This window comes from Streptomyces ferrugineus (assembly GCF_015160855.1).
Classification (GTDB): domain Bacteria; phylum Actinomycetota; class Actinomycetes; order Streptomycetales; family Streptomycetaceae; genus Streptomyces; species Streptomyces ferrugineus.
Window position 1 is genome coordinate 2,104,071 of the sequence record NZ_CP063373.1, and the last position, 56,280, is coordinate 2,160,350.

55 protein-coding genes, 1 tRNA gene and 1 pseudogene (2 of these 57 running past the window's edge) are annotated in these 56,280 nt (G+C 70.2%); 28 read left to right on the forward strand and 29 right to left on the reverse strand.

Going from position 1 to position 56,280, the window contains the following annotated elements:
- Positions 1-212: the end of an ABC transporter permease gene (locus IM697_RS09550; RefSeq protein WP_194046533.1), read on the forward strand. It extends 871 nt beyond the left edge of the window; 212 of the gene's 1,083 nt are visible here — the last part of the coding sequence; its start codon lies off the left edge, out of view; it ends in the stop codon at positions 210-212.
- On the forward strand, positions 209-1,231 hold the full coding sequence (yjfF, locus tag IM697_RS09555; RefSeq protein ID WP_194046535.1) for a galactofuranose ABC transporter, permease protein YjfF: 1,023 nt from the start codon (positions 209-211) through the stop codon (positions 1,229-1,231). The genes IM697_RS09550 and yjfF overlap by 4 nt, the downstream gene beginning before the upstream one ends.
- Before the next feature lie 66 nt (positions 1,232-1,297).
- On the opposite strand, the gene IM697_RS09560 is transcribed toward yjfF, so the two are convergent.
- Positions 1,298-1,735, reverse strand: a complete 438-nt coding sequence (locus IM697_RS09560; protein WP_194046537.1) for a MarR family winged helix-turn-helix transcriptional regulator — start codon at positions 1,733-1,735, stop codon at positions 1,298-1,300.
- A gap of 90 nt (positions 1,736-1,825) precedes the next feature.
- Here IM697_RS09560 and IM697_RS09565 point away from each other — a divergent pair, with 90 nt between their 5' ends.
- Positions 1,826-2,824 carry an NADP-dependent oxidoreductase gene (locus IM697_RS09565; protein ID WP_194046540.1) on the forward strand — a complete coding sequence of 333 codons (999 nt, stop codon included), beginning with the start codon at positions 1,826-1,828 and terminating at the stop codon, positions 2,822-2,824.
- A gap of 109 nt (positions 2,825-2,933) precedes the next feature.
- The gene (locus IM697_RS09570; RefSeq protein WP_194046542.1) at positions 2,934-3,353 is read left to right on the forward strand and encodes an organic hydroperoxide resistance protein; all 420 of its coding nucleotides are present in this window, start codon (positions 2,934-2,936) and stop codon (positions 3,351-3,353) included.
- Between the two features lie 153 nt (positions 3,354-3,506).
- Here IM697_RS09570 and IM697_RS09575 read toward each other — a convergent pair whose 3' ends face one another.
- Together IM697_RS09575 and IM697_RS09580 are read right to left on the reverse strand one after the other, a co-directional pair.
- Positions 3,507-3,887: a hypothetical protein gene (locus IM697_RS09575; RefSeq protein ID WP_194046544.1), complete on the reverse strand. Its 381-nt coding sequence runs from the start codon at positions 3,885-3,887 to the stop codon at positions 3,507-3,509.
- Positions 3,875-6,565 carry a M14 family zinc carboxypeptidase gene (locus IM697_RS09580; protein ID WP_194046546.1) on the reverse strand — a complete coding sequence of 897 codons (2,691 nt, stop codon included), beginning with the start codon at positions 6,563-6,565 and terminating at the stop codon, positions 3,875-3,877. Before IM697_RS09580 ends, IM697_RS09575 begins: the two co-directional genes overlap by 13 nt.
- Positions 6,566-6,741: 176 nt before the next feature.
- Here IM697_RS09580 and IM697_RS09585 point away from each other — a divergent pair, with 176 nt between their 5' ends.
- Positions 6,742-7,605 (forward strand): hypothetical protein, encoded by an 864-nt coding sequence (locus tag IM697_RS09585; protein WP_194046548.1) that lies wholly within the window; start codon positions 6,742-6,744, stop codon positions 7,603-7,605.
- 166 nt (positions 7,606-7,771) lie between these two features.
- Positions 7,772-8,566, forward strand: coding sequence for an EI24 domain-containing protein (locus tag IM697_RS09590; RefSeq protein ID WP_194046550.1), 795 nt, complete (start codon positions 7,772-7,774; stop codon positions 8,564-8,566).
- On the opposite strand, the gene IM697_RS09595 is transcribed toward IM697_RS09590, so the two are convergent.
- Positions 8,556-9,812: a pyroglutamyl-peptidase I gene (locus IM697_RS09595; RefSeq protein WP_194046551.1), complete on the reverse strand. Its 1,257-nt coding sequence runs from the start codon at positions 9,810-9,812 to the stop codon at positions 8,556-8,558. The genes IM697_RS09590 and IM697_RS09595 overlap by 11 nt on opposite strands.
- A gap of 209 nt (positions 9,813-10,021) precedes the next feature.
- On the opposite strand from IM697_RS09595, the gene IM697_RS09600 reads away from it, so the two are divergent.
- Positions 10,022-12,457 carry a glycoside hydrolase family 3 protein gene (locus tag IM697_RS09600; protein WP_194046553.1) on the forward strand — a complete coding sequence of 812 codons (2,436 nt, stop codon included), beginning with the start codon at positions 10,022-10,024 and terminating at the stop codon, positions 12,455-12,457.
- Positions 12,458-12,533: 76 nt separating this feature from the next.
- On the opposite strand, the gene IM697_RS09605 is transcribed toward IM697_RS09600, so the two are convergent.
- Together IM697_RS09605 and IM697_RS09610 are read right to left on the reverse strand one after the other, a co-directional pair.
- A complete protein-coding gene (locus IM697_RS09605) occupies positions 12,534-13,511 on the reverse strand; it encodes an aldose epimerase family protein (protein WP_194046555.1) in 978 nt (325 codons plus the stop codon).
- Between the two features lie 10 nt (positions 13,512-13,521).
- On the reverse strand, positions 13,522-14,412 hold the full coding sequence (locus IM697_RS09610) for an SGNH/GDSL hydrolase family protein (protein WP_194046557.1): 891 nt from the start codon (positions 14,410-14,412) through the stop codon (positions 13,522-13,524).
- Positions 14,413-14,667: 255 nt separating this feature from the next.
- On the opposite strand from IM697_RS09610, the gene IM697_RS09615 reads away from it, so the two are divergent.
- Positions 14,668-15,162 (forward strand): DUF3145 domain-containing protein, encoded by a 495-nt coding sequence (locus IM697_RS09615; protein ID WP_194046559.1) that lies wholly within the window; start codon positions 14,668-14,670, stop codon positions 15,160-15,162.
- Positions 15,163-15,228: 66 nt separating this feature from the next.
- Here IM697_RS09615 and IM697_RS09620 read toward each other — a convergent pair whose 3' ends face one another.
- The 5 genes from IM697_RS09620 to fasR form a co-directional block, all read right to left on the reverse strand.
- On the reverse strand, positions 15,229-16,524 hold the full coding sequence (locus IM697_RS09620; protein ID WP_194046561.1) for a beta-ketoacyl-[acyl-carrier-protein] synthase family protein: 1,296 nt from the start codon (positions 16,522-16,524) through the stop codon (positions 15,229-15,231).
- Positions 16,525-16,609: 85 nt separating this feature from the next.
- Complete coding sequence (locus IM697_RS09625; protein WP_004001566.1) at positions 16,610-16,858, reverse strand: acyl carrier protein; 249 nt, start codon at positions 16,856-16,858, stop codon at positions 16,610-16,612.
- Positions 16,859-16,938: 80 nt separating this feature from the next.
- On the reverse strand, positions 16,939-17,937 hold the full coding sequence (locus IM697_RS09630) for a ketoacyl-ACP synthase III (protein ID WP_194046563.1): 999 nt from the start codon (positions 17,935-17,937) through the stop codon (positions 16,939-16,941).
- A 15-nt stretch (positions 17,938-17,952) separates the two neighbouring features.
- Positions 17,953-18,864 (reverse strand): ACP S-malonyltransferase, encoded by a 912-nt coding sequence (locus IM697_RS09635; RefSeq protein WP_194046565.1) that lies wholly within the window; start codon positions 18,862-18,864, stop codon positions 17,953-17,955.
- Positions 18,865-18,953: 89 nt separating this feature from the next.
- Positions 18,954-20,159 carry a fatty acid biosynthesis transcriptional regulator FasR gene (fasR, locus tag IM697_RS09640; RefSeq protein ID WP_194046567.1) on the reverse strand — a complete coding sequence of 402 codons (1,206 nt, stop codon included), beginning with the start codon at positions 20,157-20,159 and terminating at the stop codon, positions 18,954-18,956.
- Positions 20,160-20,246: 87 nt separating this feature from the next.
- Between fasR and IM697_RS09645 the strand changes: the two genes are divergently transcribed.
- A complete protein-coding gene (locus IM697_RS09645) occupies positions 20,247-20,906 on the forward strand; it encodes a pirin family protein (protein ID WP_194049651.1) in 660 nt (219 codons plus the stop codon).
- 43 nt (positions 20,907-20,949) lie between these two features.
- The gene (locus IM697_RS09650) at positions 20,950-21,147 is read left to right on the forward strand and encodes a hypothetical protein (RefSeq protein WP_194046569.1); all 198 of its coding nucleotides are present in this window, start codon (positions 20,950-20,952) and stop codon (positions 21,145-21,147) included.
- Here IM697_RS09650 and IM697_RS09655 read toward each other — a convergent pair.
- Entirely contained in the window at positions 21,119-21,934 is an 816-nt protein-coding gene (locus IM697_RS09655; protein WP_194046571.1) for a serine hydrolase domain-containing protein, read from the reverse strand. The two genes, IM697_RS09650 and IM697_RS09655, sit on opposite strands and share 29 nt — an antisense overlap.
- Positions 21,935-22,237: 303 nt before the next feature.
- Here IM697_RS09655 and IM697_RS09660 point away from each other — a divergent pair, with 303 nt between their 5' ends.
- Both IM697_RS09660 and IM697_RS09665 read left to right on the forward strand, forming a co-directional pair.
- Positions 22,238-22,726 (forward strand): MerR family transcriptional regulator, encoded by a 489-nt coding sequence (locus IM697_RS09660; RefSeq protein ID WP_194046573.1) that lies wholly within the window; start codon positions 22,238-22,240, stop codon positions 22,724-22,726.
- Positions 22,723-23,739 carry an aldo/keto reductase gene (locus IM697_RS09665; RefSeq protein ID WP_194046575.1) on the forward strand — a complete coding sequence of 339 codons (1,017 nt, stop codon included), beginning with the start codon at positions 22,723-22,725 and terminating at the stop codon, positions 23,737-23,739. Before IM697_RS09660 ends, IM697_RS09665 begins: the two co-directional genes overlap by 4 nt.
- Positions 23,740-23,760: 21 nt before the next feature.
- Here IM697_RS09665 and IM697_RS09670 read toward each other — a convergent pair whose 3' ends face one another.
- The 3 genes from IM697_RS09670 to IM697_RS09680 form a co-directional block, all read right to left on the reverse strand.
- Entirely contained in the window at positions 23,761-24,621 is an 861-nt protein-coding gene (locus IM697_RS09670) for a DUF4429 domain-containing protein (protein ID WP_194049652.1), read from the reverse strand.
- 57 nt (positions 24,622-24,678) lie between these two features.
- Positions 24,679-25,896 carry an alpha/beta hydrolase gene (locus IM697_RS09675; protein ID WP_194046577.1) on the reverse strand — a complete coding sequence of 406 codons (1,218 nt, stop codon included), beginning with the start codon at positions 25,894-25,896 and terminating at the stop codon, positions 24,679-24,681.
- A gap of 93 nt (positions 25,897-25,989) precedes the next feature.
- A complete protein-coding gene (locus IM697_RS09680; RefSeq protein WP_194046579.1) occupies positions 25,990-26,616 on the reverse strand; it encodes a TetR family transcriptional regulator in 627 nt (208 codons plus the stop codon).
- Between the two features lie 66 nt (positions 26,617-26,682).
- On the opposite strand from IM697_RS09680, the gene IM697_RS09685 reads away from it, so the two are divergent.
- Complete coding sequence (locus tag IM697_RS09685; protein ID WP_194046582.1) at positions 26,683-28,302, forward strand: MFS transporter; 1,620 nt, start codon at positions 26,683-26,685, stop codon at positions 28,300-28,302.
- A 217-nt stretch (positions 28,303-28,519) separates the two neighbouring features.
- On the opposite strand, the gene IM697_RS09690 is transcribed toward IM697_RS09685, so the two are convergent.
- Entirely contained in the window at positions 28,520-29,278 is a 759-nt protein-coding gene (locus IM697_RS09690) for a potassium channel family protein (protein WP_194049653.1), read from the reverse strand.
- Positions 29,279-29,358: 80 nt separating this feature from the next.
- Positions 29,359-32,106 (reverse strand): pyruvate dehydrogenase (acetyl-transferring), homodimeric type, encoded by a 2,748-nt coding sequence (gene aceE, locus IM697_RS09695; RefSeq protein WP_194046584.1) that lies wholly within the window; start codon positions 32,104-32,106, stop codon positions 29,359-29,361.
- 354 nt (positions 32,107-32,460) lie between these two features.
- On the opposite strand from aceE, the gene IM697_RS09700 reads away from it, so the two are divergent.
- The 6 genes from IM697_RS09700 to IM697_RS09725 all read left to right on the forward strand — a co-directional run bounded on the left by IM697_RS09700 (position 32,461) and on the right by IM697_RS09725 (position 37,002).
- Positions 32,461-32,898, forward strand: a complete 438-nt coding sequence (locus IM697_RS09700) for a DUF3052 domain-containing protein (RefSeq protein WP_194046586.1) — start codon at positions 32,461-32,463, stop codon at positions 32,896-32,898.
- 118 nt (positions 32,899-33,016) lie between these two features.
- Complete coding sequence (locus IM697_RS09705; RefSeq protein ID WP_194046588.1) at positions 33,017-33,475, forward strand: peroxiredoxin; 459 nt, start codon at positions 33,017-33,019, stop codon at positions 33,473-33,475.
- A gap of 138 nt (positions 33,476-33,613) precedes the next feature.
- Positions 33,614-34,189: a TerD family protein gene (locus IM697_RS09710; RefSeq protein ID WP_194046590.1), complete on the forward strand. Its 576-nt coding sequence runs from the start codon at positions 33,614-33,616 to the stop codon at positions 34,187-34,189.
- Positions 34,190-34,311: 122 nt separating this feature from the next.
- Positions 34,312-34,887 (forward strand): TerD family protein, encoded by a 576-nt coding sequence (locus IM697_RS09715; RefSeq protein WP_194046592.1) that lies wholly within the window; start codon positions 34,312-34,314, stop codon positions 34,885-34,887.
- 126 nt (positions 34,888-35,013) lie between these two features.
- The gene (locus tag IM697_RS09720; RefSeq protein ID WP_194046595.1) at positions 35,014-36,162 is read left to right on the forward strand and encodes a DUF475 domain-containing protein; all 1,149 of its coding nucleotides are present in this window, start codon (positions 35,014-35,016) and stop codon (positions 36,160-36,162) included.
- A gap of 102 nt (positions 36,163-36,264) precedes the next feature.
- Entirely contained in the window at positions 36,265-37,002 is a 738-nt protein-coding gene (locus IM697_RS09725) for a TerD family protein (protein ID WP_194046597.1), read from the forward strand.
- A 27-nt stretch (positions 37,003-37,029) separates the two neighbouring features.
- Here IM697_RS09725 and IM697_RS09730 read toward each other — a convergent pair whose 3' ends face one another.
- The gene (locus IM697_RS09730; RefSeq protein ID WP_194046599.1) at positions 37,030-37,836 is read right to left on the reverse strand and encodes a TerD family protein; all 807 of its coding nucleotides are present in this window, start codon (positions 37,834-37,836) and stop codon (positions 37,030-37,032) included.
- A 186-nt stretch (positions 37,837-38,022) separates the two neighbouring features.
- Here IM697_RS09730 and IM697_RS09735 point away from each other — a divergent pair, with 186 nt between their 5' ends.
- The 3 genes from IM697_RS09735 to IM697_RS09745 are packed head-to-tail and all read left to right on the forward strand — an operon-like array spanning position 38,023 to position 42,598.
- Positions 38,023-39,189: an HpcH/HpaI aldolase/citrate lyase family protein gene (locus tag IM697_RS09735; RefSeq protein WP_194046601.1), complete on the forward strand. Its 1,167-nt coding sequence runs from the start codon at positions 38,023-38,025 to the stop codon at positions 39,187-39,189.
- 23 nt (positions 39,190-39,212) lie between these two features.
- Positions 39,213-41,783, forward strand: a complete 2,571-nt coding sequence (locus IM697_RS09740; RefSeq protein ID WP_194046603.1) for a phosphoribosyltransferase — start codon at positions 39,213-39,215, stop codon at positions 41,781-41,783.
- Positions 41,783-42,598: an HAD family hydrolase gene (locus IM697_RS09745; RefSeq protein ID WP_194046605.1), complete on the forward strand. Its 816-nt coding sequence runs from the start codon at positions 41,783-41,785 to the stop codon at positions 42,596-42,598. Before IM697_RS09740 ends, IM697_RS09745 begins: the two co-directional genes overlap by 1 nt.
- Before the next feature lie 11 nt (positions 42,599-42,609).
- On the opposite strand, the gene IM697_RS09750 is transcribed toward IM697_RS09745, so the two are convergent.
- Entirely contained in the window at positions 42,610-42,825 is a 216-nt protein-coding gene (locus IM697_RS09750; RefSeq protein ID WP_194046607.1) for an FmdB family zinc ribbon protein, read from the reverse strand.
- A 252-nt stretch (positions 42,826-43,077) separates the two neighbouring features.
- On the opposite strand from IM697_RS09750, the gene IM697_RS09755 reads away from it, so the two are divergent.
- The 4 genes from IM697_RS09755 to IM697_RS46125 all read left to right on the forward strand — a co-directional run bounded on the left by IM697_RS09755 (position 43,078) and on the right by IM697_RS46125 (position 48,401).
- Positions 43,078-45,171, forward strand: coding sequence for a transglycosylase domain-containing protein (locus IM697_RS09755; RefSeq protein WP_194046609.1), 2,094 nt, complete (start codon positions 43,078-43,080; stop codon positions 45,169-45,171).
- Positions 45,172-45,223: 52 nt separating this feature from the next.
- Positions 45,224-46,537, forward strand: a complete 1,314-nt coding sequence (locus IM697_RS09760; RefSeq protein WP_194046611.1) for a polysaccharide deacetylase family protein — start codon at positions 45,224-45,226, stop codon at positions 46,535-46,537.
- 84 nt (positions 46,538-46,621) lie between these two features.
- A complete protein-coding gene (locus IM697_RS09765; protein ID WP_228044595.1) occupies positions 46,622-47,800 on the forward strand; it encodes an amidase domain-containing protein in 1,179 nt (392 codons plus the stop codon).
- A 223-nt stretch (positions 47,801-48,023) separates the two neighbouring features.
- A complete protein-coding gene (locus IM697_RS46125; protein WP_476755907.1) occupies positions 48,024-48,401 on the forward strand; it encodes a hypothetical protein in 378 nt (125 codons plus the stop codon).
- A gap of 913 nt (positions 48,402-49,314) precedes the next feature.
- Here the strand turns inward: IM697_RS46125 and IM697_RS09775 are convergent.
- Positions 49,315-50,142 carry a DUF4097 family beta strand repeat-containing protein gene (locus IM697_RS09775; RefSeq protein WP_194046617.1) on the reverse strand — a complete coding sequence of 276 codons (828 nt, stop codon included), beginning with the start codon at positions 50,140-50,142 and terminating at the stop codon, positions 49,315-49,317.
- Between the two features lie 227 nt (positions 50,143-50,369).
- Here IM697_RS09775 and IM697_RS09780 point away from each other — a divergent pair.
- Positions 50,370-51,328, forward strand: a pseudogene (locus tag IM697_RS09780) (hypothetical protein).
- A gap of 81 nt (positions 51,329-51,409) precedes the next feature.
- Positions 51,410-51,481: transfer RNA gene (locus IM697_RS09785), tRNA-Val, on the forward strand.
- A 198-nt stretch (positions 51,482-51,679) separates the two neighbouring features.
- Here IM697_RS09785 and IM697_RS09790 read toward each other — a convergent pair.
- From IM697_RS09790 to IM697_RS09825, 9 genes are all read right to left on the reverse strand, one after another.
- On the reverse strand, positions 51,680-52,078 hold the full coding sequence (locus IM697_RS09790) for a hypothetical protein (RefSeq protein ID WP_194046619.1): 399 nt from the start codon (positions 52,076-52,078) through the stop codon (positions 51,680-51,682).
- The gene (locus IM697_RS09795) at positions 52,075-52,536 is read right to left on the reverse strand and encodes a hypothetical protein (RefSeq protein ID WP_194046621.1); all 462 of its coding nucleotides are present in this window, start codon (positions 52,534-52,536) and stop codon (positions 52,075-52,077) included. Before IM697_RS09795 ends, IM697_RS09790 begins: the two co-directional genes overlap by 4 nt.
- Before the next feature lie 87 nt (positions 52,537-52,623).
- Entirely contained in the window at positions 52,624-53,463 is an 840-nt protein-coding gene (locus IM697_RS09800; RefSeq protein WP_194046623.1) for a helix-turn-helix domain-containing protein, read from the reverse strand.
- Complete coding sequence (locus IM697_RS09805; protein WP_194046625.1) at positions 53,460-53,996, reverse strand: DUF6879 family protein; 537 nt, start codon at positions 53,994-53,996, stop codon at positions 53,460-53,462. Before IM697_RS09805 ends, IM697_RS09800 begins: the two co-directional genes overlap by 4 nt.
- Complete coding sequence (locus tag IM697_RS09810) at positions 53,989-54,207, reverse strand: hypothetical protein (RefSeq protein ID WP_194046627.1); 219 nt, start codon at positions 54,205-54,207, stop codon at positions 53,989-53,991. The genes IM697_RS09805 and IM697_RS09810 overlap by 8 nt, the downstream gene beginning before the upstream one ends.
- A 299-nt stretch (positions 54,208-54,506) precedes the next feature.
- Positions 54,507-54,725, reverse strand: coding sequence for a hypothetical protein (locus tag IM697_RS09815; protein ID WP_194046629.1), 219 nt, complete (start codon positions 54,723-54,725; stop codon positions 54,507-54,509).
- Positions 54,726-54,854 carry a hypothetical protein gene (locus IM697_RS45395; protein WP_265582710.1) on the reverse strand — a complete coding sequence of 43 codons (129 nt, stop codon included), beginning with the start codon at positions 54,852-54,854 and terminating at the stop codon, positions 54,726-54,728.
- 188 nt (positions 54,855-55,042) lie between these two features.
- Positions 55,043-55,651, reverse strand: a complete 609-nt coding sequence (locus IM697_RS09820) for a hypothetical protein (RefSeq protein WP_194046631.1) — start codon at positions 55,649-55,651, stop codon at positions 55,043-55,045.
- 240 nt (positions 55,652-55,891) lie between these two features.
- A protein-coding gene (locus IM697_RS09825; RefSeq protein ID WP_228044597.1) for a hypothetical protein crosses the window boundary here: on the reverse strand, positions 55,892-56,280 show its 3' portion. The gene runs 139 nt beyond the window's last position; only the last 389 of its 528 coding nucleotides appear in the window; its start codon lies beyond the right edge, outside the window; it ends in the stop codon at positions 55,892-55,894.

Sequence of the window (56,280 nt, forward strand, 5' to 3'; positions counted from 1 at the left end):
TCATCCAGACCCTGACCACCACGATCTACACCATCGGCGTGCCGACCCAGACCAACCTGGTCTTCAAGGCCGCCGTCGTCATCGTCGTATGCCTGATGCAGTCCCCGAAGTTCCGGGCCAAGGTCTTCGGCGCCAAGCGCGGGGGCACCACTCCCCAGGCCCAGTCGGCCCCGGTCGCCGAGGCCGCTCCGAAGATGGAGGTGTCGCGATGAGCGCGACCACCCGGACCCCTACGGCGCCGGAAAGCCGTACGCCGTCCAAGGCCGCGCGCCTGCTCGGCGACCGGCGGCTGCCCGTCCTGGTCACGGCCGCCCTGTTCCTCGCGATGTACGTCGCCGGTCTCAGCCGGTACCAGAACTACGGGTTCGCCGAACCCCAGGTGTTCCTCAACCTGTTCATCGACAACGGCTATCTGCTGGTCGCCGCCGTCGGCGCCACCTTCGTCATCCTGTCGGGCGGCATCGACCTGTCCGTGGGCTCGCTGATCGGCTTCACCACCATGTTCACGGCATGGCTGGTGGAGCGTCAGGGGCTGCCGCTGGTGCTGGTCGTCCCGATCGCGCTGCTGGTCGGCGCGTTCGGCGGCTTCCTCATGGGTTATGTGATCCAGAACTTCGAGATCCAGCCGTTCATCGTGACCCTCGCCGGGCTCTTCCTCTTCCGCGGCCTGTGCCTGGTCATCAGCAAGGAGTCGATCGCGATCAGCGACTCCTCGGTGAGCAGCCTGGCCCAGACACGGGTGCCGCTGGGCCTGGGGGAACTGTCGATCGGTGCCGTCGTGGCCCTGGTCGTCCTCGGTGTCGCCTTCTACGTACTCCACTACACCCGCTTCGGGCGCCGGGTGTACGCCATCGGCGGCAACGAGCAGTCGGCGCTGCTGATGGGTCTTCCGCAGGGTGGCACGAAGATCGCCGTGTACACCGTGAGCGGCTTCTGCTCGGCCATGGCCGGGCTGCTGTTCATGCTGTACATCCAGTCCGGTGACCCGCTGCACGCCACCGGCATGGAGCTCGACGCGATCGCCGCGGTGGTCATCGGCGGCACGCTGCTGACCGGCGGTTCCGGCTTTGTGCTGGGCACCCTGTTCGGTGTGCTGGTGCTGGGCCTGATCAAGAGCATCATCCAGTTCGAGGGCACGCTCAGCTCCTGGTGGACGAAGATCGCCACCGGTGTGCTGCTGTGCGCGTTCATCCTGATCCAGCGCACCATGACGACCCGCAGACAGACCTGAGCCGAACGGCACGTCTCGGGGCCCGGAGCGGTCCGTCGTACCCGCACGGTGCGACGGACCGCTCCGTCATGTGTCGAGCATGCGCAGGAGCAGGTCCCGCAGAGCGAGCCGCTCGGTGTGGGAGAGACCCGCGAGCGGCTCCCGGGCGAACCGCAGCGACTCCCGCAGGCTCCGAGCCACCCGCCGTCCCTCCTCGGTGGCCGCCGCCAGCTTCACCCGCCGGTCGGCGGGGTCGGGACGCCGCTCCACCAGGCCTCGGGACTCCAGCCGGTCCACGATCCCGGTGACGTTCGACGGCTCGCACTTCAGCTTGTGCGCCAGTTTCCGCATGGGCAGCGGTTCCAGCGTCAGCAGGCTCAGCAGCCGCGCCTGCGCGCCCGTCAGCGCGTGCTCGGCGGCGGCCTCGTCGTACTCCTCGTGGTAACGGGCCACGACCGAGCCGATGAGGTCGACGACCTCCAGGGTCAGCTCATCGGGCCGGTGGGTCTTGGGTGCAGTGGCCATGCCCTCAGGGTACCCGATTACTTGACAACCTGAAATATTCAGGAGCATGGTTGTTTCAGGAACTGAAGTAAACGAAGGGCTGCATCTCCCATGATCAACCGCGAATGGCACCTCCTCTCCCGCCCCGTCGGCTGGCCCAAGCCCGAGGACTTCGCGCTGGTTGAAGCCGAGGTGCCCACCCCGGGTGACGGTCAGGTCCTCGTCCGGAACAAGTACCTCTCCGTCGACCCGTACATGCGCGGACGCATGTCGGCGGCCAAGTCCTACGCCGCCCCCTTCGAACTCGGCAAGGTCATGCAGGGCGGCGCCGTCGGCGAGGTCGTCGCCTCCAACGCCGAGGGCATCGCGGTCGGCGACCACGTGCTGCACTTCCTGGGCTGGCGCGAGTACGCGGCCGTGAACGCGAAGAGCGCCGTGAAGGTGGACCCGGAGGCGGCGCCCCTGTCCACGTACCTCGGCGTCCTCGGCATGACCGGCCTCACCGCCTACGCCGGCCTGCTGCGGGTCGGCGCCTTCAAGGAGGGTGACGCGGTCTTCGTGTCCGGCGCCGCGGGAGCCGTCGGCGGCCAGGTGGGCCAGATCGCCAAGCTCAAGGGCGCCTCGCGGGTCATCGGGTCCGCCGGGTCCGACGAGAAGGTCAAGCTCCTGGTGGAGGAGTACGGCTTCGACGCCGCCTTCAACTACAGGAACGGCCCGGTGGGCGAGCAACTGCGGGCCGCCGCGCCCGACGGTGTCGACGTCTACTTCGACAACGTCGGCGGCGACCACCTGGAGGCCGCCATCGGCTCCCTCAACCAGGGCGGCCGGATCGCCGTCTGCGGCATGATCTCCGTCTACAACAACACCGAGCCCGCCCCCGGCCCGAAGAACCTCGCCCGCCTCATCCAGACCCGGGGCCGCATGGAGGGCTTCCTGGTGGGCGACCACTACGACCTGCAGCCGCAGTTCGTCCAGGAGGTCGGTCCCTGGGTCGCCTCCGGGCAGCTCAAGTACCGCGAGACCGTCGTCGAGGGCATCGAGAACAACCTGGAGGCGTTCCTCGGGGTGCTGCGCGGCGACAACACCGGGAAGATGATCGTCAAGCTGTAGGTCCGCCTGCGGGGTCTGTGCTGGATTTCCGTCATGCGGTAACTTCTTTCCGAAACCGCCGTCGATCGTGGGCGCGAGTCGCGGCGGACCGAGGAGGAGAAGACACCGCATGTCGATCCAGCAGAGCGACGTCCTGTACACCGCCGTCGCGACCGCCGAGAACGGCCGCGACGGCCGGGTCGCCACCGACGACGGCAAGCTCGACGTCGTGGTGAACCCGCCCAAGGAGATGGGTGGCAGCGGCGCCGGCACCAACCCGGAGCAACTGTTCGCGGCCGGGTACAGCGCCTGCTTCCAGGGCGCCCTGGGAGTCGTCGCCCGCCAGGAGAACGCCGACATCGCCGGCTCGACCGTCACCGCGAAGGTCGGCATCGGCAAGAACGGCGACGGATTCGGGATCATCGTCGAGATCTCGGCACACATCCCGAACGTCGACGCCGCGACCGCCGGTGCCCTCCTGGAGAAGGCCCACCAGGTCTGCCCGTACTCCAAGGCGACCCGGGGGAACATCAGCGTGACGTTGGTCTGACACCGTTCGTTGTACGACGGAGGCCGCGCCCTTGGACGTGGGGTGCGGCCTCACCCCGAGCCGCCGGTACTTTCAACACAGAGGGCGGGAGTCAGTCTCGCTGACTCCCGCCCTCTTGCTCACCGACTACCGGACCGGCTTCCGTCGTCCGGACTAGGCGACCACATCAGCGTAGGCGCCGCAGGTGTCCACGTAGATGGTTCCATCGTCCGTGAGGCAGACGTGGAAGTGGACCACAGCCCCCTCGGGGAACGACTTGTTCCAGGTCTTGTAGCTGGTGCTGTAACCGCTGGTGTTCCACAGCTGGCCTCCCCCGGAGCCCCCGCTGGTGATCGACCACTCCAGCACTACCCCTCTGCCGTCCTTCCGGTTGTCCCGCACGCCGAATATCTCGCCGTCCGGCTGGAAGTAGCCACTGCCGTCATTCGCCCTGGGGCCCCAGTGGGCCGCCTTGGTCCACGCGTACGCCTTGTCGGCGGCCGCGGCGGGCGAGGCGGACGCAACGCCGAGCATGCCCAGCGCTACCGCGGACACGCCAAGGGCCTTCCGAAAACTCGCAGCCAGCAATGTTCCTCCTCAGTCACGACATTCTCTGAAGTGCATCCCACATCACCGTCACCTCCGGGGCAAGCGGTTTCTGGAGGTGCGGTGGTGTGTGCCATGGCGAGCAACGCCCTTGCCATCTGGGCGAATTCACCCTTGGGGTGGTCTCGGAAGAGCGGCTCGGTGCCGAACAGAACCGCCTGCGGACCGCTCACCACCGAGGCCCGCCCCGCCGCGTCCGAGGGCCCTCCCGAGCCGTCCTCCGCCGGCCGCCAGTGCCCGGAGACGAGCGGATTCCCGGTCCCGTACGCCTGCTCGACCCGCACGCCCGGACCCAGGTCGGTGAACCAAACCGGCGCGTACACGAAGCCGTGCGAGGGGGCACCCCGCATCAGGACACTGCCCGAATTCACCACGCGTACGACACCGTTGGCGTCCCCGTTGCCCTCGACCGGCTTCACGGCCAGCGGCCCGGCCGCCGAGTTGAGCGCGGCACCGACGGCACCCCGGCCGACCAGTCCGTGCCCGTCGAGGAAGCCGTCGAGCGCCTTGCGGGCCCCGGCGTCCAGCTCGTCGTGGTCCAGCCCCGCCGACACGAACAGCACGTCCACCGCCGACCAGTCGAACCCGGCGTTCAGCACCTCCGTCGAGACCGGCGTGACCTCGAAGTTCATCTCCCGCAGCGCCAGCAGCTCGCCCGGTGTGACGGCGGCGGCGACGCGCGTGCGGTGCAGCGGGGCCGTGCCCTTCGCCTTCGTGGCGCCGAAGACGACGTCGTACGTCCGCGTCGCAGCCACGGCCTTCGCGCGGGCCGACGCCGGGACGATCGCACTCCCGTCGGCGGCCTGCCGCACCGAAACGCCCTCCCTGAGGAGGGAGTTGAGCGCCGCGATCTCACGCGGGTCGTCCAGCCGCAGCCGCAGGTCGCCGCGCGGGGCGACATACCCGACCCGGGCGGCGGCCGACACCGGCCACAGCGGGGCGGCGACGAGGCTCCCCCGCGTCACCGGCTCGACGCTCGCGCCCCACAGCCGCCCCAGACTCCAGCCCGAGATGTCGTACATCACCGACACCCTGTCACTGATGTCCCGTCCGTCGGCGAGCAGCGCGTTGGCCAGCCCGCGCTTGGCCTGGCGCATGTCGACGACGTACGAGCCCTTCGCATACGTCCGCCCGCCGAGCCGGAAGGAGCGCAGCGCGCGGGTGACGCGGACGTCGTTGGCGAGGAGATGGTCCACGAGGCGGGCGGCGGCGGTCGCCGAGCGCTGTGCCTCGCGGCCGGCCGGGATGACGTAGGCGCGGGGGAAGTCCGTCGTGTAGACGTCCTCGGGTCCGATGCCGGGCACGCCCGGGACGGTCTCCCGCGACACCGGCACCTGTGCCGCCCCCGCCGCACCGCGCCGGAAGACCTCGATCTGGTCGGCGACGAGAGAAGCGCGCCCGGCCTGGACGAAGTCGAGGGTGGCGCGCAGGGCGGCGCCGGCGACGTCGACGTTGACCGCGGCGCGGCGGCGCAGCTCGGCGACGGGCAGGGTGTCGTAGGCGGAGCCGTTCACCCGCAGCGGGATCTCCACCGTGTGGGCGGCGACGGTGCCGTGGTAGGCCGCGTACTGCGGGGTGAAGATCGGCGGCCAGTCGTCCCAGCCCTCGTCCTGGTCGCGGAACGGGATCTGCACGGGCTGCACGCCATCCTGTTCCGGCGTGTAGCCGAGGCCGTTGACGGCGGCCTCCATGCCGAGGGCGTTGGCGTAGGTGTTCTTCAGGAAGAGGTCGTACTCGTAGTTCTCGCCGTGCGGGGGAGTGGTGGGCTCGATGAGGGTGCCGTTGACATAGCCGTGCACATCGAGCATCACGGCCGGCTGTTTGGCGACCATGATCTGCCGCATCGCCCGCACCTCGGGCTGCGAGGCGGTGACGAAGTCCCGGTTCATGTCGAAGCCGCCCGCATTCGCGCGGGTTCCGGCGATACGGCCGTCCGGGTTGGCGGTGATGTTGAAGTACAGGCGGCTGTGGGCGAGGAGGTCGCGCGTCCTGCCGTCCCCGGCGGTCGCGAGCCGCTCGATCAGCTTCAGCGAGGCGTCGGTGCCCTCCCACTCGTTGCCGTGGATGTTGTTGTTGACGAAGACCGGCGCCTTGTAGGACCGCTTGATCTCCGGGGACTTGGCGGCGAGGGCGGGCGCCTTCTCGATGAGCTCGCGCATCCGCGCCTGGGCCCGGGCCTGGCGGGCGCTCTCCGGTGCGGTGACGGTGACGAGGTACAGCCGGTGCCCGCCGGCCGACCGCCCGGCGACCTCGACGCTCACCCGGTCGCCGAGGGACTGGAGGGCGTTCAGCTTCGGCGCGATGGAGTGGTACGGGGTGAGGCCGAGCCTGAGGGACTTGTCGGCCGGGTTCTCGGGGTCGGGGGTGAGGACCTGCCGGCGCGGATAGCCACGGCTGTCGTCACCGAGCGAGCCGGCCTCGGCGGCCGCCCCGACCGGGGCGAGGGACCTTTGGGCGGCGCTCTGGGGTGTCCGCGCGGCGTGCCGGTCGAGCGCGGCTTCGCGGTGGACCGGCGGTTCGGGCCTCGCCGCGGCGGTGCCGGGACCGAGGAGCAGGGAGCCCGCCGTGGTGACGGCGAGGGCGGTGATCAGAACGGGTCTCGCAGGAACGGTTCTCGTGGTGCGCACGCGTACCTCCTCCGGGAACTTCCTGAGATCGGTACCGCGAGGTGTACCTGTTCGACTCAACCGCAACAAGAGGGAGTTGGTGTCACGGATGCCCCGAACGGCGCAGCCGGGAGCACGCCGAGAAGGCATGCTGTGGGCATCGGGTGTGAGGCGAACGACCACGAAGGGCAGACCCCATGGCCACGATCCCTCCGCTCCCCAGCAGGGACGACGTACTGCGCATGGCACGCAGCACGACCGACATCACCGGCCAACTCCTGGACACGGCCGGGAACATCACCCGCATCGCGATCAACACCTTCGACCCCAGGGACGGATCGGGCCCCGAGGTCCTGCGCGTGCTGCGGCAGACCACCGCCGAACTGGCCGAGGCGAGCGCCTCACCGCAGGCCCAGGAGGCCTTCTACCGCATCGTCGAGACCCTCACCCGCCTCGGCAGCAGCGGCGCGCCGCTCGCCTCCCACCCGGTGAGCGAACCGGCGCAGGCCCTGCTGGCGGCCCTCGGCGACAGCCTGCTGCCGGTACTGGACGCGGTGGAGCCGGCGGTCGAGGAGTTCGCGGCGGCGTTCGGCGAGCTGGTCGAGGCGACGTCGCCGCTGCTGCCGGCGACGGCGGGCGTGGCGGCCGGCGCCCTGCTGGCCCTGACCCCGCTGCTCCGGTCGGCGGCGGAGGTCCTGCGGGAGCAGTCCCCCGAGCTCCGCCGGATCGCCGACGCGCTGACGGCCGCGCTCGCGCCCCTGATGCCGCTTCAGGTGGCCCTGGCCGAGCGGGCGGCCGCCGCCGGGGCGAACGTCGTCCGCGTCACCCTCCCACCCCTCGCCGACCTCACGGAGGCAGCGGCGGCGACCACCAAGGCGGCCCGCCCGGTGCTGATCGCCGGTGAGGAACTCCTGGTGGCGGGTCTTGAGCGGCTCCAGCCGGTGCTGCTCGCCGGGGCGTCGCGGGCGGGGCGGGTGGCACGGGAGGCGGCGGTACGGGTGTCGGCGGCGGTGAGTCCGGCGGCCGAGCAGGGGGTCGTGGTGGCGGTGACGCCGGGGTGAGGCGGGGCCCGCCACGTATCGACGCCGGTCGGCATCACTCAGCCTGTCCGGCGCTTGAGGACGAGGCCCTTCGGGCCGATGAGGCGGCGGGGGCGAAGAAAGCGGTGACCGGCCCCCGAAGCGGCCGTGACGGTCGTGTGACACGCCCCCGGCTAGAGTGCCGACCATGCGCGATCTCGGCACCGGTTTCAGGTATCTCCTCAGGGGCCAGCGATGGGTGGCCCGGCATGGAAAGCAGTACGGGTTCGGTCTGATCCCCGGCCTGATCACGCTCGTCCTGTACGCCTCGTCCCTCGTCGCGCTCGCGGTCTGGGGCGAGGACTTCGTGTCCTGGTCGACACCGTTCGCCGACGACTGGTCCAGCCCCTGGCAGGGCCTGTTCCGCGGCTTCCTCACCGCTGTCCTGTTCGCCCTCGGCCTCCTGCTGGCCGTGGTCACCTTCACCGCGGTCACCCTCCTGATCGGCCAGCCCTTCTACGAGAACCTCTCCGAGAAGGTCGACCGGGACGTCTCCCCCGACGGCACGGCCCCCGAGTCCGGCCTGCCGCTCTGGCGCGAGCTGTGGATCTCGGGCCGCGACAGCCTGCGGATCGTGCTGCGCGCCGCCGTCTGGGGCGTGCTGCTCTTCGCCCTCGGCTTCCTCCCGGTCGTCGGCCAGACGGTCGTACCGGTGATCGGCGTCGTCGTCACCGGCTTCTTCCTCACCGAGGAACTCACGGCCGTCGCCCTCCAGCGCCGCCGCGTCGAACTCCGCGACCGCCTCGACCTGCTGCGGTCCCGCAAGACCCTCGTCTGGGGCTTCGGCACGCCCCTCGCCGCGGCCTTCCTGGTGCCGTTCGTCGCGGTGTTCCTGATGCCGGGCGCGGTCGCGGGGGCCACGCTGATGGCGCGGGAGCTGCTGGGCGAGGAGACCCAGGAGAAATCGGCGCCCGCGCCCGACGCGGAGCACGTCAGCTGGTGACCGGGCTGTCGGCCGCCACCTTCAGGATCGTCCGCACCTGGGCGATGATGTCCAGCCGGTTGCGGACGAACTCCGGGTCGGTCACCGAGCCGGTCGCCGGATCCGTGTTGCCCGCCCCGAACTGCAGCACGGGCGTGTGCACATGCCCGCCCGGCAGCGAGCCGTGCAGCCCGAGCCGGTCCCGGAGCAGCGTCGCCCGGTAGGCGATCTCGTTGGACAGGTAGTCCCCGCCGCCCCCGGCCCGCGCGGTCGACCCGGGCGTCGGCCCGTCCGGCCGCACGACGGCCTGCGTGCCGCCCGCCGGGATCTCGGTCACGCTGGTGTTGTCGTACACGGGGAAACGCCCGGTGTCCGCGGCGACGATGTCCGCGTACGGCAGGGTCGTGGTCGTCCACTGCGGCTGCGAGGCCGGATCGGCGACGGGGATGGTCTCGGTCCGGCCGACGTTCTCGTTGTCCCCGAAGCCGCCGCGCCAGGCTCCGTTGGTCCGCTCGATGTCGAACCGCCCGACGCGCCCCTGGCTCACGGTCGTGAACAGATCGACCTGCCTCAGGTACGGCCGCAGGGTCCGCTCCACCGTCCCGTCCGTGAAGTCCCGCCAGCGCACGGGGAACAGGGCGGTCTCCACCCGCGCCGGCCCGTCCGCGGTCTCGATCACCGTGCCGTCGAGGGCGAGCGCGGTCGCCCCGGACGGGTTGGAGATACGGATGTCCCGGTCGAGGGTGAAGGGGTCGAAGCCGGTGACGAGAATCCTTCTGACTCCGTCGCCATGGGGATGGCGGATGTCGGTCTGGCCGCGCGAGGTCCGCTCCAGGAGGTCGAGCAGCGCGGCCCGCCGGGCATCACTCAGCCCGAACGCCGGCTCCCATGTACGCACCTCCCGCGTCATCGACAACCGCGCCCAGTACAGCGGCCGGTCGTCGTCCCGGCTGAGATCCCCGCCCGCCGGCCCACGCCCCTGAGCCCGGTCGACGGCCAGCCGCCACAGGGCCCGTCCCTCGCGCAGGACGACACGGCGGGCCTGCGCGTAGGAGTGCGCGGCGTCGAGGTCACGGGCGAACTTCGTCGCCGGAGCGTCGAATCCGGAGCGGCGCAGGATCTCCTGGGGGACCGCTCTGTCGAGGCGCTGTTCCTCGACGGTCGGCGCGGGAGCCGTCTCGGCGGCGGCCGCCCCGGTGGTGGGGGCCGAGAGGCCGGCCAGCAGGGCGAGGCCGAGGACGCCGATCCGAACACGTATGGAATTCAAGGGGGTTCCGGTCCTTTCGTCACGGTGGGGGAGCGCGCTGTGGGACGCCGGAAGTATCGCGTGACGGAAGTGGTCTACGCCATGGTGCGCGGAATCTTCGACGCCGCCTCCCGGGGTGGTGAAGCTCGAACGCGTCCGGGCTGGATTCCTCCGCAGGTGATCGAGGGCAGGATTGAGGTGTCCGCGGACTTCGACGAGGAGGCACCCACATGGCGGGAACCCGTACCCCGGCCGATGCGGCACGCGAGGCGGTCGTCGAAGCCGCCCTCGCCCGGCTCGATCTCGACGCGAAGGCGCGGCTGCTCTCCGGCCGGGACATGTGGACCCTGCCCGCGCTCCCCGAGATCGGCCTGAAGGCCCTCGTCATGTCCGACGGACCGATCGGCGTCCGGGGTGTGCGCTGGACCGCCGACGACCCGTCCGTCGCGCTGCCCTCGCCCACCGCCCTCGCGGCCGCCTGGGACCCCGACCTCGCCCGCCGCGCCGGCACCCTCCTCGCCCAGGAGGCCCGTCGCAAGGGCGTCCATGTGCTGCTCGCCCCGACCGTCAACCTCCACCGCTCGCCGCTCGGCGGGCGCCACTTCGAGGCGTACAGCGAGGACCCGTTTCTGACCGGCACGATCGGCGCCGCATACGTCAGCGGCGTCCAGTCCGGCGGCGTCGGCACCACCGTCAAGCACTTCGTCGCCAACGACGCCGAGACCGACCGCTTCACCGTCAACAACGTCGTCTCCGAACGCGCCCTGCGCGAGCTGTACCTGGCGCCCTTCGAGATCATCGTGGAGAACGCCCACCCCTGGGGCATCATGACCGCGTACAACACGGTCAACGGCACGACGATGACCGAGCACCACCACCTCGTGAACGAGGTCCTGCGCGGCGAGTGGGGCTTCGACGGCTACAACGTCTCCGACTGGATGGCCGCCCGCGACACCGTCGGCGCGATCGACGGCGGCCTCGACGTTGCGATGCCCGGCCCGCGGACCGTCTACGGCGAGCCCCTCGCGCAGGCCGTGCGGGACGGGAAGGTGGCCGAGGCCGCGGTCGACGCCGCCGTGCGGAACGTGCTGCGGGTCGCTGCCCGCGTCGGGATCCTTCAGGGCGCCGAACCGGTCGTCACCGAGCCCCCCGAGACCGTCGACGGCGGCGCGCTGGCCCGCGAGATCGCCCGCCGCTCCTTCGTCCTGGTCCGCAACCAGGGCGCCCTCCCGCTGCGGCCGAACAGCACGGTCGCCCTCATCGGCGCCGCCGCCCGCGACGCCCGCGTCCTCGGCGGCGGCTCCGCCACCGTCTTCCCCGCCCACGTCGTCTCCCCGCTCGACGGCCTCACCGCCGCCCTCCCCGAGGGCACCCTCACCTACGCCGTCGGCGCCGACCCGAACACCGAACTCGGCGTCGCCGACAAGGGCTTCGAGCTGCGCGCCGTGTGCCGGGACCGGGAGGGGAACGTCATCGGCACCGGGTCCGCGCCCAACGGGCAGATCCAGTGGATGGGCTCCGACCTCCCCGAGGGCGTCACCCACGAGGCGCTGCGCACCGTCGAGCTGACCGGCACCTTCACCCCGCGCGACACCGGCACGCACACCTTCGGCATCAAGGGTCTCGGCGCCTTCAGGCTCACCATCGACGGGACCACGTACTACGACGACGTCCACCGACCCGCCGAGGACGATCCGTTCGTCTCCTTCTTCGGCGCCCCCGTCCCGCGCGCCCGGCCCGAACTCACCGTCGGCGAACCGGTCGAGGTCTGCCTGACGCATACCGTCGAGTTCCCCGAAGACGCCCCGATGAAGGTCGTCGGCTTCACGCTCCACCACCAGGAGCCGCAGCGCGACCCCGACGAGCTGATCGCCGAGGCCGTCGAGGCAGCCCGCGGCGCCGACACGGCCGTCGTCGTGGTCGCCACCACCGAACGCGTCGAGTCCGAGGGCTACGACCGCGCCGACCTGACGCTGCCCGGCCGCCAGGACGACCTGGTGCGCGCCGTCGCCGCCGCCAACCCCAACACGGTCGTGGTCGTCAACTCCGGCTCTCCCGTGGAGCTGCCGTGGCGCGAGGACGTCGCCGCCGTGCTGCTCGGCTGGTTCCCCGGGCAGGAGGGCGGCGCGGCCCTGGCCGACGTCCTCACCGGAGCCCACGAGCCGGGCGGCCGGCTGCCCACCACCTGGGGCTCCCTGACCGACGCCCCGGTCACCGAGGTCGTCCCCTCGGCCGGCGAACTCCCCTACCGCGAGGGCGTCTTCATCGGCTACCGCGCCTGGGAGAAGGAAGGGCGGACCCCGTCGTACGCCTTCGGACACGGCCTCGGCTACACCGAGTGGACCTACGAGTCCGTCGAGGTCACGGGCACCACGGTCACCGTCCGCGTCCGCAACTCCGGCGAGCGCGCCGGCCGCGAGGTCGTACAGGTCTATCTGGCCCCGGGCGAGCCGGACGCCGACCGGCCGCCGCGGTGGCTCGCCGGGTTCGCGGGCGTGACGGCGGGGCCGGGGGAGCGGTGCGAGGCCGTGATCGAGCTGCCGCGCCGGGCCTTCGAGGTGTGGGACGAGACGACCAAGGCGTGGACCTTTGTGAAGGGTTCGTACGAGATCCAGGCGGGACGCTCGATCGCCGACCGCCGGCTGACGACGGCGATTAACGTCTGACCCGGGAGAAGTACCCAGGAACAGCCCCGGTCCAGGACCCTGACACCTGGACCGGGGCTTGTACGGTCAGGGCCCCTCAGCGCGCCGAGAAGCCGTACACCGTCTCCGAGCGGAACACCTCGCCCGGCCGCAGCACCGTGCTCGGGAAGTCCGGCCGGTTCGGGGAGTCGGGGAAGTGCTGGGTCTCCAGCGCGATGCCGTCGCCGGGGGCGAAGGGCTCGGTCAGATGGTCGGCGGTGTAGAGCTGGAGGCCGGGCTCGGTCGTCGACAGCGCCAGCACCCGCCCCGTCGACGGGTCGTACAGCTCGGCGACCGGGCGCGGGCTGTCCGTCACGCCCTTGTCCAGCACGAAGTTGTGGTCGTACCCGGCGCCGACCTTCCGCGCCTGGCGGAAGTCGAAGCGGGTGCCGGCGACCTCGTCCAGGGCGCCGGTGGGGATGAGGTCCGCGTCGACCGGGGTGAAGCGGGAGGCGGCCAGCCGCAGTTCATGGCCGCCCGCGTCGCCGCACCCGGCTCCGGCGAGGTTGAAGTAGCTGTGGTTGGTCAGGTTCACCACGGTCGGCGCGTCCGTCACCGCCTCGTACGCGATCCGCAGCGCACCGTCCGCGTCCAGCGTGTACGTCGCCGACACCTGCAGGGTCCCCGGGAAGCCCTCCTCGCCGTGCGGGCTGACCCGCGCGAGGCGCACACCGTGCTCGACCGGCGTCACCTCCCACACCCGCTTGTCGAAACCGCGCCCGCCGCCGTGCAGGGAACTGGGCGGGGTGTTGGGTTCGAGCGCGTACGTCAGACCGTCCAGCGGGAAACGGCCGCCCGCGATCCGGTTGGCGTACCGGCCGACGAGGGCGCCGAGATAGGGCCCCGGGTGGGTCAGATAACCGTCCAGATCGGCGAACCCCAGCACCACGTCCGCCGGATGCCCGTCCCGGTCCGGCACCTGGAGCGACTGCACGATCCCGCCGTACGACAGCACCCGTACCCGTACGCCCGCGCGCTCCAACGTCCAGCGGCGGACCTCGGTGCCGTCGGAAAGTGTGCCGAAGTGTTCGCTCATGGGCGGAACACTAGTTCGTGACCGTCCGGTAGGCGATCTCGGCCAGCCGCGCCTGACCGTCGACACTCGGATGGAACCAGTCCCACCGGCTGAGCTGCTGGACGCCGAACCGGAAGTCGTACACCGCGCCGTCGTCGAAGCGGCACCTGCGGTCCTTGTCGCAGACCTCCTCCAGCACCTCGTTGTACGCCTCGACGCGCTCCCGCACCGTCTCGCGCCGCTGGTTGGCCAGCGTCGTGAGCGAGTCGGGATCGCTCAGCATCGACGGGCAGATCCCCAGCTCCCACACCTGCTTGCCCGTCGGACTGGTACGGCCCAGCTCCCACAGCCGCATCAGGTTCGGCACGCTCGCGACATACACCTGGGTCTTCGGCAGGGCCTCGCGCAGCGTGCCCATCGCGTCCTCGAACTGCGCGCGGAAGTCGGCCACCGAGGTCATCGCGTCGGTCGTGTCGCGACAGGCGTCGTTCGCCCCCGCCATCACCGCCACCAACTCCGGCCTGCGGGTCGCCGCCTGGGCCATCTGCCCGGGAACGTCCGCCATCCGCGCCCCCGTCACCGCGTAGTTCCAGCTCCGCTGGGCCGCCTTCGCCTTCCCCAGCAGACGTACGGCCAGGCTGTTCACCTCGGGGCTGCTGCCGGTCGCCCAGGAGACCTCGGGGCAGTCCGACAGGACCGTACAGGCGTCGAAACCACGGGTGATGGAGTCGCCGACGGCCGCGACGGAGGCGGGGCTGCGGTCCCAGGTGGGGGTCGGCTTCGGCGACGGCCGCGCGCTCCGCGCATCGGTGCCGGACGGGGCCGGGGAGTTGCCGCCGACGGCGTCACAGCCGGCGACGCCGAGGACGGCGGCGGACACGGCGCCGAGGACAGCGCGCGTGACGTGCCGTCGTTTCCGCATGCCTGGTCCATCCCCTCGTTCGGCCCCGTCATGGTTCCCAACCAATAACAACGCACAAGGGTTCCCGGCCGACTCATGCAACGGCTCACACCCGTACAAGCGTCCTGCCGGGTGAATGGCGGACGTTTCACGGCAGCGGGACCGACCGTACGTCACACTCCTTGCGCCGCCGCACGGTAGCCTCGCCATCAACGTGGCTGCCCGGCCACGATCGTCCGCCAGTTCGCAAGATGTCCGCTCTGCCCGGAGGTACCGGTGACGACACGTGGAGTTCTGTACGTGCACTCCGCGCCGCGCGCGCTGTGCCCGCACGTCGAGTGGGCCGTCGCCGGGGTGCTCGGCACACGCGTCAACCTCGACTGGATCCGGCAGCCGGCCGCGCCCGGCACCTGGCGCTCGGAGTTCTCCTGGCAGGGCGAGGCGGGCACCGCCTCCAAGCTGGCCTCCGCTCTGCGCGGCTGGCACCTCCTGCGCTTCGAGGTCACGGCCGAGCCCTGCCCCACCGCCGAGGGCGAGCGCTACAGCTGCACCCCCGACCTGGGCATCTTCCACGCGGTGACCGGCATCCACGGCGACATCCTGATCCCCGAGGACCGGCTGAGGGCGGCCCTGGCCCGCTCCCAGCGCGGCGAGACGGACCTGGAGGCGGAGATCGCCAAGCTCCTGGGGAAGCCGTGGGACGACGAGTTGGAGCCGTTCAGGTACGCGGGTGAGGGAGCGCCGGTGCGCTGGCTGCACCAGGTCGTCTGAAGCCCGGACACGTGAAGGGGCCCCACCTTTCGAGGTGGGGCCCCTTCACGTGCGTACGGATGCCGCTCAGATCGTCCGGAACGCCAGCACCACGTTGTGCCCACCGAACCCGAACGAGTCGTTCAGGGCGGCGATACGGCCCTCGACAGGCAGCTTGCGCGCCTCACCGCGGACGACGTCGGCGGTGGCCTCGGCCTCCGGGTCCAGGTTCTCGATGTTGATCGTCGGCGGGGCCACCCGGTGGTACAGCGCGAGCACGGTCGCGACCGTCTCGACACCGCCGGCGCCACCGAGCAGATGCCCGGTCATGGACTTCGTCGCCGACACGGCCATGTGGTCGGCGTCGTCGCCGAACACCTTCCGCAGTGCCTTCAGCTCGGCGATGTCACCGGCCGGCGTCGACGTCGCGTGCGCGTTGACGTGCACGATCTCCGCCGGGTCCAGGTCGTTGCGCTCCAGCAGGTTCTGCAGGGCGTGCGAGATGCCGCGGCCCTCCGGCTCCGGCTGCACGATGTCGTGGGCGTCGGCGGAGATGCCCTGCCCGACCGCCTCGGCGTACACCCGCGCCCCGCGCGCCGCGGCGTGCTCGGCGGACTCCAGGACGACCACGCCCGCGCCCTCGCCGAGGACGAAGCCGTCGCGGGCGACGTCGTAGGGACGCGACGCGCCCTGCGGGTCGTCGTTGTTCTTGGACATCGCCATCATGTTGCCGAACGCGGCGATCGGCAGCGGATGGATCGCCGCCTCCGTGCCACCCGCGACGACGATGTCGGCGCGGCCGGTGCGGATCATCTCGATGGCGTAGCCGATGGCCTCGGCGCCCGACGCGCACGCGGAGACCGGCGTGTGCACGCCCGCACGGGCGCCCACCAGCAGGCCCACGTTGGCGGAGGGGCTGTTCGGCATCAGCATGGGGACGGTGTGCGGGGAGACGCGGCGGACGCCCTTCTCCTTGAGCACGTCGTACTGGTCGAGCAGCGTCGTCACACCACCGATGCCGGAGGCGATGACCGCACCGAGGCGGTCCGGGTCGACAGTGCCCGCCGCGGTAGCGGCTGATGTTCCAGTCTCGCCGGCCTTGGCCTCGAACCCGGCGTCCTTCCAGGCCTCCTGAGCGGCGATCAGCGCGAACTGCGCCGAGCGGTCCAGTCGGCGGGCCTGCGGCCGCGGGATGATCTCGGTCGGCTCCACGGCGACCGGCGCGGCGATCCGGACCGCCTGGTCGGCGGCCCAGTCCTGCTCCAGGGGCTTGACGCCGGAACGTCCGGCGACCAGGCCCTCCCAGGTAGAGGCTGCGTCGCCACCCAGCGGTGTGGTTGCGCCGATACCGGTGACGACCACGGTGCGATTGGTCGGGCTCACGGGAATTCTTTCTCCAACGGATACGAGGATTCAGCGGCGCCACCGCCGGGTGGCGGGGCAGTCAGCCCAGCGGCCTGATCGGTGATCAGCCCTGGTGCTTGAGGATGTAGTCGGTCGCGTCGCCCACGGTCTTGAGGTTCTTGACGTCCTCGTCGGGGATCTTGACGTCGAAGCGCTCTTCGGCGGCGACGACGACCTCGACCATGGACAGCGAGTCGACGTCCAGGTCGTCGGTGAAGGACTTGTCCAGCTGGACGTCCTCAACCGGGATGCCGGCGATCTCGTTCACGATGTCGGCGAGACCGGCGACGATCTCTTCCTGAGTGGCGGCCATTTGGCGCTCCTTCGTTGTTGATCCAGAGGGTTTGGCGGTGTGTCCCGTACCGGACCCGATGATGAGCCGGCACGGAGTGCCTAGGGGAGGGTAACGACCGTCGCGGCGTACACGAGACCCGCCCCGAAGCCGATGACGAGCGCGGTGTCGCCGCTCTTCGCCTCACCGGTCGCCAGGAGCCGCTCCATCGCGAGCGGGATCGAGGCGGCCGAGGTGTTGCCGGTGGTGCGCACATCACGGGCGACCGTGACGTGCTCCGGCAGCTTGAGAGTCTTCACCATCGAGTCGATGATCCGCTCGTTGGCCTGGTGCGGAATGAAGACGTCCAGTTCGTCCGGGGTGATCCCGGCCGCGTCCAGCGCCTGCTGGGCGACCTTCGCCATCTCGAACACGGCCCAGCGGAACACCGCCTGGCCCTCCTGCGTGATCGCAGGGAACTTGTCCGTGGAGCTGTCGTACTCGGTCCATGCCACGGTCTGCTTGATGGTCTCGGACTTGTCGCCCTCGGAGCCCCAGATGGTCGGGCCGATGGCCGGCTCCTTCGCCGGGCCCACGACGACCGCGCCCGCGCCGTCGCCGAACAGGAAGGCCGTGGCCCGGTCCTCCAGGTCGGTCAGGTCGCTCAGCCGCTCGACGCCGATGACCAGGACGTACTCGGCGGAGCCCTCGACGATCATGCCCTTGGCGAGGGTCAGACCGTAGCCGAAGCCCGCGCAGCCGGCCGAGATGTCGAAGGCGGCGGCCTTGTTCGTGCCGAGCTTGTCGGCGATCTCGGTGGCGACGGCCGGGGTCTGCTTGAAGTGCGAGACGGTCGAGACGATGACGCCGCCGATCTGCTCGGCGGAGATCCCGGCGTCGGCGATCGCCTTGCCGGACGCCTCGATGGACATCGCGGCGACGGTCTCCTCGTCGTTCGCCCAGTGCCGCGTCTCGATGCCGGAGCGCGAACGGATCCACTCGTCGGACGAGTCGATCTTCTCCAGGATCACCTCGTTGGGCACCACACGGGTCGGGCGGTAACCGCCCACACCGAGGATGCGCGCGTACGGGGCGCCCTTGCTGGGCTTCAGCTTCGCCATGCTCCGGGCTCCTTGTCAGGCGTGCTCTGCGATGAGCTCGCGAGCAGCGTCCAGGTCGTCGGGGGTCTTCAGCGCCAGGGTCTTCACACCCGGCAGCGCGCGCTTGGCCAGACCGGTCAGGGTGCCGCCCGGGCACGCCTCGATCAGGGCCGTGACACCGAGCTCCTTGAAGGTCTCCATGCACAGGTCCCAGCGGACCGGGTTGGCGACCTGCCCGACGAGGCGCTCCAGCACCTCGGCGCCGCCGGCGACCGCCTTGCCGTCCTTGTTGGAGACGTAGGTGACCTTCGGGTCGGCGGGGACGAGTTCCTTGGCGGCCTCGGCCAGCTTCTCGACGGCGGGGCCCATGTGGTGGGTGTGGAAGGCGCCGGCGACCTTCAGCGCGACGACCTTGCGCACGCCCTCGGGCTTGTCCTGCTCCAGTGCGGCGAGCTGCTCCATGGTGCCCGCGGCCACGATCTGGCCGGCGCCGTTGATGTTCGCCGGCGTCAGGCCCAGCTTCTCCAGGTGCGCGACCGAGGTCTCCGGGTCGCCGCCGAGCAGCGCCGACATGCCGGTCTCGGTGATCGCGGCGGCCTCGGCCATGGCCAGGCCCCGCCTGCGCACGAGGCTCAGCGCGGCGGTGTCGTCGAGGACACCCGCGTAGGCGGCGGCGGTGATCTCGCCGACGGAGTGGCCGGCGACGGCGCCGGGCGCCATGTCACCGAGTGCCGCGGCGGACAGGATCCCGGCCGCGACGAGCAGCGGCTGGGCCACGGCGGTGTCCCGGATGGCGTCCGCGTCGGCCTGCGTGCCGTAGTGGGCGAGGTCCAGTCCGATGGCGTCCGACCAGGCACCGAGGCGGTCGGCGGCACCGGGCAGTTCGAGCCAGGGGGTCAGGAAGCCGGGCGTCTGGGCGCCCTGGCCGGGAGCGACGAGTACGAGCACTCTCACACTCTCTCTTGGGGACGGCCGACGCCGCCCGTGGGGACAAGGACGAAGAACACGAGGGGGTTTTGTGGGCCCCCGACAAAAGCCTAGAGCTGGAGATCGCCGTCGACCAGACGCCCCAGGATCAGCGCGATCCGCAGGGTGAACGCGGAGCGTACATCGGACGGCGACCAGCCGGTGACGTCAGTCACACGTCGAAGCCGGTAGCGCACGGTGTTGGGATGCACGAACAGCATCCGCGCCGCGCCCTCCAGACTGCTCGCCTGCTCGAGATAGACGGAGAGCGTCTCCAGCAGAGCCGACCCGGCCTCCTCCAGCGGTCTGTAGATCTCCTCCACCAACTGCTCGCGCGCACTCGGATCCCCCGCGATGGCGCGCTCCGGCAGCAGATCGTCCGCGAGCACCGGCCGGGGCGCGTCCTGCCAGGCGGAACACGCCTTCAGCCCGGCGGCCGCGGCCTGCGCGGACCGGGTGGCGGCCAGCAGATCCGGTACGACCGGACCCGCGACGACCGGACCGGCGGCAAAGGGCCCGATCAGCGACTTGGCGACGGCGAGCGGGTTGTCGCTGCCGCCCGCGATCACGACCAGCCGGTCCCCGAGCACCCCGGTCAGCACCTGGAGCTTCGCGTGCCGGGCGGCCCGCCGGATGGCCTCGACGGTCAGCTCGCTGTCCCCGTCGGGCGCGGTGCCGAGCACGACACACACATGCTCGGGCGAGTTCCAACCCAGCGCCGCGGCACGGCTCACGGCCCCCTCGTCGGCCTCGCCGCTGAGCACGGCGTTGACCACCAGCGACTCCAGGCGGGCGTCCCAGGCACCGCGTGCCTCCGCGGCCTGGGCGTAGACCTGGGCGGTGGCGAAGGCGATCTCGCGGGCGTACACGAGCAGCGCCTCGCGCAGCACACCCTCGTCGCCCGGCGCCGCCACCTCGTCGATGGCCGACTCCATGACCTCGATGGTCGTGCGCACCATCTCCACGGTCTGCCGCAGCGTGATGGCGCGGGTCAGCTCGCGGGGCGCCGTACCGAAGACATCGGTGGAGATGGCCTGGGGTGCGTCGGGATGCCGGAACCACTCGGTGAAAGCGGCGATACCGGCCTGGGCGACGAGACCGATCCAGGAACGGTTCTCCGGGGGCATCGCCCGGTACCACGGCAGCGTCTCGTCCATCCGCGCGATGGCCTGCGCGGCGAGCGAACCGGAGGACTTCTCCAGTCGCTTCAGGGTCGCGGAGTGGGCATGGACGTCGTGCGCGGCGGCTGGGGACTTACGGGCTTCGGGTTCGGGCACGGGGACAAGACTGCCTTATCCGGACGTGAGCGCGTGCCGGAGGGTCGCGGGTGAGCCCTCCCAGGTGGGGCTACGGTGGTGCCCGTGATGGACGTACGGCGCGCCGCGGAGCGCTATCCGGGAGGAGAACCGGCCTCGGGCATCGAGTCCCGCCACGCCTTCTCCTTCGGCCCGCACTACGACCCCGACAACCTCCGCTTCGGCGCGATGATCGCCTGCAACGAGGAGCGGCTCGCGCCCGGCGCCGGCTTCGACGAGCACCCGCACAGCCACACCGAGATCGTGACGTGGGTGGTCGAGGGCGAGCTGACCCACCGCGACTCCACCGGCCACGAGACCCGGGTCGGCCCCGGGGACGTCCAGCGGCTGAGCTCGGCGGGCGGCGTACGGCACGTCGAGCGCAACGACGCCGGCACGCCGCTGACCTTCATCCAGACCTGGCTGGCCCCGCTGACCCCGGGCGGCGACCCGTCGTACGAGATCGTCCACGGCATCGCGGACTCCACGCCGTACGCCGTCCCGGAGGCGGGCGCGATGCTGCACGTACGGCGGCTGGGGGCGGGGGAGCGGACGGCGGTGCCGGACGGGGCGTATCTGTATGTGCATGTCGTGCGCGGTGCGGTGCGGCTGGACGGCGAGGAACTGGGCGCGGGAGACGCGGCGCGCATCACGGACGCCAAGGACGTCGAGGCGGTCGGGGTGAGCGCGGCGGAGCTGCTGATGTGGGAGATGGCCGGGCAGCTGTGAGACACGAGATGCCTGAGTGGTCACTGAGGCGTCCAATGGAGGCGTGGTACTGCGACGACTTGGTGAGTGGTGTGCCCGCCACTTCGTGATCGTGATCGTCGCCTGGATCGTGGCCCTGGGCGCACACGCCTGGTGGACGCCCCGGTGGCTGGACCGGACGCTGCCGCGCATCGACACCGAGGGCGCGGGCGAGGAACTCGGCGCGGGGCGGGCTACAGCTCGGCGAGCACCGCGTCCGTGAACGCCGGCCACACCTCGACGGCCCAGGGCCCGAAGGCGCGATCGGTCAGCGCCACGCAGGCCGCCCGCGCGTCCGGGTCGATCCACAGGAACGTACCCGACTGCCCGAAGTGCCCGAAGGTGCGCGGCGAGGACGAAGACCCCGTCCAGTGCGGCGACTTGGAGTCCCGGATCTCGAAGCCGAGCCCCCAGTCGTTCGGGTTCTGATGCCCGTACCCGGGCAGCACGCCCTTCGTTCCCGGGTACTGCACGGTCATCGCCTCGGCGACCGTGCGCGGGTCCAGCAGCCGCGGCGCCTGCACCTCCGCCGCGAACCGCAGCAGATCCTCGACGCTCGACACGCCGTCCTTGGCCGGGGAGCCCTCCAGCGCGGTGGACGTCATGCCCAGCGGCTCCAGCACCGCCTGCCGCAGATACTCCCCGAACGCGATGTCCGTCGCCTTGGCGACATGATCCCCGAGCTGCTCGAACCCGGCGTTGGAGTACAGCCGCCGCTCCCCGGGCGGGGCCGTCACCCGGTGCTCGTCGAAGGCCAGCCCCGAGGTGTGCGCGAGCAGATGCCGCACGGTCGCCCCCTGCGGCCCGGCCGGCTCGTCGAGCTCGACCGCGCCCTCCTCGTAGGCGACGAGGACGGCGTAGGCGGCCAGCGGCTTGGTGACCGAGGCCAGCGCGAACCGCTGCCCGACCGGGCCGTGCGTACCCAGGACCGTGCCGTCCGCCCGGACGACACCCGCGGCGGCGGTGGGGACCGGCCAGTTCTCGATCAGTGCGAGGCTCTGCAAGGACATGCCCGTGAGCCTATGCCGCTCACCGCCTCAGAATCATCGTGGGGTCCGGCTTGTGGACGAAGCCGAGGGAGGCGTGGAGCGGCCATGCACGCACGCGCGTACCCGCGACACCGGGCCCGGGGATCGGTGGCGACGCCGAAGACGTACCCGGCCGGCTCCCGCGGATTGCCCGCGTTCCCGGTCCGGTGGTCGACCGCCCCGACCACCAGCGGCACCCGCACGCCACGGCGATCGTCATGTCCCCCGGTTTTCTTACCGTTTCGGCTTGCTTGGAGCGCACTCCAAGGTCATAGCGTGGAGAGCATGACGGTGATGGAGAGCACGAGTACCAGGACCGACAGCTGTGCCGCCCCGCCACACCCGCACCGGCGGCCGGAAGGCCAGGACAGCTACACGATCAGCGAGGTCGTCGCCTTCACCGGCCTGACGGCCCACACCCTGCGCTGGTACGAGCGGATCGGCCTCATGCCGCACATCGGCCGCTCGCACACCGGTCAGCGCCGCTACAGCAACCGGGACCTGGACTGGCTCGACCTCGTGGGCAAGCTGCGGCTGACCGGGATGCCGGTCGCCGACATGGTCCGGTACGCCGAGCTGGTGCGCGAGGGCGACCACACCTTCGGCGAGCGCTTCGAGCTGCTGGAGGAGACCCGCCGCGACGTCCTCGCCCGGATCGCCGAGTTGCAGGACACGCTCGCCGTGCTCGACCGGAAGATCAGTTTCTACGCGGACGCCGGGCGTGTGTACGAGCAGAAAAGGTACGAGCAGATGAAGACGGAGAACGCCGGATGACGGACAGCAGCAGGATCGCGACCGCACGACTCGGCGCGAACGGCCCCGAGGTCGGCGTCCAGGGCCTCGGCTGCATGGGCATGAGCTTCGCGTACGGCCCCTCGGACGCGGACGAGTCCAGGGCGACCCTGGAACGGGCACTGGAACTGGGCGTCACGCTCTTCGACACGGCGGACGCGTACGGCGCGGGCGAGAACGAGAAGTTCCTCTCCCCGTTCTTCAACGCCCACCGCGACGAGGTCGTCATCGCCACCAAGTTCGCCCTGGCGATCCCGCCGGACGACCCGACGCGCCGGGTCATCCGCAACGACGCGCCATACATACGCCAGGCCGTCGAGGCGAGCCTGCGCCGCCTGGACGTCGATGTGATCGACCTCTACTACATGCACCGCCGGGATGTGAACGTCCCCATCGAGGAGACCGTCGGCACGATGGCCGACCTGGTCCGCGAGGGCAAGGTCAAGCAGCTCGGCCTGAGCGAGGTGACGGCGGACGAACTGCGCACCGCGCACACCGTGCACCCGATCGCGGCCGTGCAGTCCGAGTGGTCCCTGTTCAGCCGGGACATCGAGGCGAACGTGGTGCCGGCCGCCCGCGACCTGGGCGTGACCCTGGTCCCGTACTCGCCACTGGGCCGGGGCTTCCTCACGGGCTCCTTCGCCAAGGCCGAGGACCTGACCACCGACGACTTCCGCCGCCAGCAGCCCCGCTTCACCGGCGAGAACGCGGCGGCCAACGCCGCCCTCCTGGACCCCATCCGCACGGTCGCCGAGTCCCACGGCGCGACCCTCGGCCAGATCGCCCTGGCCTGGGTGCAGCAGCGGGCGTCGGTGCACGGCCTGCCGATCGTCCCGATCCCGGGCACGCGCAGGCCGGGCCGGGTGGCGGAGAACACGGCGGCGACCCGGATCGTGCTGAGCGAGGACGAACTGGCGCTGCTGGAGCCCATCGCGGGGAAGGTGTCCGGCGACCGCTACGCGGACATGTCCTTCGCATCCGCGGGCAGGGAGTAGCCGGGCGCGGAGTCCCTACAGCTACAGCTCCGCCAGCAACTCCGCCTTCTTGCTGGAGAACTCCTCGTCCGTCACGAGCCCGGCCTCGTGCAGCTCCCCCAGGTGACGAATCCGCTCAGCGATGTCGGCGGGATCCCGGCGTGGCGCGGCCACAGCCGGGACAGCCGCCGGCCCCGCGGAGCGAACCGCCGAGAGAACCGCCGCGGCGAACGGCAACGACTCGTGCACCGGCCCGTACCCGAGCCCGAAGACGACGGCCGCCGGATCCAGGTCCGCCTGCGTCGGCTGCGCGTCCGCGCCGTCCCGCCGCAGCAGCCGCAGATGCCCCTCGAACACCTCCGGCGACCGCCACTCGACGCCGCTCAGTTCGGCCACCGAGAAGCTCTGGTCCCCGGCCTTCCACTTCGTCGAGGACGCCCCCGTCCAGAACCACCGGAACCGCACGACGCTGCCGTCGAAGGACGCCTTCGCGTCGTACGCCTTGAACTGCATCGGCACATCCGGCGCCCCCACCAGGAACTCCTCGGCGGGCCCGGCCCCGGTGAGCCGGCCGCGCAGTTCGTCGGCGTAGTACTCGGCCAGCGTCTCGCGTTCGGCCGGCAGCACCAGCCGATACGGGTCGCCGCTCTCCTTGAGCTGCCCGGCCGCCGCCTCGAGGAGCGGATCCGCGCCGGGCCGCGGCTCGATGCGCAGCACGACCGTCCCGCGCTTACCCGGCGCCAGCGTCACCCCGGCGATCGCCTCCAGCGGCACACGGCGCTCGCCGAGCGCCTGGAAGAGCTTAGGTGTTCGAATCCCCCGTTCGTAACGGATGAGCACGGAGTCGGACTCGAACTCCCAGGCGGCATGAAATCCGGCCAGTACGTCACCCATGCGGCTCATCGTATGCGGCACGTGCTCCTCCGTCGCCACCCCGCGCACACCGCAATTCCTGCGCCTCTACGCGCGTCCGGCCGCCGCCGTGTCGGACAAACCCGCCCGACAGGCTCCGGCGTCGTCCGCGCAGCGCACCGCCTGGTATGCGCCAACTCCGATTTCGGCGAAATTCGCCACACTCTCCGTACCCGGCTCGAAATAGCCGCTGTGCCCCTTCGCGTCCCGCGCCGACAGCACGCGCGCCCCGAACACCGACGACACCGGGTCCTCGCCGTGCCCCAGCCCGCCGACCTCGAGATACGGCACGTCCTGCACCCAGTCGTCCGCGTCCCGCATCGCCCACACATGCGCGGACGTCCCGAGCTGCGAGGCCTTCGCGACCCGCATCCCGGGGCTGCCGGCCACCGCTATGTCGGCCACCCGGTCCGGCAGCCCGGACGCGGCCAGTCCGCACAGCACCGAGCCGTAGCTGTGGCAGAACAGCGAGACCGGTGAGCCGCCGGGCAGCCCCCGCAGCAGCGCGTTCAGCCGTACGGCACCGTCCGCGGCCCGCATCGCGGTCGCCGAGTCGATGCCGAGCCCGGCCGGTGCGGTGTAGTCGGCCCAGGCGATCACGGCCGTACGCGTCGACGGGCTGGCCGCGCGCTCGGCCGCGTACAGGGACTGGGCCATGCCGACCGGTGCCGAGTACTTGCGGTTGGTGCGCTGGAAGGTGAGCAGGTCGGTGTCGACGCCGGGGACGACGACCGAGATCCGCTCGGCCCTGGTCAGATCTCCGAACACCTCGGCCGCCCGCCCGGAGCCCTCCGGGTCGAACGCGAGGATGTGCCTCTCCGGCCGCATCATGTCCTCGAAGCGATGCATACGGCGGCCCGCCGCACGCTGCCCGTCGGGCGTGAGCCGGGTGTCGTGCATGCGTTTGCGCTCGACCTCGCGCGCCTCGTCGAGCGCGACGCGGTTGGCCCGGTAGCGCAACTCGACCGGGGCGCCGTTCATGTTGCCGACCGCGAGCGCATAGCGGTGCGCGAGGCTGCTGCGCTGCGCCTCGTCGAGTGAGGCGAAGAACCGGGCGAGTCTGGCGGGGGAGGAGTCCACGGCCGGCAGCCGGCGCCCGGCGATGCTGCCCTGCTCCCAGGCGCTGATCGAGGCCTGGAGCGGAGTGGCCCCGCGGTGGTGACGCAGGGCGGTCCAACCGGTGGTCGCCAGCATCACGAACACCACGGCCAGCGCCAGCAGAGCACGCCAGACGTTCAATTGCGGGGAGGTGTCGAAGGAAGTCACTGGGAGGACACACTAGGAGAACGAGAGGGTCTCGCGTTAACCAAGTGACAGGTATCACGTTTCGGTCACGCCGGTGTGAACACGCCGATGACCTCAGCGTGTTCGCCAGCTCTCGCTGAGTGTGGAGTCCACCTGTTCGAGATATGAGACGGTCAACGCCCGCATGGCGTCCAGGCTGAAGTCCCCGCCGCTGCTCCACTGACGCTCCGTCAGCCGCATCACCCCGCCGAACACGGCCACCGCCAGCCGCGGTCGGGGGTCGGTGTCCACGTCGACCCCCTCGCGCTCGGCGAGGATGTGCGCGATCGTCTCCTCGATCTCCACGGACTTGCGCAGATGCGCGGCGAGCAGCACGGGCGTCGACTCGACCACCTGGTACATGCGCAGATACAGCTCGACCGGCACGACGGATTCGATCACGTCGTTGAGCGTGTCCCAGCCCTCCAGCACGGACTGCCGCAGGGCCTCCATCGGCGTCTCGTGCGGCGGGCGCCCGCGCACCGTCCGCACGAAGTGCGCCACCGTCATGTCCTCGACCGCGAGCGCGGCCTCCTCCTTGCCGGCGAAGTAGCGGAAGAAGGTGCGCTGCGAGACGTCGACCGCCGCGGCGATGTCGTCGACGGTGGTGCTCTCGTAACCCTGGGTGGTGAAGAGCTCCAGCGCGGTGCGCAGCAACGCTTCCCGGGTGCGCTGTTTCTTGCGTTCGCGCAGTGTTTCCATATGTGTCAGTTACCGACTTGTGAATTGGTTTGTCAATTGTCAGTGGCTGTCATTAGCCTCGAACGCATGACTAGTCAGACCACCATCGACAAGACGGGGTCGGGGGGCGGCGCGCCAGTAGTCCCGTCGGACGCGACACCGGGCAAGGGGCTGCGCGGCCACCCCTGGCTCACGCTCATCACCGTCGCAGTGGGGGTCATGATGGTGGCCCTCGACGGCACCATCGTGGCCATCGCCAACCCGGCCATCCAGAAGGACCTGAGCGCGAGCTTCGCCGAGGTCCAGTGGATCACCAACGGATACTTCCTCGCTCTCGCGGTGTCCCTGATCACCGCCGGCAAGCTCGGCGACCGCTTCGGGCACCGCCAGACGTTCCTGATCGGCGTGGTCGGCTTCGCCGCCGCCTCCGGTGCGATCGGCCTGTCCGACAGCATCGCGCTGGTCGTCACCTTCCGTGTCTTCCAGGGCCTGTTCGGCGCGCTGCTGATGCCGGCCGCGCTCGGCCTGCTGCGGGCGACGTTCCCGGCCGAGAAGCTCAACATGGCCATCGGCATCTGGGGCATGGTCATCGGCGCCTCGACCGCCGGCGGCCCGATCCTCGGCGGCGTCCTCGTCGAGCACGTCAACTGGCAGTCGGTGTTCTTCATCAACGTGCCGGTCGGCATCCTCGCCGTCGTGCTCGGTGTGCTGATCCTGCTCGACCACCGCGCGGAGAACGCGCCGCGCTCCTTCGACATCCTGGGCATAGCCCTGCTGTCGGCCGCGATGTTCTCCCTGGTCTGGGCCCTGATCAAGGCCCCGGAGTGGGGCTGGGGCGACGGCACGACGTGGCTGTTCATAGCCGCGTCGGTGGTGGGCTTCACGGTCTTCGCCCTGTGGGAGACGAAGGTGAAGGAGCCGCTGATCCCGCTGGCGCTGTTCCGCTCCGTCCCGCTGTCGGCGGGCGTGGTCCTGATGGTCCTGATGGCCATCGCCTTCATGGGCGGCCTGTTCTTCGTGACGTTCTACCTCCAGAACGTGCACGGCATGAGCCCGATCGACGCGGGCCTGCACCTGCTCCCGCTCACCGGGATGATGATCGTCGGCTCCCCGCTCGCGGGCGCGATGATCACCAAGGTGGGCCCGCGCATCCCGCTGGCCGGCGGCATGGCGTGCACCGCGATCGCCATGTACGGCATGTCCACACTGGAGACGGACACCGGCAGCGGCGTCATGTCGCTCTGGTTCGCCCTGCTGGGCCTCGGCCTCGCGCCGGTCATGGTCGGCGCCACGGAGGTCATCGTCGGCAACGCGCCGCTGGAGCTGTCCGGCGTGGCCGGCGGCCTCCAGCAGGCCGCGATGCAGATCGGCGGCAGCCTCGGTACGGCCGTCCTGGGCGCCGTCATGGCCTCCAAGGTCGACAGCGACCTCGCCGGGAACTGGACGGCGGCGGGTCTGCCGCCGCTCACGGCGGCCCAGGAGGCCCAGGCTTCCGAGGCGGTCCAGGTGGGCGTGGCCCCGGTGGCCCCGGGCACCCCGGAGGCCATCGCCGCGAAGATCACCGGCGTGGCGCACGACACCTTCATCTCCGGCATGAGCGCGGCGTCCCTGCTCGCCGCCGCCGTGGCGGTCGTGGCCGTCGGGATCGCGTTCCTCACCAAGCGGGGCGCGAACGCGGAGGCGGGCGCCGGCGCCGCGCATATCTGAGCGCCGGTCGGTTTCGCCGTAGGGGCGCGGGTGGTATTCGGGCTGCGGCTAGGTTGTGGCTGGTCGCGCAGTTCCCCGCGCCCCTGGGGCGTTGCAGCTCGCCAAGCTGCGGGCAGTCGTGCCGCCTGGGGCGGCGCCCGTCCCACAGAAGGCGGCACCCCGTCAGCGCCGGGCTGCGCGACCCACCCCCGCCCACCCCCCCACCCCGGGCAACCGGCTAACCCACCTTCTCGTCACCCACCCGTTCCCCGGACACCCCGGACAGCGAAGCGACCTGCGCCCGCAGTGCCCGTACCTCCTCCGTCAGCAGCCGGATCGCTTCCGTCTGCCGCCGCTCCTCCTCGTTCTCGCTCTCGAACCGCGCGATGAACCAGGCGGCGATATTCGCGGTGACCACACCCAGCAACGCGATGCCGGACAGCATCAGCCCGATCGCCAGCGCCCGCCCGAGCCCCGTGGTGGGCGCCATGTCGCCGTACCCCACGGTCGTCATCGTCGTGAACGCCCACCAGATCGCGTCCCCGAGGGTGTGGATGGAGGCCCCGGGCTTGCCGCGCTCCACTTCCAGCACAGCCAGCGCACCGAAGACCAGCAACCCCAGACAGGAACCCGCGACATACGTGGTGACCCGCACCTGGGACGCCATCCGCGCCCGCTGCCCCGCGAGGAACAGCATCGACACCAGCTTCAGCAGCCGCAGCGGCTGGACCAGCGGCAGCGCCACCGCGAGCAGCGCCAGCGGATTGCCGCGCACGAACCGCAGCCGGTCCTCGCTCAGCCACAGTCGGATCAGATAGTCGACGGCGAAGGCGCCCCACACCCCCCAGTTCACGAGGTGGCACGCGTTGAGAACGGCCTTCGGGCCGTCCGGATCCACGATCGGGAAGGCGTAGGCGATCGCGAAGAGAACGGCGAGCGCCAGCAGCGGGCCTTGGGTACGCCGCTCCCAACGGTCCAGAGCGGTCGGTTCGGTCATCGGGAGCGTCATGGGGAGCATCGTAGGAAACGACACCGGGGCGGCACCGCTGAGGTGCCGCCCCGCTCGACTCCCAAGGGCTACGCGTCGCCCCCGGCCGCCCCCGGATCCGCCGCCGACACATCGAGCAGCTGGTAACGGTCGATCGCCTGCTTCAGCGCCGACCGGTCCACCTTGCCCTCCTTGGCCAGCTCGGTCAGCACCGCCACCACGATCGACTGCGCGTCGATGTGGAAGAAGCGCCGGGCCGCGCCACGGGTGTCCGCGAAGCCGAAGCCGTCCGCACCCAGCGACTGGTACGTGCCCGGCACCCAGCGCGCGATCTGGTCCGGAACCGATCGCATCCAGTCGGAGACGGCCACGAACGGCCCCTCGGCGCCGTTGAGCTTCTGTGTGACATACGGCACCCGCTGCTCCTCCTCCGGGTGCAGCAGATTGTGCTCCTCGCACTCCACGGCCTCGCGCCGCAGCTCGTTCCACGAGGTCGCCGACCAGACGTCCGCCTTGACGTTCCAGTCCTCGGCGAGGATCTTCTGCGCCTCGACCGCCCAGGGGACGGCCACACCGGACGCCATGATCTGCGCCGGGATCGAACCCGAGGAGCCCTCGCTGAGCCGGTAGACGCCCTTGAGGATGCCCTCGACGTCGACGTTCTCCGGCTCGGCCGGGTGCTGGATCGGCTCGTTGTAGACGGTGAGGTAGTAGAAGACGTCCTCGCCGTGCGGGTGCTCCGCGTCGCCGCCGTACATCCGGCGCAGACCGTCCTGCACGATGTGCGCGATCTCGTACGAGTACGCCGGGTCGTAGGCGACACAGCCCGGGTTGGTCGAGGCGAGCAGCTGCGAGTGGCCGTCCGCGTGCTGCAGACCCTCACCGGTCAGCGTCGTACGTCCGGCGGTCGCGCCCAGTACGAAACCGCGCGCGAGCTGATCGGACATCTGCCAGAACTGGTCGCCGGTGCGCTGGAAACCGAACATCGAGTAGAAGACGTACACCGGGATCAGCGGCTCGCCATGGGTGGCGTACGCCGAGCCCGCCGCGATGAGGGAAGCCGTGCAGCCGGCCTCCGAGATGCCGTCGTGCAGCATCTGCCCCTGCGGGGACTCCTTGTAGGCGAGCAGCAGATCGCGGTCGACCGACTCGTACTGCTGGCCCAGCGGGTTGTAGATCTTCGCGCTCGGGAAGAAGGAGTCCATGCCGAACGTGCGGTACTCGTCCGGCGCGATCAGCACGAACCGCTTGCCGAGCTCCTTGTCCCGCATGAGGTCCTTGAGGAGCCGGACGAAGGCCATGGTCGTCGCGATGGACTGCTGGCCCGAGCCCTTCTTCACGGTCGCGTACGTCTTGTCGTCCGGCAGTGCCAGCGGCTTGGAGCGCACGATGCGCGTCGGGACGTAACCGCCGAGCCCCTTGCGGCGGTCGTGCATGTACTGGATCTCCTCGGAGTCCCGCCCCGGGTGGTAGTACGGCGGGAGCCCGCTCTCCAGGTCCTTGTCGGCGATCGGCAGGTGCAGCCGGTCGCGGAAGCGCTTGAGGTCGTCGACCGTCAGCTTCTTCATCTGGTGCGTGGCGTTGCGGCCCTCGAAGTTGGGGCCGAGCGTCCAGCCCTTGATCGTCTTGGCGAGGATCACCGTCGGCTGGCCCTTGTGCGCCTTGGCCGCGGAGAACGCCGCGAAGATCTTCCGGTGGTCGTGACCGCCGCGGCCCAGGTGCAGGATCTGGTCGTCGGTCATGCCCTCGACCATCGCGCGCAGCCGCTGGTCGTCGCCGAAGAAGTGGTCGCGGATGTAGCCGCCGGTCTCGGTGGCGTACGTCTGGTACTGGCCGTCCGGCGTGGTGTTCATCCGGTTGACCAGGATGCCGTCGCGGTCCTGCGCGAGCAGCGGGTCCCAGCTGCGGTCCCAGATCAGCTTGATGACGTTCCAGCCGGCGCCGCGGAAGATCGACTCCAGCTCCTGGATGACCTTGCCGTTGCCCCGCACCGGGCCGTCCAGGCGCTGCAGGTTGCAGTTGACCACGAAGGTGAGGTTGTCCAGGCCCTCGCGCGCGGCGATGGACAGCTGGCCGAGCGACTCCGGCTCGTCCATCTCGCCGTCGCCGAGGAACGCCCACACATGCGACTTGGAGGTGTCCGCGATGCCGCGCGCCTCCATGTAGCGGTTCATCCGCGCCTGGTAGATCGCGCCGATCGGGCCGAGGCCCATCGACACGGTCGGGAACTCCCAGAAGTCCGGCATCAGCCGCGGGTGCGGGTAGGACGACAGGCCGTACGGCGCCTTCGACTTCTCCTGGCGGAACCCGTCCAGGTTGTGCTCGCTGAGGCGGTCGAGGAGGAACGCGCGGGCGTAGATGCCCGGGGAGGCGTGGCCCTGGAAGAAGACCTGGTCGCCGCCGTCGCCCTCGTCCTTGCCCCGGAAGAAGTGGTTGAAGCCCACGTCGTAGAGCGAGGCGGAGGAGGCGAACGTGGCGATGTGCCCGCCGACGCCGATGCCGGGGCGCTGGGCCCGGGACACCATGACCGCGGCGTTCCACCGGGTCGCGTTCAGGATCTTGCGCTCGATCTCCTCGTTGCCCGGGAAGAACGGCTCGTCCTTGGTGGCGATCGTGTTGACGTAGTCCGTGCTGCGCATCTCGGGCACGGCCACGCGCTTCTCGCGGGCCCGCTCGATCAGCCGCAGCATCAGATAGCGGGCCCGCTCCCGGCCACGCTCGTCGACGGCGGCGTCGAGGGAGTCGAGCCACTCCTGGGTTTCCTCGGGATCGAAGTCAGGAACCTGACTCGGAAGGCCGCCAATGATGATCGGGTTGCGATCGGATCCGGAAGCCACGCTGTTCCTTACCTGTCAGAGGGCCGTGTTTCTGAGGGTCTGCACCGCTCCCCATCGTGTACCTCAGGGGGCCAAACGTCATCTCTACTGTGAGGTAACCGCTGGTCCGATCAACGGTGGAGTGCCTGCGGATGGTTCCCAAACGCACAAAGGGGGCAGATTGGTGTGGTGCGCGTCACCTTGAGACCATGAGGGTGTGCCTGGAGTTGCGGTGACACGTTCAGGATCGTCACCGTTTCGGCGGTCTGAACGGCCGGGTACTTGCGCGATCCGCCCCGCCCGTGTGGACTACGGCCAATGCTTCGCGCACGCGCGTGGCTGAGTTATTCCCAAGACATGATCAGGAGGCAACCCGTGAGCGCGACCGCGGACCACGCGGAGGAGCGGACGAACCCTGCCGCAAGGCTGGGGTTCCAGCCCGAGCAGGTGGTCCAGGAGATCGGCTACGACGACGACGTAGACCAGGAACTCCGCGAGGCCATTGAGGAAGTCGTAGGCAACGAGCTCGTGGACGAGGACTACGACGACGTAGCGGATGCCGTGGTGCTGTGGTTCCGCGACGAGGACGGCGACCTGACGGATGCGCTGGTGGACGCCACCACGTACATCGAAGAGGGCGGCTCGATCCTGCTCCTCACGCCGAAGACCGGCCGTGACGGCTATGTGGAGCCCAGCGACATCTCTGAAGCCGCGACCACGGCGGGTCTGTCGGCGTCGAAGAGTGTCAGCGTCGGCAAGGACTGGAGCGGCAGCCGTCTGGTGACGCCCAAGGCCGCCAAGTCCAAGAAGTAACCGGTGGCGATGCCGGGCCGGGCCGAGAAGGCCCGGCCCGGCCTCCTGCACGGGCCCGGGTGGTCGCTGCATAGGGTGGTTCCCACCCGAACAGCCCCACCGAAGGGACATCCACGCGATGGCGATCCAGGTCGGCGACAAGGCCCCCGACTTCGAGCTCAAGGACAACCACGGCGCCACCGTGAAGCTCTCCGACTTCCGCGGCTCCAAGAACGTCGTCCTGCTCTTCTACCCCTTCGCCTTCACCGGCGTGTGCACCGGCGAGCTGTGCGAGGTGCGCGACAACCTGCCGAGGTTCGCCGACCGCGACACGCAGGTCCTCGCCGTCTCCAACGACTCCATCCACACCCTGCGCGTCTTCGCCGAGCAGGAGGGCCTGGAGTACCCGCTGCTCAGCGACTTCTGGCCGCACGGCGAGGTCAGCCGCGCCTACGACGTCTTCGCCGAGGACAAGGGCTGCGCGGTGCGCGGCACCTTCGTCATCGACAAGGAGGGCGTCGTGCGCTGGACCGTCGTCAACGCCCTGCCCGACGCGCGTGACCTGAACGAGTACGTCGAGGCACTCGACACCCTCTGATCCCGTTGGTGGCCGACACCTGTGATTCTTCGCCACCAAGGCCTGCGAGTCACGGGAACCCGTCACTAGGATCGACTCGTTGATCCGATATCAAACGCACGGCGGGGCTCCCCGCCCCTGGACACCAATGGAGGACTCGTGGGAGTCAGCCTCAGCAAGGGCGGCAACGTATCACTGACCAAGGAGGCCCCCGGCCTCACCGCGGTCATCGTCGGTCTGGGGTGGGACGTCCGCACCACGACCGGCACCGACTTCGACCTCGACGCCAGCGCACTGCTGACGAACGCGGAGGGCAAGGTCGGCAGCGACGCGAACTTCGTCTTCTTCAACAACCTCAAGAGCCCCGACGGCTCGGTCGAGCACACCGGCGACAACCTCACCGGTGAGGGCGAAGGCGACGACGAGCAGATCAAGGTCAACCTCGCGGGCGTCCCGGCGGACGTCGAGAAGATCGTCTTCCCGGTCTCGATCTACGACGCCGAGAACCGTCAGCAGTCCTTCGGCCAGGTCCGCAACGCCTTCATCCGCGTCGTGAACCAGGCCGGCGGTGCCGAGATCGCGCGCTACGACCTCTCGGAGGACGCGTCCACCGAGACCGCGATGGTCTTCGGCGAGCTGTACCGGCACGGTGCGGAGTGGAAGTTCCGCGCCATCGGCCAGGGCTACGCGTCCGGCCTGCGCGGCATCGCGCAGGACTTCGGTGTGAACGTCTGAGTTCACCATCCGGGGCGTGAGAGTCCAGAACACCACTGGCTGAGTCCGGCGCCGCACCGTTTGGGTGCGGCGCCGGATGCGCAGGACAACCAAAGAGGCAACACCCGGGGAGGACCAGCATCATGGGCGTCACGCTCGCCAAGGGAGGAAACGTCTCCCTGTCCAAGGCCGCACCCAACCTCACTCAGGTGATGGTCGGGCTCGGCTGGGACGCGCGCTCCACCACCGGAGCCCCCTTCGACCTCGACGCCAGCGCACTGGTGTGCAACGCGGGTCGGGTACTGGGCGATGAGTGGTTCGTCTTCTACAACCAGCTCAAGAGCCCGGACGGCTCGGTGGAGCACACCGGCGACAACCTCACCGGCGAGGGCGACGGCGACGACGAGTCGGTCCTGATCGACCTGTCCAAGGTGCCGGACCGGTGCGACAAGATCGTCTTTCCGGTCTCCATCCATATGGCCGACGAACGGGGCCAGACCTTCGGCCAGGTCAGCAACGCCTTCATCCGCGTCGTGAACCAGGCCGACGGCCAGGAACTCGCCCGCTACGACCTGAGCGAGGACGCCTCCACCGAGACCGCCATGATCTTCGGCGAGGTCTACCGCTACCAGGGAGAGTGGAAGTTCCGGGCCGTGGGGCAGGGGTACGCGTCCGGTCTGCGCGGCATCGCCCTCGACTTCGGGGTCAACGTCTCATAACGCGATATGAGCAAAAGTCGGGGCCCCGTGGGGTGCGGAGGGGGGCCGACTAGACTTCGGCTTCAAAGACTTCGTAAAGCCGAGTGCGGCGCGCGGGAGCCCCGTACACACAGGATTGGGTAGCCAGTGGTTCTGAAAACCTTCGGCTGGTCGTTCGCGGTCACCGCGCTCGGCCTGGTTGCAGCGGTCCTCTTCGGGGGGTGGACCGCCTTCGGCATCGTGGCGATCCTCTCCGTCCTCGAGATCTCGCTGTCGTTCGACAACGCGGTGGTCAACGCCGGAATCCTGAAGAAGATGAATGCCTTCTGGCAGAAGATCTTCCTCACCATCGGCATCCTGATCGCCGTGTTCGGCATGCGACTGGTCTTCCCCGTCGTCATCGTCGCGATCAGCGCATCGCTCGGACCGATCGAGGCGGTCGACCTCGCGCTCAGCGACAAGGACCGCTACCAGGAACTCGTCACCGACGCCCACCCGGCGATCGCCGCGTTCGGTGGCATGTTCCTGCTGATGATCTTCCTGGACTTCATCTTCGAGGACCGGGACATCAAGTGGCTGGGCTGGCTGGAGCGCCCGCTGGCCAAGCTCGGCAAGGTCGACATGCTGTCGGTCTGCATCGCGCTGATCGTCCTGCTGATCTCGGCGCTGACCTTCGCGACCAACGCCCACCAGCACGGCGGCGCACACGTCGACAAGGCGGAGACGGTGCTGCTCTCCGGTATCGGCGGCCTGATCACATACATGATCGTGGGCGGTCTGTCCGGCTTCTTCGAGGACAGGCTCGAAGAGGAGGAGGAACGCGAGCACGAGGCGGAGGAAGCGGCCGAGCGCGCCGGCAAGCCCCGCTCCGCGATCGCCCTGGCCGGCAAGGCCGCCTTCTTCATGTTCCTCTACCTCGAGGTCCTGGACGCGTCCTTCTCCTTCGACGGTGTGATCGGCGCCTTCGCCATCACCAACGACATCGTCCTCATGGCGCTGGGCCTCGGCATCGGCGCGATGTACGTCCGTTCGCTGACCGTGTACCTGGTGCGTCAGGGCACCCTCGACGAGTACGTCTACCTGGAGCACGGCGCGCACTACGCGATCGGCGCCCTCGCCATGATCCTGCTGGTCACCATCCAGTACGAGATCCACGAGCTCATCACCGGCTCGATCGGCGTGATCCTGATCGGCTGGTCCTTCTGGTCCTCGGTGCGCCGCAACCGCGCGCTGGCGGCCGCCGAGGGAAAAGCGGCGGCCTCGGACGAGAAGACTGAGGTCTCGTCCGGGGTGTGACACCCCCGCGGGTGAGGAACGCTCTGTGCGGGGCGGCCGGGCTCCGGCCGCCCCGCCGGTCTTTCCGGGTGAACGCAGGTCTTCGTGGGACGTGGGGGCGGAATGGGCTTCTTGGACGGACTCTGGCGCGGCCGGGCGGCCGAGTTCGACTCGGGCAGCGCGTCGTCGAACTCGATCGAGCTGACGAAACGGCACGACCGGGTCTCGCTCACCAAGCAGGGCGCTGCCACCGGTCATCTGCGGATCAACCTGACCTGGCGGATGCGGACGTCCGACATCGGTGGCTCACAGCGGGAGAGCCTGCTGCGGCATCCGTTCAAGGCGCTCAAGCCGCCGGAGGTGCTCGGGCACAGCCAGAGCATGGTCAACGTCGACCTCGACCTCGGGGCCCTGTACGAGCTGACGGACGGGACGAAGGGCGTCGTACAGCCGCTGGGCGGGTTCCTCGGGGACGTCAACGCGCCGCCGTATGTGAAGCTCAGCGGGGACGACCGGTTCGGGTCGGCGTCCGGGGAGACGATCTACGTCAACCTCGACCACCGGGAGAACATCAAGCGGCTGCTGGTCTTCGTGTACATCTACGACCAGACGCCGGCGTTCGACCGCACGCACGCGATCGTCACGCTGTATCCGAGCAACGGCCCGCGGATCGAGATAGGCCTCGACGAGCGGCATCCGCAGGCTCGGTCGTGTGCGGTGGTGATGATCGAGAACGTGAAGGGCGAGGTCTGGGTCCGGCGTGAGGTGAAGTTCGTGTACGGGTTCCAGGCGGAGCTGGATCGGTTGTTCGGGTGGGGGTTGCAGTGGGGTCGGGGGTACAAATCCAAGGCTGAGCGTTGAGCCCCGCGCCCCTGAAGGGCGCTTCCGTCACCGTCCGATGAATTGTGGCCCCTGCGGCGGCAGGCGGAACTCCTGGGGCGGGGCTGCCGCTGTCACCGGCGGCGGGTAGCCGTAGCCCGACTGGGCCGCGGCCGGCTGGCTGGTGGGCTGGGGGTAGCCGTAGGCCGGCTGGGTCGCCGGGGGCTGCTGGGGGTAGCCGTAGGACGGCTGGGGCGGCACGGTGACCGTCGGCTGCTCGGGAGGCAGGGGCTGGGAGACCTCGGGGCTCTGCCTGGGCTCGTCCATGGTCTCCGACTCGTCCACCGAGATGCCGAAGTCCGTGGCCAGGCCCTTGAGGCCGTCCGAGTAGCCCTCGCCCAGGGCGCGGAACTTCCAGCCCTCGCCCCGGCGGTACAGCTCACCGCAGATCAGCGCCGTCTCCTGGCCCGTCTCCGGCTTGATGTCGAAGTACGCCAGCGGATCACCGTCCGTGGCCGTGGCGTCGTACAGCAGGATGCGCAGGTCCCGTACGCGGTCGAAGGTGACGCCGTCCGCCGAGGCGACCAGCAGAATCTGACCGACGGCGGACTCGACACCGGTGAGATCTGTCTGGATCGTGTCGGTGAGGCCGTCGGCGAGTCGCTTCTTGCCGAGCCTCCAGACCTGCCCGGAGGGGTGCCGGGGCTGGTTGTAGAAGACGAAGTCCTCGTCGGAGCGCACACGACCGTCGGGGCCGAGGAGCAGAGCCGAGGCGTCGACATCCGGGACCCCCTGCCCGGGCGTCCAGCGCAGCACGGCGCGTACCGTCGTGGCTTCGAGCGGGACGTTCGACCCCTTCAACATCGCGTGCGTCATGCCGTCATCCTGCCCTCTCCGTCCTGGTCACGACAACGCGGGGTACACATGACGTGCGCGCTCGTGTTCGTCCGCGTTACCAGAAATTCATGCCCGTCGGGAACCCCCGACATGGGTATCTACGTACTATTACCGGCCACCTGTGAACACGTCACAGGAGGCACAGAGCCACCACGGGGGAGTTATATGCGTCATTTCGGGCACATCGCCCCGGAGGTGCGGCAGCGCCTCTTCCACCAGGAGCCGTGCGATTTCACCGCCGACTCCCCGGCCCGGCTGCTGTCCGTGGCCCTGGGCGCCACGCTCTACAGCCCGGCCACGCGGACCCGGCTCGCCGACGACATCGTCAAGCAGGCGGCGAACGGCGTGGTCTCGATGGTGCTGTGCCTGGAGGACTCCATCGGCGACGAGGACGTCGTGGCGGGTGAGGAGAACCTCGTCCGGCAGTTCGCGGATCTCGCGGGGCGGGCGGACCCCGCACTGCCGTTGCTCTTCGTCCGGGTGCGCACGCCCGAGCAGATCCCCGACCTCGTCCGGCGCCTGGGCCCGGCCGTGCGGCTGCTGTCCGGTTTCGTGTTCCCCAAGTTCACCGAGGAACGCGGCATCCCCTTCCTGGAGGCCCTGGCCGCCGCCGAGACCGCCAGTGGCCGGCGGCTGTTCGGCATGCCCGTGCTGGAGACGCCCGAGCTGATGTACCGGGAGTCCCGGGTGGACGCCCTGGAGGGCATCGCCCGCGCCATCGACAAGTACCGGGACCGGGTGCTCGCCCTGCGGCTCGGTGTCACCGACTTCTGCTCCTCGTACGGCCTGCGGCGCGCACCCGACATGACCGCCTACGACGTCCAGATCGTCGCCTCCGTGATCGCCGACGTGGTGAACCTGCTGGGCCGGGCCGACGGCTCCGGGTACACGGTGACCGGACCGGTGTGGGAGTACTTCCGCGTCCCCCAGCGCATGTTCAAGCCGATGCTGCGCACCAGCCCGTTCCTTCAGGGGCAGGCCGTCGAGTTGCGCGAGAGACTGATCGAGCACGCGATGGACGGGCTGCTGCGGGAGATCTCCCTCGACCATGCCAACGGCCTGCTGGGCAAGACCTGCATCCACCCCTCCCATGTGCCGGCGGTGCACGCGCTGTCCGTGGTCAGTCACGAGGAGTACGGCGACGCCGTCGACATCCTGCGGCCGGGGCGCGGCGGCGGGGGCGTGCTGCGGTCGGCGTACACGAACAAGATGAACGAGGTGAAGCCGCACCGAGCCTGGGCCGAGCGGACCATGCTGCGCGCGGAGGTCTTCGGCGTCGCGCGCGAGGACGTCAGCTTCGTGGATCTGCTGGCCGCCGGAATTCCCGGCTGAACCCACCTCTATCCAAGGGACGCATGAACAACGCAGTGAACAACGGGGTCTGGTCCGGCAGCTGGGTCGCCGAGCGGCTCGGGGTCCAGCTCATGGGCGACGACGAGCTCATGGACCTGCTGGGGCTCGCCCTGCGGCGCAACCCCAAGCGGGCGCATCTGCTGGTCTCCAACGTGCTCGGCAAGCACGTACCGCAGTCACCGTCCGTGGTGTACGGCGCCGGGTTCGCCCTCGGCCGCCGGGTGCGGGACCTTCTGAGCGCCGACGAGGCCGCCGGGGCGGTCGTCCTCGGCTACGCGGAGACGGCGACCGGCCTCGGCCACTCCGTCGCCGACGGCCTCGGATCCGCGACGTACCTGCACTCCACCCGCCGCCCGGTCGCCGGCGTGGCCCGCGCGGGCGGCTTCGAGGAGTCCCACTCGCACGCCACGTCCCATCTGCTGCTCCCGGAGGATCCGGCGCTGCTGGCCGGCGACGGTCCGCTGGTGCTGGTCGACGACGAGTTCTCGACGGGGAACACGGTGCTGAACACCGTGCGCGATCTTCATGCGCGGTATCCGCGGCGGCGGTATGTCGTGGTCGCGCTGGTGGACATGCGGTCGGCGGCGGACGCCGGTCGGTTGGAGGAGTTCGCCCGTGAGATCGGCGCCCGTGTGGACTTGGTCGCGGCGGCCTCAGGGACCGTACTGCTGCCGCAGGGGGTGCTGGAGAAGGGGCAGGAGCTGGTGGCGCGGTACGAGGCGGAGAGTGCCGCGAGGGGTGGTTCGTCGTCTGCGGCTGAGCGGGGGCCGGTCGCGCAGTTCCCCGCGCCCCTAAAGCAGGGCGTTGCACCGGCCGACCTCCAAGGGGCGCGGGGAACTGCGCGCCAAGCCCCCACCGACCCGCACCCGGCCGACGACCGAACCAACCCCCACCTCACCCGCATAAATCTGCACTGGCCCCCCGGCCTCCCCGACGGTGGCCGCCACGGCTTCACCCCCGCCCACCGCACCCGCCTCGAAGCTGCCCTCCCCGCCATGGCGGCCCGCCTCGCGGAGGCGCTCCCCGCAGGGGCTCGCCGCGTCCACGTCCTCGGCTTCGAAGAGCTGATGTACGCCCCCCTCAGGCTCGCCCGCGAGCTGGAGCAGATCGCGGAGGGCGTCGAGGTCCGCTACTCCACCACCACCCGCTCACCCGTCCTCGCCGTCGACGACCCCGGATACGCGATCCGTACCCGCCTCGCCTTCCCGGCCCACGACAACCCCGCCGACGGCCCCGGCGAGCGGTACGCCTACAACGTCGCCGGAGCCGGCTTCGACGCCGTCATAGCCGTCGTCGACTCGGTGGCCGACACTCCCGAACTGCACGCGCCCGACGGCCTGTTGGCTCAGCTGGCCGCACACACCCCGCACGTCACCCTCGCGGTCGTCCCGTCGTACGCCCCCGAAAGGCCCCCCATGCTGCCCGAGCCCCTCCGCGGCCCCGCCTTCTCCTCGTACGCCCCCGAGGAGGTCGGCTGGCTGCTGCAGGACCTCTCGGACGTGACGCTGGAGGCGCCGACCGAGGAGCGCGAGGAGGCCATCCAGAGCGGCGGCGCGCACTACGCGGAGTCGCTGCCGGTGGAGTACCAGCCGAGCGAGCAGTACCAGGCCCTGTTCCACGCGGCGCTGGAGGAGTCGGCGGCGCGGCTGGCGCAGGCCGCCGGCGCCGTCACCGAGATCGTCCTCGCCGAGCGGTCACCGCGCCCGGTGCTGGTCTCCCTCGCCCGCGCCGGCACGCCCGTCGGCATCCTCATGCGCCGCTGGGCCCAGTTCCGGCACGGACTCGAACTGCCCCACTACGCCGTCTCCATCGTGCGCGGCCGCGGCATCGACGCCAACGCCCTGCGCTGGCTGGCCCGGCACCACGACCCGCGGGACGTCGTCTTCGTCGACGGCTGGACCGGCAAGGGCGCCATCACCCGCGAACTGGCCGAGGCGATACGGGAGTTCGAGGCATCCGACGGCATCACCGGCTTCGACCCGGAGATCGCCGTACTGGCCGACCCGGGCTCGTGCGTGCGGACGTACGGTACCCGCGAGGACTACCTCATCCCGTCCGCGTGCCTGAACTCGACCGTCTCCGGCCTGATCTCGCGCACCGTCCTGCGCGCCGACCTGGTCGGGCCGTACGACTACCACGGCGCGAAGTTCTACCGCGAACTCGTCGGCGCCGATGTCTCCGTGGCCTTCCTGGACGCCGTCGCCGCGCGCTTCCCCGAGGTCGTGGACGCCGTCGAGGCGGCGGCCAAGGAGCTGCTGTCCGCCGACCGCGCGCCGACCTGGGAGGGCTGGGCCGCCGTCGAGCGCATCAGCGAGGAGTACGGCATCCACGACGTGAACCTCGTCAAGCCGGGCGTCGGCGAGACCACGCGGGTGCTGCTGCGCCGGGTGCCCTGGAAGATCCTGGCGCGGGCCGGTGCCGGCGCCGACCTGGACCATGTCCGACTGCTGGCCGAACAGAGAGGGGTTCCGGTGGAAGAGGTCGCCGAACTGCCGTACACCTGCGTGGGGTTGATCCACCCCAAGTACACGCGGGGCGCGACGGGCGCCGACGGCAGGGCGGTGAACGTCTGATGCCGGTGCTGGTGGCGAGCGACCTCGACCGTACGCTCATCTACTCCGCCGCGGCCCTCGCGCTGACCATGCCGGACGCGCGGGCGCCCAGGCTGCTGTGCGTGGAGGTGCACGAGAGCAGGCCGCTGTCGTACATGACGGAGACGGCGGCCCAGCTCCTGACCGATCTCGGCGACGCGGCGGTCTTCGTGCCGACGACGACCCGGACCCGTAAGCAGTACCAGCGCATCAACCTGCCGGGCCCCGCGCCGAAGTACGCGATCTGCGCCAACGGCGGCCACCTGCTGGTCGACGGCGTCACCGACCCGGACTGGCATGCGGGGGTCCAGGCCCGGCTGGCCGAGCAGTGCGCGCCGCTCGCGGAGGTGCAGGACCATCTGATGGCGACGGCGTCCCCGGCATGGGTGCGCAAGCACCGCATCGCCGAGGACCTCTTCGCCTACCTGGTCGTCGAACGCGAGCTGCTGCCCGAGGAGTGGGTGAAGGAGCTCGCGGTGTGGGCGGAGAACCGCGGGTGGACGGTGTCGCTGCAGGGCCGCAAGATCTACGCGGTCCCCAAGCCCCTCACCAAGAGCGCCGCCGTGCGCGAGGTCGCCCGCCGCACGGGCGCGGACCTGACGCTGGCGGCCGGCGACTCCCTGCTGGACGCCGACCTGCTGCTGGCCGCCGACAAGGGCTGGCGGCCCGGGCACGGTGAGCTGGCGGACGCCGACTGGACGGCTCCGGCGATCAGCGCGCTGCCGGAGCGGGGCGTGCTGGCGGGGGAGCGGATCCTGCGGGAGTTCCTGAAGGCGACGAGGACACCGATGTCCTAGCCGCGGCACCCTCAGCCGCAGCACCCTCCACCACAACACCCGCCCCCGCCGGCAGGCTTCTGCGCCGCGGGGGCGTTCGCCGTGCCGCCGACGGCCACCGTCGACAGAAGCTTCACAGTGTCTTCATGACCGGACGGGCAGCTGGCGGGGGCGGACGACTCCGCCATCGGGCGGCTCAGTTCGAAGGTGTCACCGCAGCTGCGGCACCGGTATTCGTAGCGAGGCATACCCACAGATTAGTCGGCGTGACCGGATATACACCCCTGCGCAATCACCGGCGATCGAGGCTGTCCGATACGGGTGTGGAGAAATTGAAAAGGAGACTGGTATTTTTCGATCGCCGCGAGGAGCCGTAAGGCCGGGGGAAGTGGGGGCTCGCTGCCGTTGACCGCGGCGGCCATGCCCTTCCGCGCGCGCACGACCGAAATGCGGGGAGGGGCGCAGCCGTGACCAGGGCTGGGCGAGAGCCGGACGAGACCATGCAGTTAAAGGTCCCCGCGCTCCCGCCGGACGAGACCATGCAATTGCGGGTGGCGGCGGAATCAGGTTCATCCCATTTATCCCACTCGGGCGAATCCCGCCCACCGGGCCACCGCCGCAGGACCGCGGCCCCTTCGGCCCTGTCCCGCCTCACGCCCGGACTGCGCCGCCTGCGTCCGCGGTACCCCCGCCCCGGCCGCACCGGCTGGCGCCGCTGGCTGCCCTCCTGGCGGCAGTGGCTCGGTGCCGCGCTGACGTTCGTCGGCCTGAGCACCGCAGCCCTGGGTGTGGCCTACGCCACCACCGACATCCCGAAGAACCTCAACTCGTACGCCACCCAGCAGGACAACGTCTATTTCTGGTCCGACGGGACGCCCATGGCCCGCACCGGCTGGGTGCGACGGCAGGACATGCCCCTGAAGGACATCCCCGAGGACGTCCGCTGGGCGGTGCTCGCCGCCGAGAACGCGAGTTTCTACAGCGACCCCGGCATCTCGCTCAGCGGCGTCACCCGAGCCGTGTGGCGCACCCTGGGCGAGGGCGACACCCAGGGCGGCTCCACGATCACCCAGCAGTACGTGAAGAACGTCTACCTCAACCAGGACCGCTCGGTCGGCCGCAAGTTCACCGAGGCCATGCTCGCCGTCAAGCTCGACAACCGGATGAACAAGGACGACATCCTGGAGGGCTACCTCAACACGAGCTGGTTCGGCCGCGGCACCTACGGCATGCAGCGCGCCGCCCAGGCCTACTACGGCAAGGACGTCGGTCAGCTGAACGTCAGCGAGGCCGCCTTCCTCGCCTCCCTCCTCAAGGGCGCCGCCCTCTACGACCCCGCGCTGAGCAGGGCCAACCACGCGCGGGCGGTGGAGCGCTGGTCCTGGATCCTGGACCGCATGGTCGACATCGGCAGGCTGTCGCCGGCCGAGCGGGCCGAATACCGGCAGTTCCCCGAGCCGTTGAGCCGGGCCCGGGGCTACGACACCGGCAAGCAGAGCGACTACCTGGTCGAACTGGCCGCGCAGTACGCCAAGAAGGCCGCGCGTCTGACGGACAAGGAGTTCGACCTCGGCGGCTACCAGATCTACACGACCTTCGACCGGCGCCGGGAGACCGCGCTCACCGACGCCGTGACCAAGGCCCGCAAGAAGGCGTCCAAGGACCACCCGGCCATGGCGCGGACCGCGCACTACGGCGCCGCCTCGGTCGCCACCGACGGACGGATCCTCGCCGTCTACGGCGGCCCCGACCACCGTACGCAGGGCTACAACGAGTCCAACGCGACCACCGTGCCCGCCGGTTCGGCCTTCCTGCCCTTCGTCTACGCCTCCGCACTCCAGAACGGCGTCCGCAAGACCCGCGACGACGGCCCCGTCGACGTCACCCCGGAGACGCTGTACGACGGTGACGACGGCATCCCGGTCATGACGCCCGAGGGGCCCTACTGGGACCGCAGCGGCAAGCGGGTCGCCGCCCGCAACGACGGCGGCAGGGACTACGGGCGCATCAGCCTGCACAAGGCGCTCGCGCTGTCGGTGAACACGCCGTTCATGCAACTCGGCATGGACACCGGCCTGGACAAGGTGCGCCGCACCGCGCAGGCGGCCGGACTGCTCGCCTCCAGCTTCGGCCCGCAGGTGCCGGCGCTCTCCCTGGGCAGCGCCCGGCCCAGCGCGATCCGCATGGCCAGCGGGTACGCCACGTTCGCCGCCGCGGGCACCCATGTCGAGCCGTACTCGGTGGCCCGGATCACCCGCAACGGCTCCAAGGTGGGGCTGGCCGAACCCGTCTCGCGGCGTGCGGTGACGGCGAAGGTGGCCGAGCAGGTCCAGTCCGCGCTCAGGTCCGCCTTCAGCCTCGCCCACCCCGCCACCGCGTCCTCCGCGCCGCGGACGACGGGCAAGGCCGGCACCACCCAGGACGACACCGCGGCCTGGTACGTCGGCACCGCCGCCTCCGTGTCCACGGCCGTCGTGGCCTACCGCATCGATCTCACCAAGAGCCTCGAACCCCTGCCGTTGAAGGGCATCGCCGGCACCCCCGCCGACAGCGTCCCGTACGACATCTGGTCCGGCGCCCTGGGTCTCGGCTGACCCGGCCACCGGCACCGCACACCCCCCACCCCCCTCGCAGAATGAGCCGCCCATGCCGTCGACATCCGGCCACCGCCGCCGAGCCCGCGCACCCCGCCGCCGGCCACGCGCCCCCGAGCACTTCGCCCGCCTGGGAGCACTGGCCGTGGCGATCGTCCTCTTCGCCCTGGTGGTACCCGCGGCCTACACCAGCCTGACCCGCTCGGACACCACCACACCGATCGCGTCCACCGGCGACGCGGACGGACCGGCCACGCCGGAAGCGCCCGCCACGCCGCCCGGGGAACCCGAGTGGGACGGGAGGACGAAGGTGCTCGGCGACGGCTCGACGTCGTACACCGGGCCGCAGCAGGGCAGGTTGAAGCCGCAGCGGCTCAAACCGGGCGAGAAGCCGCCCCAGTTCGTCGTCTTCTCCTGGGACGGCGCCCTGGCGGGCGACGATCAGCTCTTCGCGCACTACCGGAAGCTGGCCGAGGAGTACGACGCCCATATGACGTTCTTCCTCACCGGCATCTACCTGCTGCCCAAGAACAAGGCGAAGCTCTACGCCCCGCCGCAGCACGACAAGGGATCCGCCGCCATCAGCTACCCCACCGACGAGCACATCCGCACCACGCTGGAGCAGCTCGGCAAGGCATGGAAGGAGGGGCACGAGATCGGCTCGCACTTCAACGGCCACTTCTGCGGCGTCCGCGGCGGCGGTTACTGGAGCGTCGACGAGTGGCGGAGCGAGATCGACCAGTTCTACGACCTCGTGGAGAACTGGAAGACCAACACCGGCTACACCGACCTCGACCCGCTGCCGTTCGACTTCAGAAAGGAGGTCACCGGCGGCCGCGCACCCTGCCTGGAGGGCCAGGGGAACCTGTTGGAGGCCCTCAAGACCTACAAGTGGCGCTACGACGCCAGCTCCACCGGCGACTTCCAGATATGGCCCAGGAAGAAGAACGGCATCTGGGACTTCCCGCTGCAGCTGCTTCCCTACCAGGGCGGCGACTTCCAGGGCCTGTCCATGGACTTCAACTTCCTCTACAACCAGTCCGACGGCGAGACCGACGGCGACCCGGTCAACTACCCACGGTGGGAGCAGGAGACCCTCGCCACCTACATGGCCGGCTTCAACCGCGTCTACTACGGCAGCCGCGCCCCGCTGTTCATCGGCAACCACTTCGAGCAGTGGAACGGCGGCATCTACATGAAGGCCGTCGACCAGGTCATCAAGAACGTGTGCAAGAAGAAGGACGTCAAGTGCGTGTCCTTCAAGGAGCTCGCCGACTGGATGGACGTACAGCGGCCCGAGACGCTGCGGCGGCTGCGCGGCCTGGACCCGGCGCAGTCGGCCGACTGGTCGACGGTCGTGAAGTAGTCGGCCGGGCGTTCAACCACCCCCGTAAGGAGAATCCCAGTGAGATCAACAGACGTGAGATCAACAGACATGAGATCGACAGACGTGAGCTCAAGAGAACCGATCCGCACCCGCGGCCGCGCCACCATAGTCGGGGCGGCCGTCGCCTCCCTCGCCGCCGGAGCGGCGCTGCTGCCCACCTGGAGCGCCGCCGCCGCCGACGCCGCCGCCCCGGCGGTGGACGCCGGCACCAGGGCCACCTTCCAGCGGCTGGCGGACGCGGTCTTCACCGACCGCACCAACGCCCTGGTCACCGGTGAGCGGAGCGCGAAGCCGCTGACCGACGGCTTCTCCGGCGACGTCCGGCTGTCCGCCGATACGGCCCGTGACGAGGACGCCGCCCTGGCCGCGCTGGACCGGCGCAAGGACCGACTCGCCCGGCTCGGCGAGACGTACCGCACGGCCGACACCACCGTCACCCTGAACGCCACCCGCGTGACGGGCCGTACGGCCAAGGCCACCGTCACCGAGACCACGACCCTGACCTACGACAAGGTCCGCGGCGACGAAAGCGGCGACGAACCGAGGACCACCGGCTTCCAGGCCCGCCACGAACTCACCTTCACCGCCGACCGGCGCGGCGACTGGCAGCTCACCGCCATCCGCGACACCGACCGCGGCATCGCGGTCAACACCCTCGCCAAGCCGTCCGTGAAGGCGCCCACCGTCGACGACACCATGCCGTCCGCCCCGCGCGCCGCCACCACGTACCCCGCCCCGGCCAAGCCCAAGACCCTCACCGGCACCGCCCTGAACTACCGGGCCATGGCCACCTACGCCGAGAAGTACTGGCGCACCTACAACAAGGACTACCCCGACTTCGACGGCCAGGGCGCGGGCGGCGACTGCACCAATTTCGTCAGCCAGTCCCTGAAGGCCGGCGGCTGGAAGCACGTCCCCGGCTATGTGTACGACTACACCCGGTGGTTCGGCAACGCCGAGATCCAGTCGCACTCGTTCATCGGCGTCAACGAGTGGTCCTGGTTCGCCCAGAACTCCAAGCGGACCACCAGCCTCGCCAACGTCTACCAGATGGACGTCGGTGACGTGCTCCAGATCGACTTCGACAAGGACGGGTCCAAGGACCACACGATGATCGTCACCTACCGCAGCCCGCAGGGCGTGCCGTATCTGACGTACCACTCGAACGACACCTACCGGCGTTCCCTGTCGAGCATCATCGCGTCGTACCGGACCTCCGCGTACTACGCCTACCGCACCTGATCGTCCCGGGCACTGAGCCGGTACGGCTCAGTGCCCGCCCCCGCGCTCCTCACGGATCTGCGCGACGACCCGGGCCACTGTCCGCCGTACCGCCTCCGTCTCGGTCAGGAAGTGCCAGTAGTCCGGGTGGCGGCCCTCCAGCGTGCCGATCGCCCGCTCCAGCCGCGCGACCGAGTCGTCCAGCGGACGCGCATGCCGCGGATCGGGAGTGTTCCGCCCCGCCATGGCCAGCCGCTGCGCGTCCCGGATCGCGAACCTCGTCCGGTCGATCTCCTGCTGCGGATCCTTCTGTACGGCGTTCAGCTGCCGCAGCCGGTCACCGGCCGCCGACACCGACTCATCCGTGCTGTTCAGCAGCGCCCGCACCGTCGACAGCAGCGCGGTGGCGTCCGGCCAGCGCTGCTCTTCCCGAGCGTTCTGCGCCTCCTTCAGCCTCTGCTCGGCCTGCCGAACGCTCTCCCCGGCCCGCTCCGGCACACTCTGCAGGTCCTGCCAGCAGGCCGCCGTGAACCGCCGCCGCAGCTCGCTCAGCACCGGCTCCACCTGCCCGGCACGCGTGGTCAGCGCCTGCGCGCGCGTCCGCAGCGAAACCAACCGGTGATCGATCTCGGCGGCCTTCTCCGGCAGCCGCTCCGCCTCCACCCGGACCGCTTCCGCCTCCCGCGCCACCCGCTCGGCACGTTCCAGCGTCTGCGGCACACCATGCTGCCCGGCGCCCTGGTTCAGCCTGGTCAGCTCCGGCCCGAGCGCCGCGAGCCGCGCCGCGAGGTCGTCCGCCCTCAGCCCCGAGCCGCGTACGGCATCCAGCGCGTTCGACGCGGCGAGCAGGCCCTGCCGGGCGCGCTCCACGGCCGGGGCGAGCCGGGCCAGCTGGGTCTCGGCCGTGCCGAGCAGCGGCCCGAGCCCGTCGGCGAACCGCTCCAGCTCCCGCTTGACGTTCTCGAGATCGTCCTTGGCCTTGACCAGCTCGCCACGGGCCCGGGCGGCGGTGGCGGCCTCCAGATCGTCTCGATCGAGGTCATGGGCGTCGACGGCCTGGATGTACCGGTGACTGACCTCGTCGATACGCCGCCCCAGCGCCTCGAAGTCGGTGATCGCCCGGCGGGCGGCGGGGGAGGCGTCCACCGCCGTGATCGTCTCGATCGAGATCCGCAGGTCCCGCTGGGCCGTGTCCAGCTCGTAGAACGCGGCCGCCGCGGCGTCCTTCGCGGCCTGCGCCTCGGCGCGCTGGCTCTCGGCCCGCCCGCCGAACCAGCGCCGGGTGCCGCCGCCGGCGAAGGCGGCCGGCAGGGCGAGGGCGACGACGAGGGGGAGCGCGGCGAGGGCGAGGGTGTCACGAAGGGCCCGGCGCGAGCCGCGCGAGATTCCCGGCCCGGGCGGCGGGGCCTCGCGCGCACGCGGCACTGACGGCGAGTTCGGCTGCGGAGGTGTCGCCGTCACATCCCTCTCCCGTGCTGTGATTCACCCTGCCCGGTGTCATTCTCCCACCGGTATAGGACGAACACACGGGCCGGTTAGTTCGCGGTTCGGACCGTGACATTTCCATCGCCGGTCCGGGCGGAGACCACATGGGGGCTGGTGTTGTCGCGGGGCACGGTCACATCCTCCGAGCCGTCGCCGGTCCGCGTCCGCACGTCGTACGTCGACCGCGGCAGCTCGATCGTCACCGAACCGTCCCCGCTGCGGGTCTCCACCCGGTCCGGCACGGTACCCAGTTCGAGCCGGATGGACCCGTCCCCGGTCTGCGCCTTCACCCGCCGCGACGAGACGTCGGAAACCCGCACCGACCCGTCCCCCGTCCGCAGCTCCAGCGGCCCGCTGGAGTCCGTGACCTGCACACTCCCGTCCCCCGTCCGCAGCTCCAGCGGCCCGCTGGAGTCCGTGACCCGCACACTCCCGTCCCCCGTCCGCACGCTCAACGCGTCCTCGAACCCGCGCGCCCGCACACTCCCGTCCCCGTCCTTGACCTTCACGGCGACCCCGCGCGGCACCTCGATCCGGTGCTTGGAGGAACAGTCGGCGACCATGCCGCTGCACTTCTCCCGCAGCACCAGCCGGTCGTCCTCCATCGACCAGGTCACCTTCGGATCGGCCCCGATCGCGACGGTCCCCTGGAACCACCGGGTGACCTCCACGGTGCCGGCCTTGTTCCCCTCGGCGGCGACGATCTCCAGCGCCGAGTCGTCGGAGTCGATGGTCAGCGTCCGCCCCTCCAGGGCGAAGGACCGGTGCTCGGGCTCCTTGTCGTCCCCGGCGGAGGCCCCACAGGCGACGAGCCCCGCGACAAGCGCCCCGACCACCCCGGAAACGGCGACGACGCGGACGGGAACGGTACGGGCCATGACGATCTCCCCCTGAGACTCTCCCGGGCCGACCCTCGCGGCCCGGGACTTCGACGGTGCTTCGACCGTACGGACCCCGCCCGCATCCCGGGATCCGGTCCGCTCCCGGATCCGGGGTGGGGTTTACCCCAGGCCGGGTCCCCCGTACGGCGCGCTTACGCCTCCTTATTCGGACGGCGGTCGTTGGATGCGATGAAAGGATCTTCGATATCAGAGGGTGGTGACGGGTGGGCGGTATCCGGGAGTTGGCCGCGCCTTTCGTGGTGCTCGGCCCCTCGGCGGTCGCGATCCGCGACCGGCTCAAGCACCTGACGGCCCAGGACGAACAGGTGCTGCGTCTGGTCGGCGAGCTGTGGGCCGAGCGCAAGCGCGCTCTCCCCCAGGAGTCCTCCTCCCGCTGGGCCGGGGCGATCACGAAGGCAACCCACGATCAGTGGGCGCGCGCCCGGCGCGGCCAGCTCGCGCACATCCAGAGCCTCGAAGCCGGGATCGCAACGATCACGCACCGGCTGTCCCTGCCCGTGGGCGAGAAGGGAACCAAAAAGGCAGCCCCCGACGCTTCTCCTACGACCTGTCCGGCACCGCCCGGCACCGTGACGCACAGGTCCGCCACGCCCTGATCCGCCTGCTGCACCGGGCCAAGCGCCACGGCCTGGCGGTCGCGCTCGAAGATCTCGACTTCACCGCCGAGAAGACCCGCGAGAAGCACGGCCGCCGCAAGAAGTTCCGCAACCTCATCTCCGGCATGCCCACCTCCAGACTGCGGGGCCGGCTCGTGTCCATGGCCGCCGAACTCGGCATCACCATCGTCGCCGTCGACCCGGCCTACACCAGCCGGTGGGGCGCCCAGCACTGGCAGAAACCCCTCACCACCCACACCAGGAAGACCACCCGCCACGACGCGGCCGCCGTGGCGATCGGAAGGCGCGCCCTGGGGCACCCGATCCGGCGACGGACGGCACCGCCCCCACACGACCGGAGCGATCGTGTGGGGCATCGGACCGTCCAGGCCGAATCAGTGGCCCCGGAACGTGAGGAAACCCGCCCCCGCATCACCGGACCACGGACACGATCCGTGCGTGCCGGACGCGGAGTGAACGCGGGCGACCAGTGTGCCCAATACCGCTCGGGGCACACGGCTGAGCATGCGTTCTGGCACCAGGACGCACTCTCACTCAGTCCTTGAGGAAGATGGTTACTCCTGCCCGGCCCGTGATACGGGTTTGCAGGACAGTGCCCCGGACAAGGTAGGCTGTCCGCCTGTCCCGGGTGCGTAGCTCAGCGGTAGAGCGCCTGCCTTACAAGCAGGATGTCGGCGGTTCGACACCGTCCGCGCCCACAGGCTCTAAGTAGCAGGTCAGAGGCCTTCCAGGGGTTCCCTTGGGGGGCCTTGCCTGCGCCCAGAGTCCAGTATGCGCATCGGCAGGGCCATCTGAGACGCCCGCCTGCACCTCGCTCGACACCCTGCTTGCCATCGCCGCAGCCATCGGCGTCCCGCTCGCCGACCTCGTACGCTGAGCGGCCGCCCCCGGCGGAGCTACATGCGGGTGCCGATCGCCACCCGGTCGTTGCCCGCGAGGATCGGCATCGCCCGCATCAGGATCAGGAGACGACGCTCGTCCAGCTCCTGCACCGCTGACAACGTGTGCAGGCCGATGCCCACCATGCCCAGGACCAGGCCGAGGAAGGCCCGTTGCGCGTCGTCCAGGCCGAGCCCGTACAGGCGGCCCATCAGCCCTTCCCAGCGGCACACCGGGCCGTCCTCGCCCTCCACGACGAGCAGGCGGCGCACGCTGCGCATGGCGAGGACTGTCTCTTCCTCCACCAAGGCCTGAGCGGCCGCACGCCCCCGGCCGGTAGCTGATGCGATCAGCTGCTCGCCGAGAGCCGCGGCGCCGGCCTCGTCCGTGCCTGGCGTGGCCGCAGTTATGGTCATGATGTTGCCTCCGCGGGAAGTCGGTACCCGCCAGGGCCGAACGCGGCGGCGAGTACGGCAGGGTCAGTGAGTTGCCCGGATCCGTCGGGGCGCACGATCCACATCCGGCCCTCGAGGTGCCAGCCCGTTGGCGGGCAGCGAAGCAGCCAGGCCGTCGGCCGTACAGTCAGATGCCGTACGCCAGCCAGTTCCTCGGCCGCGTTGAGCGGGACGAGCCACCAGAGCTTGTCCGACGCCGGGTCGGCGAGGACCGGTCCCCGCTGCTCCGCGCGGATGCGGGCGACTACCGGATACCCGGTCGCGAGCCGTGCCTCGGCAGCCAGCCAGTGACCGCCGGAGGCGATCGGGGCCAGTGCTTCCTTTTCCCACGCCGCACGGATGAGGTCCGGGCGTATGGAGCAGTCGGCGAGCCACACGTCCCCGGCCTCGTACCGCTGGGCGAAATTCGGTAGGGCCATGGCCAGGACCGTAGGCAACCGCGTTGCCGCAACGTGCGGTGATTTCTCGGTATTTCTCACGCGGGCGCCAAGCGTTCCCGCGGTTTCTCACATCAGGTCCAGGCCCGCCCTCGCACGGGCGATGACGCGGTGCGCCTGGGGCCCAGTCACGGCTGCACGTTCCAGCTCGTCCCACACGGTCTGGTACAGCCCTATCTCGGCCCGGTCGGTCAGCCGCAGCTCGGCGCCGATCGTCTCCACCATGACCAGCCGGTCATCGAAGAGCCAGAAGCCGTGGGTGGGTACGACGGTCAGGTTGGTGCCCAAGGGGACGATGCCGAGCTGCACGGTGGGCATGCCGAACACCCCGGCGAGCCGGTCGAGCTGCCCAGCCATCACCTCGCGGGGGCACAGGACCATGTGCAGGGCGGCTTCCCAGATCAGGAACCGGAAGTCCCTGCCGGGCGTGTAGATCGCCTGTTGGCGCAGGATCCGAGCGGTCACGCCAGCCTCGATATCGGGCGGTGTGCGGTGCAGCGTCGTGGTGCGCTCGAACATATGCCGGGCGTACTCGGCTGTCTGGAGGAGGCCAGGGATACAGGCGGTCTCGAAGTTGCGGACGGTCCCCGCGTTACTCTCTGTGGCCTGCCACGCCTCCTGACGCGCGCGTACCCCCGCGGCCAGCTGCCGCCGCCACGCCGCATAGTGCGTCTCCAGTGTCCGCAGACGACCGGTGAGTTCGGGGATCGCCTCGGGTGTCCCCAGGACCGTGGCCCAGGCCCGCACGTCCTCAACGGACGGAGCCTGCCTACCAGTCTCGATCTTGCTGACCTTCGATGCAGGCCAACCCAGCTGCTGCGCAAGCGTCTTCCCGTTCAACCCCGACTCGGCACGCAGCTCACGGAGCCGCGCGCCGAGTGCAAGCCGGGCCGTCTGATAGTCGCTCACTGTGGAGGCGCGTTCTCCTTCTGGTAGTCCTCGAAGGTGATCGCATGGTGCCACGCCGCGCCCTGCCACTGCACGTGCCGCAAGACGTCGGCGGGCTCGTCGGAGAGCAGAACGCCGAGGAAGCGGTCATGCTCGCCGAACTGGAGCCGCGCCACGGTCCGGCTGTCGAAGAGCCAGTAGTCGTACCCAGGCAGATCCAAGGCGCTGGCCGTGGGCCGCGCGAGGTAGCGGATGTCCTCGCCTGCGGCCAGGTTGTACGGCGTCCCCCACAGCTCGAACCGCAGGTAGTCGGAGGGCGGTTCGTCGATGACGCGGACACGTTCCACGCGCTTGCCCTTGCCGGTCTCTGCGCGCATCAGGTCCAACCACGGCTCGAACCAGTCGAGGCCCGGGTCATCGCCCGCGAGGAAGCGGCAGTACGGCTCGTCCTCCTCTGGGATCCCGTACGACGTGCGCACTTCCAGCCGGTACGCGGTGTGCTCGGCCTGCCGGAAGAGGTCGAGGAATGCTTCGCCGCTGACCAGCTCAGGCACCGGACACCTTCGCCGCGTGGAGGTCGAACAGGATGACCGGCACCACGACAGCGTCCTCGCCGGGCTTGACCTTGAGGAGCTGGGCGCGCTTGTCGGGGTCGGTGAGCGAGAGGCCCTGGACGATGATGTCGCCGGTCTCGGTGTCGCGGTAGAAGCTGGGGCAGCCGCCGCCCTGTGAGGTGTTGCTGCTGCCGAGGAACTCAAGTGCCATGGTCTCAACCCTTCGTGGCGGTTGGAGTGCTCAGTGTGCTCGGCATGGCGAGAGACGGGGCTCCGATTGCTAGAAATTTCTCGGATCGCATTGCGGATTGGCCGAGTTGCTCGCACGAGGGCACGACAAAATGCCCCCTCCCGCCCGAAGGCGAGAGGGGGCAAACCGTTTCTACGAAGGCCAGCCACGCCAGGAGTGAGGCGATGGTCTTCCCACTCCGGACCGAGCCCTCCCACGCGTTGATGCGCGCCTCGGCCTCCACGATGCTGACGATCTGCTTGCGGGACAGCGGCAGCGCATCAAGGAGACTCACCCTCCGCCTCCTCGCCGGTGCCGCCCTCCCCGGTCGCGGCCTGGTCGTACGCGGCCTTGAGGCCGACCATGAGCTGTCCGAGCATCGAGCGGGCGTCGTCGGTGCCGGCGTCGTCCGCGGGCGGGACGAGCTTGAGGGACTTCTCCAGGGCGATCCCGGCCGCAATCATCAGGTTCTTCTTGTCTCCGGTGGGCGGCTCATCCACCTACCGCTCGTTGTAGGTGTTCTCCTTGCCGCCGAAGTTGAAGACGACCGCGGGCTCCCACATCCGCTGGGTGAGCTTGAGCGCGTCAAGGTGAAGGTCGACGGCGGTGTCGGCGCGCAGCGCGGCCAACTGGGCGACGCGATGCCGGTGGCATCCTCGGTCATCGACACGTCGAAGACGAGGCCTTCGCCGTGGAGGCGGATGATCTCGGCACGGCCCTCGTCGGTGACCGGGGTCCACTGGTTCGGCATGGTCGCCTCCGGGTGTGCGAAGGCCCGGCCGCGCACGGGCGCGAGCCGGGCCGGTTCAGTGACGGGTCAGTAGTTCCCGTTGGAGATCATGTCGCCGTCACTGCCGTACACGGTCACGAGCCCGTTCTTCGACTCGTAGCAGGACGCGAACGCGGACGCGATCAGCTTGGCGTCACCCTGGTTCTCACTCAAGAGGCCGCCCTTGAAGTCGGTGAAGACCTCGGCGGCGTCGAGGATGTCGTTGCTCTTGTCGGTGCCGGTCACCTTCGTGACGTGGCCGACGGCTTCCTTCTCGCTGGCGGTTCCGGACTTGGCGACGCACTCCTTGAACTGCTCGGCCTGGCTCTTGTCGGCGGCCGGCTCTTCCTTCGCGGGCTCGTCGGCGGCGGGTTCCTCGGCCTGGGCTTTGGGTTTGTCGGAGGCGGCAGAGACGGCCTTGTCCTTGTTGCTGATGTCGGCGGAGTCGTCGCCCCCACCACCGGCGATGGCGCCGATGACGACGAGACCGACGAACACGGCCGCAGTGATGCCGAGGATCTTGCCGATGCTGCGCTTCTTCGGCGGCTGGGGCGGGGGAGCGCCCCAGCCGGGCTGCTGCTGCGGGTAGCCGTAGCCGGGCTGCGTCGGCTGCTGCGATGCCCCGAACCCGGGCTGTTGCGGGTACTGCTGGCTCATGTGCCCCCCTTGGCGCAGTTTGCGTGGGGAGCGAATTTAGCGGGTGTGTGGGACATGTGAAGGTAGGGTGACGTTTCTGTGACACGAACGGGCGGCAGATATGGCGAAGGCCCGCACTGCGGCGGGCCTTCGTGGCTTCTGGGGCCGGGCGCGCCGGACGTGAGGCCAGTCCACCGTGTGATGACAACCCGCCCGGAACCTTCCCGGGGCGGGGCCGCTGCACGTCTGTCCTGCGACGCCTCAATACCCCCGAGTCGTGACGTCGGTGATCTTCACAGAGACCTTCGTGCTTGACGAAGCAGTACTGATGAAAGACGGCCGGTAGTTCAGGCTCGTCTGGTCCGACAGCTCGGCAGTCTCAATGACCGGGCCGGAATCGTCGCCACGGATCTCGTAGGTGATCTCGTACGCCTCATCTGGGTCGATCGCCGCACTGTCGGCCAAATAGGTCAGCTCCGGCTCGACCGTCACATTGCAGCCCGCCGACCCGAAACACTGCCTCTTCGTAGTGCGCAGCTCGATCGTGAAGCTGTCGACGTCGACCTCGTCATAGGTCGGCTCCGGCTCCTCCGCGGCGGCGGTTGCGATGTCCTCGGCGGGTGCGCTCGACTTGACGGTGGCAGCAGGCT

Excerpts from the sequence above, each read along its gene's own strand:
- yjfF (WP_194046535.1), top strand. The coding sequence starts at position 209 with ATGAGCGCGACCACCCGGACCCCTACGGCGCCGGAAAGCCGTACGCCG.
- IM697_RS09560 (WP_194046537.1), bottom strand. The coding sequence starts at position 1,735 with ATGGCCACTGCACCCAAGACCCACCGGCCCGATGAGCTGACCCTGGAG.
- IM697_RS09565 (WP_194046540.1), top strand. The coding sequence starts at position 1,826 with ATGATCAACCGCGAATGGCACCTCCTCTCCCGCCCCGTCGGCTGGCCC.
- IM697_RS09570 (WP_194046542.1), top strand. The coding sequence starts at position 2,934 with ATGTCGATCCAGCAGAGCGACGTCCTGTACACCGCCGTCGCGACCGCC.
- IM697_RS09585 (WP_194046548.1), top strand. The coding sequence starts at position 6,742 with ATGGCCACGATCCCTCCGCTCCCCAGCAGGGACGACGTACTGCGCATG.
- IM697_RS09590 (WP_194046550.1), top strand. The coding sequence starts at position 7,772 with ATGCGCGATCTCGGCACCGGTTTCAGGTATCTCCTCAGGGGCCAGCGA.
- IM697_RS09600 (WP_194046553.1), top strand. The coding sequence starts at position 10,022 with ATGGCGGGAACCCGTACCCCGGCCGATGCGGCACGCGAGGCGGTCGTC.
- IM697_RS09605 (WP_194046555.1), bottom strand. The coding sequence starts at position 13,511 with ATGAGCGAACACTTCGGCACACTTTCCGACGGCACCGAGGTCCGCCGC.
- IM697_RS09610 (WP_194046557.1), bottom strand. The coding sequence starts at position 14,412 with ATGCGGAAACGACGGCACGTCACGCGCGCTGTCCTCGGCGCCGTGTCC.
- IM697_RS09625 (WP_004001566.1), bottom strand. The coding sequence starts at position 16,858 with ATGGCCGCCACTCAGGAAGAGATCGTCGCCGGTCTCGCCGACATCGTG.
- IM697_RS09630 (WP_194046563.1), bottom strand. The coding sequence starts at position 17,937 with ATGGCGAAGCTGAAGCCCAGCAAGGGCGCCCCGTACGCGCGCATCCTC.
- IM697_RS09645 (WP_194049651.1), top strand. The coding sequence starts at position 20,247 with ATGGACGTACGGCGCGCCGCGGAGCGCTATCCGGGAGGAGAACCGGCC.
- IM697_RS09655 (WP_194046571.1), bottom strand. The coding sequence starts at position 21,934 with ATGTCCTTGCAGAGCCTCGCACTGATCGAGAACTGGCCGGTCCCCACC.
- IM697_RS09660 (WP_194046573.1), top strand. The coding sequence starts at position 22,238 with ATGACGGTGATGGAGAGCACGAGTACCAGGACCGACAGCTGTGCCGCC.
- IM697_RS09665 (WP_194046575.1), top strand. The coding sequence starts at position 22,723 with ATGACGGACAGCAGCAGGATCGCGACCGCACGACTCGGCGCGAACGGC.
- IM697_RS09670 (WP_194049652.1), bottom strand. The coding sequence starts at position 24,621 with ATGAGCCGCATGGGTGACGTACTGGCCGGATTTCATGCCGCCTGGGAG.
- IM697_RS09680 (WP_194046579.1), bottom strand. The coding sequence starts at position 26,616 with ATGGAAACACTGCGCGAACGCAAGAAACAGCGCACCCGGGAAGCGTTG.
- IM697_RS09685 (WP_194046582.1), top strand. The coding sequence starts at position 26,683 with ATGACTAGTCAGACCACCATCGACAAGACGGGGTCGGGGGGCGGCGCG.
- IM697_RS09690 (WP_194049653.1), bottom strand. The coding sequence starts at position 29,278 with ATGACCGAACCGACCGCTCTGGACCGTTGGGAGCGGCGTACCCAAGGC.
- IM697_RS09705 (WP_194046588.1), top strand. The coding sequence starts at position 33,017 with ATGGCGATCCAGGTCGGCGACAAGGCCCCCGACTTCGAGCTCAAGGAC.
- IM697_RS09715 (WP_194046592.1), top strand. The coding sequence starts at position 34,312 with ATGGGCGTCACGCTCGCCAAGGGAGGAAACGTCTCCCTGTCCAAGGCC.
- IM697_RS09725 (WP_194046597.1), top strand. The coding sequence starts at position 36,265 with ATGGGCTTCTTGGACGGACTCTGGCGCGGCCGGGCGGCCGAGTTCGAC.
- IM697_RS09730 (WP_194046599.1), bottom strand. The coding sequence starts at position 37,836 with ATGACGCACGCGATGTTGAAGGGGTCGAACGTCCCGCTCGAAGCCACG.
- IM697_RS09735 (WP_194046601.1), top strand. The coding sequence starts at position 38,023 with ATGCGTCATTTCGGGCACATCGCCCCGGAGGTGCGGCAGCGCCTCTTC.
- IM697_RS09740 (WP_194046603.1), top strand. The coding sequence starts at position 39,213 with ATGAACAACGCAGTGAACAACGGGGTCTGGTCCGGCAGCTGGGTCGCC.
- IM697_RS09745 (WP_194046605.1), top strand. The coding sequence starts at position 41,783 with ATGCCGGTGCTGGTGGCGAGCGACCTCGACCGTACGCTCATCTACTCC.
- IM697_RS09750 (WP_194046607.1), bottom strand. The coding sequence starts at position 42,825 with ATGCCTCGCTACGAATACCGGTGCCGCAGCTGCGGTGACACCTTCGAA.
- IM697_RS09755 (WP_194046609.1), top strand. The coding sequence starts at position 43,078 with ATGCAGTTAAAGGTCCCCGCGCTCCCGCCGGACGAGACCATGCAATTG.
- IM697_RS09760 (WP_194046611.1), top strand. The coding sequence starts at position 45,224 with ATGCCGTCGACATCCGGCCACCGCCGCCGAGCCCGCGCACCCCGCCGC.
- IM697_RS46125 (WP_476755907.1), top strand. The coding sequence starts at position 48,024 with ATGGCCAGCCGCTGCGCGTCCCGGATCGCGAACCTCGTCCGGTCGATC.
- IM697_RS09775 (WP_194046617.1), bottom strand. The coding sequence starts at position 50,142 with ATGGCCCGTACCGTTCCCGTCCGCGTCGTCGCCGTTTCCGGGGTGGTC.
- IM697_RS09790 (WP_194046619.1), bottom strand. The coding sequence starts at position 52,078 with ATGACCATAACTGCGGCCACGCCAGGCACGGACGAGGCCGGCGCCGCG.
- IM697_RS09795 (WP_194046621.1), bottom strand. The coding sequence starts at position 52,536 with ATGGCCCTACCGAATTTCGCCCAGCGGTACGAGGCCGGGGACGTGTGG.
- IM697_RS09810 (WP_194046627.1), bottom strand. The coding sequence starts at position 54,207 with ATGGCACTTGAGTTCCTCGGCAGCAGCAACACCTCACAGGGCGGCGGC.
- IM697_RS09820 (WP_194046631.1), bottom strand. The coding sequence starts at position 55,651 with ATGAGCCAGCAGTACCCGCAACAGCCCGGGTTCGGGGCATCGCAGCAG.